General features: G+C 51.4%; 43 protein-coding genes and 1 tRNA gene (1 of these 44 running past the window's edge). 9 read left to right on the forward strand and 35 right to left on the reverse strand.

All coding sequences use genetic code 11. From position 1 onward, the window contains the following. Positions 1–84 precede the first annotated feature (84 nt). The 6 genes from H8S64_RS03540 to mtaB form a co-directional block, all read right to left on the reverse strand. Positions 85–169, reverse strand: a tRNA-Ser gene (locus tag H8S64_RS03540). A 42-nt stretch (positions 170–211) separates the two neighbouring features. Continuing rightward, the gene (gene nhaA, locus H8S64_RS03545; RefSeq protein WP_186975012.1) at positions 212–1549 is read right to left on the reverse strand and encodes a Na+/H+ antiporter NhaA; all 1338 of its coding nucleotides are present in this window, start codon (positions 1547–1549) and stop codon (positions 212–214) included. A gap of 67 nt (positions 1550–1616) precedes the next feature. After that, on the reverse strand, positions 1617–2267 hold the full coding sequence (locus tag H8S64_RS03550) for a hypothetical protein (RefSeq protein WP_186975013.1): 651 nt from the start codon (positions 2265–2267) through the stop codon (positions 1617–1619). A gap of 190 nt (positions 2268–2457) precedes the next feature. Next, on the reverse strand, positions 2458–3300 hold the full coding sequence (locus tag H8S64_RS03555) for an EFR1 family ferrodoxin (protein WP_186975014.1): 843 nt from the start codon (positions 3298–3300) through the stop codon (positions 2458–2460). Then, on the reverse strand, positions 3297–4316 hold the full coding sequence (locus H8S64_RS03560) for an NAD-dependent epimerase/dehydratase family protein (protein ID WP_186975015.1): 1020 nt from the start codon (positions 4314–4316) through the stop codon (positions 3297–3299). Before H8S64_RS03560 ends, H8S64_RS03555 begins: the two co-directional genes overlap by 4 nt. A 13-nt stretch (positions 4317–4329) precedes the next feature. Then, a complete protein-coding gene (gene mtaB / locus H8S64_RS03565) occupies positions 4330–5631 on the reverse strand; it encodes a tRNA (N(6)-L-threonylcarbamoyladenosine(37)-C(2))-methylthiotransferase MtaB (RefSeq protein ID WP_186975016.1) in 1302 nt (433 codons plus the stop codon). A 231-nt stretch (positions 5632–5862) separates the two neighbouring features. Here mtaB and lpxB point away from each other — a divergent pair, with 231 nt between their 5' ends. Then, positions 5863–6999: a lipid-A-disaccharide synthase gene (gene lpxB / locus H8S64_RS03570; RefSeq protein ID WP_186975017.1), complete on the forward strand. Its 1137-nt coding sequence runs from the start codon at positions 5863–5865 to the stop codon at positions 6997–6999. A 93-nt stretch (positions 7000–7092) separates the two neighbouring features. On the opposite strand, the gene H8S64_RS03575 is transcribed toward lpxB, so the two are convergent. Then, positions 7093–7707 (reverse strand): WbqC family protein, encoded by a 615-nt coding sequence (locus H8S64_RS03575; RefSeq protein ID WP_186975018.1) that lies wholly within the window; start codon positions 7705–7707, stop codon positions 7093–7095. A 375-nt stretch (positions 7708–8082) separates the two neighbouring features. Between H8S64_RS03575 and H8S64_RS03580 the strand changes: the two genes are divergently transcribed. The 5 genes from H8S64_RS03580 to glgP all read left to right on the forward strand — a co-directional run bounded on the left by H8S64_RS03580 (position 8083) and on the right by glgP (position 19106). After that, positions 8083–10065, forward strand: coding sequence for an alpha amylase C-terminal domain-containing protein (locus tag H8S64_RS03580; RefSeq protein ID WP_186975019.1), 1983 nt, complete (start codon positions 8083–8085; stop codon positions 10063–10065). An 85-nt stretch (positions 10066–10150) separates the two neighbouring features. Further along, complete coding sequence (locus H8S64_RS03585) at positions 10151–12094, forward strand: amylo-alpha-1,6-glucosidase (RefSeq protein WP_186975020.1); 1944 nt, start codon at positions 10151–10153, stop codon at positions 12092–12094. A gap of 35 nt (positions 12095–12129) precedes the next feature. Beyond that, positions 12130–13413 carry a glycosyltransferase family 4 protein gene (locus tag H8S64_RS03590; protein WP_099291986.1) on the forward strand — a complete coding sequence of 428 codons (1284 nt, stop codon included), beginning with the start codon at positions 12130–12132 and terminating at the stop codon, positions 13411–13413. A 93-nt stretch (positions 13414–13506) separates the two neighbouring features. Then, on the forward strand, positions 13507–14856 hold the full coding sequence (locus H8S64_RS03595) for a glycoside hydrolase family 57 protein (protein ID WP_186975021.1): 1350 nt from the start codon (positions 13507–13509) through the stop codon (positions 14854–14856). A 5-nt stretch (positions 14857–14861) separates the two neighbouring features. Then, positions 14862–19106 (forward strand): alpha-glucan family phosphorylase, encoded by a 4245-nt coding sequence (glgP, locus tag H8S64_RS03600; RefSeq protein ID WP_186975022.1) that lies wholly within the window; start codon positions 14862–14864, stop codon positions 19104–19106. Between the two features lie 178 nt (positions 19107–19284). Here the strand turns inward: glgP and H8S64_RS03605 are convergent, their stop codons facing one another. The 9 genes from H8S64_RS03605 to H8S64_RS03645 form a co-directional block, all read right to left on the reverse strand. Beyond that, positions 19285–20733: a HAMP domain-containing sensor histidine kinase gene (locus H8S64_RS03605; RefSeq protein WP_186975023.1), complete on the reverse strand. Its 1449-nt coding sequence runs from the start codon at positions 20731–20733 to the stop codon at positions 19285–19287. A gap of 14 nt (positions 20734–20747) precedes the next feature. Next, a complete protein-coding gene (locus tag H8S64_RS03610) occupies positions 20748–21872 on the reverse strand; it encodes a sensor protein KdpD (RefSeq protein ID WP_186975024.1) in 1125 nt (374 codons plus the stop codon). A gap of 14 nt (positions 21873–21886) precedes the next feature. Further along, the gene (locus H8S64_RS03615; RefSeq protein ID WP_186975025.1) at positions 21887–22591 is read right to left on the reverse strand and encodes a hypothetical protein; all 705 of its coding nucleotides are present in this window, start codon (positions 22589–22591) and stop codon (positions 21887–21889) included. 301 nt (positions 22592–22892) lie between these two features. Then, positions 22893–23471, reverse strand: coding sequence for a K(+)-transporting ATPase subunit C (locus H8S64_RS03620; RefSeq protein ID WP_186975026.1), 579 nt, complete (start codon positions 23469–23471; stop codon positions 22893–22895). 9 nt (positions 23472–23480) lie between these two features. Beyond that, complete coding sequence (gene kdpB, locus H8S64_RS03625) at positions 23481–25514, reverse strand: potassium-transporting ATPase subunit KdpB (protein WP_186975027.1); 2034 nt, start codon at positions 25512–25514, stop codon at positions 23481–23483. 22 nt (positions 25515–25536) lie between these two features. Then, positions 25537–27243 (reverse strand): potassium-transporting ATPase subunit KdpA, encoded by a 1707-nt coding sequence (gene kdpA, locus H8S64_RS03630; RefSeq protein ID WP_186975028.1) that lies wholly within the window; start codon positions 27241–27243, stop codon positions 25537–25539. 5 nt (positions 27244–27248) lie between these two features. Next, complete coding sequence (locus H8S64_RS03635) at positions 27249–27371, reverse strand: potassium-transporting ATPase subunit F (RefSeq protein ID WP_222621151.1); 123 nt, start codon at positions 27369–27371, stop codon at positions 27249–27251. A 362-nt stretch (positions 27372–27733) separates the two neighbouring features. After that, positions 27734–29068, reverse strand: coding sequence for a sigma-54-dependent transcriptional regulator (locus H8S64_RS03640; protein WP_186975029.1), 1335 nt, complete (start codon positions 29066–29068; stop codon positions 27734–27736). Between the two features lie 12 nt (positions 29069–29080). After that, positions 29081–29419, reverse strand: coding sequence for a translation initiation factor (locus H8S64_RS03645; RefSeq protein WP_186975030.1), 339 nt, complete (start codon positions 29417–29419; stop codon positions 29081–29083). Between the two features lie 172 nt (positions 29420–29591). Between H8S64_RS03645 and H8S64_RS03650 the strand changes: the two genes are divergently transcribed. Next, positions 29592–31892, forward strand: a complete 2301-nt coding sequence (locus H8S64_RS03650) for a bifunctional dihydroorotate dehydrogenase B NAD binding subunit/NADPH-dependent glutamate synthase (protein WP_186975031.1) — start codon at positions 29592–29594, stop codon at positions 31890–31892. Between the two features lie 158 nt (positions 31893–32050). Here H8S64_RS03650 and H8S64_RS03655 read toward each other — a convergent pair whose 3' ends face one another. The 3 genes from H8S64_RS03655 to H8S64_RS03665 are packed head-to-tail and all read right to left on the reverse strand — an operon-like array spanning position 32051 to position 35892. Continuing rightward, the gene (locus H8S64_RS03655; RefSeq protein WP_186975032.1) at positions 32051–32962 is read right to left on the reverse strand and encodes a hypothetical protein; all 912 of its coding nucleotides are present in this window, start codon (positions 32960–32962) and stop codon (positions 32051–32053) included. 32 nt (positions 32963–32994) lie between these two features. Beyond that, positions 32995–35139 carry a fimbrillin family protein gene (locus H8S64_RS03660; RefSeq protein ID WP_186975033.1) on the reverse strand — a complete coding sequence of 715 codons (2145 nt, stop codon included), beginning with the start codon at positions 35137–35139 and terminating at the stop codon, positions 32995–32997. A gap of 42 nt (positions 35140–35181) precedes the next feature. Then, a complete protein-coding gene (locus H8S64_RS03665) occupies positions 35182–35892 on the reverse strand; it encodes a FimB/Mfa2 family fimbrial subunit (RefSeq protein ID WP_366482472.1) in 711 nt (236 codons plus the stop codon). Between H8S64_RS03665 and H8S64_RS22700 the strand changes: the two genes are divergently transcribed. Continuing rightward, positions 35800–36174, forward strand: a complete 375-nt coding sequence (locus H8S64_RS22700) for a hypothetical protein (RefSeq protein WP_366482480.1) — start codon at positions 35800–35802, stop codon at positions 36172–36174. The genes H8S64_RS03665 and H8S64_RS22700 overlap by 93 nt on opposite strands. A gap of 684 nt (positions 36175–36858) precedes the next feature. Here H8S64_RS22700 and H8S64_RS03670 read toward each other — a convergent pair. The 15 genes from H8S64_RS03670 to H8S64_RS03740 all read right to left on the reverse strand — a co-directional run bounded on the left by H8S64_RS03670 (position 36859) and on the right by H8S64_RS03740 (position 54330). After that, complete coding sequence (locus H8S64_RS03670; protein WP_186975035.1) at positions 36859–38232, reverse strand: efflux transporter outer membrane subunit; 1374 nt, start codon at positions 38230–38232, stop codon at positions 36859–36861. 167 nt (positions 38233–38399) lie between these two features. Further along, on the reverse strand, positions 38400–41501 hold the full coding sequence (locus H8S64_RS03675) for an efflux RND transporter permease subunit (protein ID WP_186975036.1): 3102 nt from the start codon (positions 41499–41501) through the stop codon (positions 38400–38402). Further along, entirely contained in the window at positions 41498–42655 is a 1158-nt protein-coding gene (locus H8S64_RS03680) for an efflux RND transporter periplasmic adaptor subunit (protein ID WP_436231459.1), read from the reverse strand. Before H8S64_RS03680 ends, H8S64_RS03675 begins: the two co-directional genes overlap by 4 nt. A gap of 337 nt (positions 42656–42992) precedes the next feature. Continuing rightward, positions 42993–44417 carry an NADH-quinone oxidoreductase subunit N gene (locus H8S64_RS03685; RefSeq protein ID WP_186975038.1) on the reverse strand — a complete coding sequence of 475 codons (1425 nt, stop codon included), beginning with the start codon at positions 44415–44417 and terminating at the stop codon, positions 42993–42995. Positions 44418–44529: 112 nt separating this feature from the next. Then, the gene (locus H8S64_RS03690) at positions 44530–46020 is read right to left on the reverse strand and encodes a complex I subunit 4 family protein (RefSeq protein WP_186975039.1); all 1491 of its coding nucleotides are present in this window, start codon (positions 46018–46020) and stop codon (positions 44530–44532) included. 129 nt (positions 46021–46149) lie between these two features. Next, on the reverse strand, positions 46150–48048 hold the full coding sequence (gene nuoL / locus H8S64_RS03695) for an NADH-quinone oxidoreductase subunit L (RefSeq protein ID WP_186975040.1): 1899 nt from the start codon (positions 48046–48048) through the stop codon (positions 46150–46152). A gap of 77 nt (positions 48049–48125) precedes the next feature. Then, positions 48126–48425, reverse strand: coding sequence for an NADH-quinone oxidoreductase subunit NuoK (gene nuoK / locus H8S64_RS03700; RefSeq protein WP_099292004.1), 300 nt, complete (start codon positions 48423–48425; stop codon positions 48126–48128). A gap of 95 nt (positions 48426–48520) precedes the next feature. Next, positions 48521–49033, reverse strand: coding sequence for an NADH-quinone oxidoreductase subunit J family protein (locus tag H8S64_RS03705; protein WP_099292005.1), 513 nt, complete (start codon positions 49031–49033; stop codon positions 48521–48523). Positions 49034–49048: 15 nt separating this feature from the next. After that, complete coding sequence (locus tag H8S64_RS03710; RefSeq protein WP_255301994.1) at positions 49049–49573, reverse strand: 4Fe-4S binding protein; 525 nt, start codon at positions 49571–49573, stop codon at positions 49049–49051. 10 nt (positions 49574–49583) lie between these two features. Then, on the reverse strand, positions 49584–50660 hold the full coding sequence (gene nuoH / locus H8S64_RS03715; protein WP_099292006.1) for an NADH-quinone oxidoreductase subunit NuoH: 1077 nt from the start codon (positions 50658–50660) through the stop codon (positions 49584–49586). Positions 50661–50772: 112 nt separating this feature from the next. Further along, a complete protein-coding gene (locus H8S64_RS03720) occupies positions 50773–52395 on the reverse strand; it encodes an NADH-quinone oxidoreductase subunit D-related protein (RefSeq protein WP_227215191.1) in 1623 nt (540 codons plus the stop codon). A gap of 25 nt (positions 52396–52420) precedes the next feature. Beyond that, positions 52421–52984: an NADH-quinone oxidoreductase subunit B gene (locus H8S64_RS03725; RefSeq protein ID WP_186975041.1), complete on the reverse strand. Its 564-nt coding sequence runs from the start codon at positions 52982–52984 to the stop codon at positions 52421–52423. Continuing rightward, a complete protein-coding gene (locus H8S64_RS03730; RefSeq protein ID WP_099292008.1) occupies positions 52975–53325 on the reverse strand; it encodes an NADH-quinone oxidoreductase subunit A in 351 nt (116 codons plus the stop codon). Before H8S64_RS03730 ends, H8S64_RS03725 begins: the two co-directional genes overlap by 10 nt. A gap of 131 nt (positions 53326–53456) precedes the next feature. After that, positions 53457–53831 (reverse strand): hypothetical protein, encoded by a 375-nt coding sequence (locus H8S64_RS03735; protein ID WP_186975042.1) that lies wholly within the window; start codon positions 53829–53831, stop codon positions 53457–53459. A gap of 82 nt (positions 53832–53913) precedes the next feature. Further along, positions 53914–54330 carry a DUF1573 domain-containing protein gene (locus H8S64_RS03740; protein WP_186975043.1) on the reverse strand — a complete coding sequence of 139 codons (417 nt, stop codon included), beginning with the start codon at positions 54328–54330 and terminating at the stop codon, positions 53914–53916. A 335-nt stretch (positions 54331–54665) separates the two neighbouring features. On the opposite strand from H8S64_RS03740, the gene H8S64_RS03745 reads away from it, so the two are divergent. Beyond that, positions 54666–56552 carry an amidophosphoribosyltransferase gene (locus tag H8S64_RS03745; protein ID WP_186975044.1) on the forward strand — a complete coding sequence of 629 codons (1887 nt, stop codon included), beginning with the start codon at positions 54666–54668 and terminating at the stop codon, positions 56550–56552. A 203-nt stretch (positions 56553–56755) separates the two neighbouring features. Here H8S64_RS03745 and H8S64_RS03750 read toward each other — a convergent pair whose 3' ends face one another. After that, positions 56756–57671, reverse strand: partial view of a zinc-dependent metalloproteinase lipoprotein gene (locus H8S64_RS03750; RefSeq protein WP_186975045.1) — the 3' portion only. 320 nt of this gene lie beyond the right edge of the window; the window shows 916 of its 1236 coding nt (coding positions 321–1236); its start codon lies beyond the right edge, outside the window; it ends in the stop codon at positions 56756–56758.

Consider the following 57671-nt stretch of genomic DNA (forward strand, 5'->3'; position numbering starts at 1 on the left):
ACTTTCGGGCAATAAAAAAAGCCACAAATCATTGATTTGTAGCTTTTTGTCCGTTTGCTGACCATTTCTGTCCAGCACGTTCAGCGGAGAGGGAGGGATTCGAACCCCCGGTACCTCGCGGTACAACGGTTTTCAAGACCGCCGCAATCGACCACTCTGCCACCTCTCCAAATGCGGATGCAAATATAAAGACTTTATCGGGCTTTCAAAATTATTTTCGTGTTTTTTTATTCAGCGCGTATTTCAAGTAAAAGTAACCGCATACTCCCGCGAATAAAGAGGCACCGATGATCCCGATCTTGGCTTGATTGAGCAACATGGCTCCTTCGTCGCCTATGCCGGAATACGAGAGGTTGGCGATAAACAGGGAAACCGTGAAGCCGATACCCCCGAGCAGGGAGATGCCGAAAAGCGTGTGAGTGTTCATTTTGTCGGGCATCGTGAGCCACCCCGCCTTGATGCTGAGGTAGGTGAACGAGAAGATGCCGACCAGTTTGCCGACGACGAGCGATATGAAGATTGTTACCGACACGCCTTGCAGCGAGGCGAGCGTGACTCCCTCGAACGAGATGCTGGCGTTGGCGAAAGCGAAAAGTGGCATGATGATATAGTTGACAAGCGTGCGCAGGTCGTCATCCATGGCTTGTAGCGGGCTGACCACTTTGTCGGACGCCGACTCGATGCTTTTCAGTATGGATAATTCCGAGTTGCTGAGAATGATTTCGTTTGAGGCTTCGGGGAGGCGTTTGAGGCTTTCCCGGATGTTGTTGACGTATTTGTATATATGCAGTTTCGGGCGGGCGGGCACGGTGAATGCCACGATAACCCCCGCGATGGTGGGGTGTATCCCCGCGTTGATGAACAGGCACCAGACGACGATACCGAAAAAGATAAAAAATAACTTGTTGTGTATGCCTTGTCGTCCCCCGATGTAAAGGAGTGCCACCACCGCGGCGGCGGCGATAATGTAGTTCATCACGAGGTGGGAACTGTAGAACAGGGCAATGATGATGATGCCCCCGATATCGTCCACCACGGCGAAAGCGGTCAGGAATATCTTAAGGCTGAGGGGGACTTTCTTACCCAACAGGGAAAGCACCCCGAGCGAGAACGCGATGTCGGTCGCCATAGGTATGGCGGCTCCCCGCATGGCAAGACCGGGTTGCCCGATGAGGCAGAACAGGAGAACGGGCATAATCATACCCCCGCAGGCTGCTACCACCGGGAGCAGGGCTTTGCGCGGGGTGGAAAGTTCGCCGACGAGTAGTTCCCGTTTGATTTCCAGTCCCACGGAGAAAAAGAAAATAGCCATGAGAGCATCGTTGATGAAGTCGAGTAACGTCATCGGATTGCCGTCATGGCGGTCAAAAAGGTTGAAATTCCCGATAGTGAGGGAAATGTTTTTCGACAAGAGGGAGGCATAATGCTCTTGCAGGGGGGAATTAGCGATAAGCATTGCCGCCACTGCCACGAATAGAAGAATAATACCCCCGTTAATCTTGGTTTGTATCAGTCTTCTAATGGAAAACTTGAAAGTTTCTTTGACCATTTTACATGCGGTTTATGAAATTTAATTCGTCGCGAATCTAATAAATAAAATTTAGAATTTAGAATTATCATGCTTTCACGTACCTGCTGTCCGAGAATGTCGTCCAGTCCGGCGAGCAGAAAAAGAGGTAGAGGTGGAGCGTCTCCGTCGACGGGTAGCCGAGGTCGGGCAGTTGGATTTGGGCGAAACGTTCGCCGCGGGTGACATCCGTCATGACGAGCAACGGTATGTCGGGGCGCGATTCGTAGAAATACCCCATCATCAGCAGGTCGTCCGGGTTTGACAAGCCGTATTCCCTGTCGGGATGTTCCCACGTGGGAAAGAGCAACAGGTCTTCGCGGTTTACCCGTGTTTCCCGCGGGGGCACGAGTTTGCCCTTGCAGAAAAAGAAATCGGGGAAGTAGTCCACGCCTAGCAATTTCGCGTCAAGCACGGGGTAGTTAATCATCTTGAAGATATCGAGGCGGTTTTTTCGGAATAGCTTCGCGTAAGCGTCCCACGCTATGCACAGTATACCATTGGTTCTGAAAAAGTTAATCGCGCAATCTGTCGCGATTTCGAGGGCTTCCCTCGATTCGATTTGTTTTTCCGTCGGCGTTTTTTTCGTTTTTTCCCGGGTACTTGGCATGGCGCATAGTTTCCCGTTGCGGTAATAGAACGTGATTCCGTTTACCCGGTACTTGCGCGGTCGTTCGTTTGATTCGTCTTCTGTTTTCATGGTAGCCGATTTTAAGGTGTAACATATCCTCCCACGTTCCTCGACGACTTAAAATTAGTAAAAAATATTTACTTTATCAAGTATTTATCTGAATTTGCAGATAAGTTATAGATAAGTTGCAGATAAGTTACAGATAAGTAAGCGTGGGGGAGTCGCCGAAGGCGACTCTCATAAATCCTTCAATCTAAAATCATAAATCATAAGTTCCCGAATAGAAAAGGCCGACCGCGGCTCTTCCCGGGTACGTTTCTTCCAGTTCGTGCTGGTGATAGAGGTATCCGGCGTCATCGTAATATTTGGCATCCCGGGGGCATTTCTTGATGCAGGCACCGCATTTGATACAGATACCCGTGATTTCTTTCACGTTGTCGGGGTTGATCGAGCCCATGGGGCAGACTTTGGCGCACAGTCCGCAGTCATTGCAGCGGTCGTTGGTAAGGGGTTTCACCTTGCGTATGTCTATCGGGTTGCCGTGACGGTCGCGGGGCGTGTAATACCTGCGATAGGGATAAGGGGTGCCGGGTACTTCGACGAGGGGCGGTTCCGCGGGGAGCGTGTTGCACGTGGCGGCAACGTCAAGCGCGAAGGCGGCGGCGGTGTCGAGGTCGCGCGTGTCGGGACGGTCTTTCGCGAGGACGCGGGAGAACGAGTGTTCCCCGACGAAAGCGGCGGCGGCGACGGGGTTGAGCCCGCCGCGGGCGAGGATGTCCCGAAGTTCGACGAGGGCATCGTCGTAATTCCGGTTTCCGAACACGGTGACGGGTACTGCCAAAGCCCCGTTACCCGCTATGGTGGCGAGGTAGGGGAGTAGCACGTTGGGTACTCGTCCGGCATAGACGGGGGTACCGAAAACGACGAGTTCGTCGTCGGCGAAGGTCAACGGGGCGGTTCTTGTCTCGGGCAAGGTGAAATTATACTCGCCGCGAGTGGCGTTCAACGCCCGCGCGATGTGCTTTGCCACGGTGGCGACCACTTTCCGCGTGGTTCCCGTCGGGCTGAAGTAGACCGCCCGCACTCGTTTTATCGTTCTCATTTCTTGTAGTATTCTTTGAACCATCGCGCGAAGCGGGCGATACCCGTTTCCAGCGAGGTGTAGGGCGTGTAATCGTAGTCTTCTTTCAACCGGGTGGTGTCCGCCCATGTCCGGTAGACGTCACCCGCCTGCATCCCCACGAATTCTTTGCGGGCAACGCGTCCCATGTTTTCTTCCAGCAGGTGGACGAAATCCATGAGTTGCACGGGGGAGCCGTGCCCTATGTTATATATGGTAGCGGGTACGCCGGGTACATCTTCCCGAATTACGCCGGGAGTGGTGACGATTTTCTCGATTCCCGTGACGATATCGTCGATATAGGTGAAGTCGCGCGACAGGTCGCCGTTGTTAAAGACGCGTATGGTTTCGTCGTTCCGTATGGCGTTGGCGAAGAGCATGGGCGCCATGTCCGGGCGACCGAACGGCCCGTATACCGTGAAGAAGCGCAGCCCGATGGTTTGCAGCTTGTAGAGATGGGCGTAGGTGAACGCCATCAGTTCGTTGCCCTTCTTCGTGGCGGCATAGATGCTGATAGGGTGGTCTACGTTGTCCGTTTCCTTGAAGGGTACGGATGGGTTGTTCCCGTACACGGACGATGACGAGGCGTATATGAATTTCTTGCAGTTCGCTTTTTTGCTCGCTTCCAGCAGGTTGAGGAAGCCTACCACGTTACTCTGCACGTAGCTCTCCGGGTTCGTCAGGCTGTAGCGCACGCCTGCCTGCGCCGCGAGGTTCACCACGGCGTCGAAGTGGCGGGTTTCCATCAGCCGGTTCACGGCTTCCGCGTCGCAGAGGTCTATCTGGCAAAAGGTGTAAGCGGGGTATCGCGCGGACACGATTTCTTTTTTCGGTTCGGGATGGTCTATCCCGCACTCGTGCAGGCGGTCGAGTTTGAGTGATACGTCGTAATAATGGTTGATAGAGTCGATACCATACACGGTATGTCCCGATGCCAGTAGTTTCCGCACTAGGTAGAAACCGATGAAACCCGCTGTTCCCGTTACTAGGATATTCATGTTGCTTGTCGTTTTAGTTTATTGTTCCGTTCATGTTGTCGTTCGCGTTTATCGTGCCTAACTTGACGGGCACGATGCGGTTAGCCAGTGTCCGGTCGTAAGGCAGTTCCACCCGGATGTAGTTATCCGTGAATCCGCATATAGACCCGTCCGTTTCGCTGTCCTCGAACAGCACGGGGCGCGTTTCGTTCTCGTGTGCCGTGTAGAACGAGCGCAGTTTCTGTTCGGATATGTCGAGCAGGACGTTTACCCGGCGGTGTTTTTCCGCTTGCGACACGATATACGGGATTTCGAGTGCTTTGGTTCCGGCGCGTTCCGAGTAAGGGAACACGTGCAGTTGCGACACGTCGAGTCCCGCGATAAATTCCCGCGCGTCCTCGAATGCCTCAGGTGTTTCTCCCCGCGCTCCCGCTATCACGTCCACGCCGATGAAGGCGTCGGGGCGAAGGGTTTTGATTTCCCGTACCTTGGCGGCGAACAGTTCACGGTCGTAGCGGCGCTTCATGAGGTGCAACACCTCGTTGCTGCCCGATTGCAGCGGCACGTGGAAGTGCGGCATAAAACGGCGCGACGATGCCACGAAGCGGATGATTTCGTCCGTCAACAGGTTCGGCTCGATGGACGATACCCGGAAACGCTCGACTTCTTCCACCTCGTCCAAGGCTTGCAGGAGCTGGAAGAAGGTTTCGCCCGTGCCCCGCCCGAAGTCGCCCGTGTTCACGCCCGTGAGGATGATTTCCCGTATGCCTCGCGCGGCGGCATCCCGCGCGGCATCGAGTACGGCGCGGATGGTGGCGCTGCGGCTTCGCCCGCGAGCGAAAGGAATGGTGCAATAGGTGCAGAAATAGTCGCAACCGTCCTGTATCTTGAGGAAGCTGCGGGTGCGGTCGCCATAGGAGTAAGCGAGGTCGAAGTTGCCCACTTTAAAGATGTCGCACGAGTGCGGTTCTTGTTTTTCCTGTTCTTCGAGGTGGGTGAGGTAATGTGCCACGTTGAATTTGTCCCGCGCGCCGAGCACGAGGTTCACTCCCTCGATAGCCATGATTTCCCGTGCCCGCAACTGCGCGTAGCATCCTACCACGACTATGTAGGCGCCGGGGTTCCGGTGCACGATTTTCCGTATCAGTTGCCGTCCCTTTTTCTCCGCTATGTCGGTGACGCTGCACGTGTTGATGACGAAGATGTCCGCTCCCTCTTTTTCTCCCGCGGTCACCGCTCCCGCCTGTTCGAGGCTGTGCTTGATCGTGGAGGTTTCCGAGAAATTCAGTTTGCATCCTAAAGTGACGTACGCCACTCTCTTCCCTGCTATATTCATGCGTGATTGTTTTTTACATCTTAGGGGGACAAAGATAGAAAAAAGTTTATAAGGTTCATAAGGTTTATAAGGTTCATAAAGTGCCGGGTGTCCTTCGGACTGTGTTTATCGGCAGCCATGCTGCCGTGGATAAAGCGCCCGCCAGGGTCCATGAACCTTATAAACTTTATAAACTTTATAAACCTTATGGACTTTTTTTGTAACTTGCCGCGTCAATAATATTTGGAAGAGATGAGATATTACGTTATAGCCGGGGAGGCATCGGGTGATTTGCACGCCTCGAATTTGATCAAGGGATTAAGACACCATGACTCTGCCGCCGAGGTGCGCGGGTGGGGTGGGGATTTGATGCGTGCCGCCGGGTGTGACATCGTGCGTCATTACAAGGATACCGCTATCATGGGGTTTCTTACCGTGTTGAAGAATCTCGACAAGATTAAGGCGAATATCGACGAGTGTCGCCGGGATATTCTTGCGTGGCGACCGGATGTCGTGATTCTCGTCGATTACGGTGGCTTTAACTTGCGCGTGGCGAAGTTTATCAAGGAGGCGGGTATCCCTGTCTATTATTATATATCGCCGAAGATATGGGCGTGGAACACGGGACGGGTGAAGAAGATCAAACGCTTGGTCGATCGGATGTTCGTGATTTTCCCTTTCGAGGTGGATTTCTACGCCCGGTACGGTTACCCGGTTTATTATGCGGGCAACCCGCTGGTGGATGCTATCCACGACCGGGATCACAAGAATGAATCATTCGAGGAGTTTACCCGCGTGAACGGGTTGTCGGGCAAACCGATTATCGCTCTCGTGGCGGGTAGCCGCGCGCAGGAGTTGAAGCACGTGCTGCCGAAGATGTTGCTGATGATGCCTCATTTCCCCGACCACGAGTTCGTGATCGCGGGGGCGCCCTCGATGATGGATGCCGATTACGCTCCTTATATTCAAGGGAAGAACGTGCGGATTGTTTACGGGCAGACTTATCGCCTCGTGAAGCAAGCCCGTGCCGCGCTGGTCACGTCCGGCACGGCGACGCTGGAAACCGCTATCCTCGGAACCCCGCAAGTGGTTTGTTATAGCGGGGAAGGTGGTGCTCTCAGTTATTTCCTGTTCAAGACTTTCGTGAAAGTGAAATATATCTCTCTCGTGAATCTGATCGCGGGGAGGGAGGTGGTGCCCGAGTTGCTTATGCAAAAGCTGAACGAACGCAATATCCTGCGGGAGCTTTCCGCTATCCTGCCCGACGGGGAAAACCGCGAGCGGATGTTGTCCGGTTATCGTGAAGTGAACGGACGGTTGGGAGAACCCGGTGCGTCGGAGCGGTTCGCGGAGATGATGATAAAGGAACTTACTAATTTTAGATTTTAGATTTTAGATTTTAGATTTTAGATTGAGTGATTGAAAAGATTCCCGAAGCAACTTGCTGAAGGCAAATGCAACCTTTAATTCGCTGAAAGCGAATTAAAGATAACCTCCCGTTTCCGGCCCCATGTTAAAAAGCAGGTCTATGATACTGAGATTGGGGGTAAATGGGAAACGCTCGGCAAAGGTCTGGTGGTATGGTTTGGGCGTGAAAGGGCGTTCTGCGTGGCGGCGGGACGGTTTTGGGTGGATGACGTCACGGAGGTCGTCGTGGTTCACGGTGATGGGGTAATAATCTTCCGTGAACGTGAGGGGGCGGTTAAGACCGATGTTTTCCATGAGCTCGCGTAATATTTTCGTGTTGAGGTCGAGGAGGTATTTTTCTTTTCGCTCGAAGAAGGGAAGAAGGTTGTCAATATAATAGTCGTAATAAGGCGAATTCTTGTAGGCGGATTCGATGCCCTTGAAGTGGAGTTTCTGCCAGTTGGTGGAATAGTCAACGAGTACGTCTTTCGTGAGAATCTTGAGGGAAGCCCCTTTCACGACAGGAACGGAGAGGGTCATGACGCCGTTGGCGGTCATGATATCGCAACGGTTACGATAACTTTGTTTCCCGTAACTCTCGTGTTGTTCGACGAGTATTTCCGAACAGTTCTTGATCTCCGAGAAGTATTGAATCGGGGGAAAATAGGCGGTGTTGACGAGTATATTCATATATTTTTGTTCATTTACGATTTATGATTTTTTGATTTATGATTGAAAAATCAAACGTGTCGGCTTTGTGGCTTTTTTAGCGTGGCAAAGATAAGAATTTTTCATTTGAACGGAAATCTGTAATATTTTCTCTTTTTTGACAAATATATACCTAAAAAGTATGGAATGTGGTTCAATTGTTGTATATTGTAAGGCGAAAAGAATATTGTCCCGGTTCGGTGGGGGACTTCACGGGTTGGCAAGAAAGGAGGATAATTTTTTACCCGTGAATAGAACAAAAGCCATGATTCCACGTAAATTAATGGTAACCGTTTTCTAACCGGATTGTAACATTAAAGCGGTAGATTTGAAAAGTAATTGATTAAAAAAAGATATATGATGCTAAAACTCGTGGAACAAGATAAATTATTACAGCCGTACGAGGGGATTATCGAGCGGAGGCACCGTCAGGTGCTGGATATGGAGCGGGAGTTCACGTACAGGACTACACGGTTGGCTGATTCGTGTAACTCTTATTTATATTACGGGTTACACCGGACGGCGAACGAATGGGTGTTCCGGGAATGGGCACCGAACGCCACGGCGATTTATTTCCTCGGGGAGTTTAATGATTGGCGGAAGCATCCCGATTACGCGCTTACCAAAGCGGGCAGCGGGAATTGGGAAATTCGTCTTCCGGCGGATGTATTGGCTCACGAGATGCTGTATCGTCTACTGGTGGAATGGGACGGCGGGAGTGGCGAACGTCTGCCTTCGCACGTCAGACGGGTGGTACAGGACGAATACACGAAAGTGTACAGCGCGCAGGTATGGGAGCCGCTGCATCCCTATTTGATGCACAATGAGCGACCGCCTCGCGCGGAGAATCCCCTGATTTACGAGGCGCATATCGGTATGGCGACGGAGCACCGGAGGGTGGCGACATTCACGGAATTTCGTTTGTTCGTGTTGCCCCGGATCGTGGACTTGGGGTATAACACGATACAATTGATGGCGATACAGGAACACCCGTATTACGGTTCGTTCGGTTATCAAGTGGCTAATTTCTTTGCCGTGAGTTCCCGTTTCGGGACTCCGGAAGAGTTGAGGGCCTTGATTGACGCGGCACACGGTATGGGGGTTCGGGTGATCATGGATATTGTGCATTCCCACGCGGTGAACAACGAGGAGGAGGGGTTAAGTCGTTTTGACGGCACGGAAGACCAGTATTTCTATCCCGGCGCGAGGGGACACCACCCGTTATGGGATTCGCGTTGTTTTGATTACGGGAAACATGAAGTGTTGAATTTCCTGTTGTCGAATTGTAAATACTGGTTGGAGGAGTTTCACTTTGACGGTTTCCGTTTTGACGGGATCACGAGTATGCTCTACTGGGATCACGGTATCGAACGGAGTTTCACGGAATACTCGATGTATTACGACGGGAACGAGGACGAGAACGCGATCACTTATCTGGCTTTGGCAAACCGGGTGATTCATCAAGTATTGCCCGATGCGATTTCCATAGCCGAAGACGTGAGCGGTATGCCCGGCGTGGCTTCCCCGATAGAGGACGGGGGGATGGGTTTCGATTACCGGATGAACATGGGTACGCCGGATTACTGGATTAAATTGCTGAAAGAGAAACGGGACGAGGAGTGGCACGTGGGCGATCTGTTCTACGAGTTGACGAACAAGCGGGATGAGGAACACACGATTAGTTACGCCGAGAGTCACGATCAAGCGTTGGTGGGTGACAAGACGATCTTTTTCCGGCTGGTGGATAAGGCCGTTTACACTTCGATGAGTGTGTTTGACTCGAATGTCATTGTAGACCGGGGCATGGCGCTTCACAAGATGATCCGACTGGTGACGATAGGCACGGCGGCAGACGGTTATCTGAATTTCATGGGTAACGAGTGGGGACATCCGGAATGGATAGATTTCCCGCGGGAGGGCAACGGTTGGAGCTACGAGCACGCCCGGAGGTTGTGGAGTCTGGTTGACGACGAGAACCTGCGTTTCCGTTTCCTCAACGTTTTCGATAAAGCCATGTTGCAGGCTGTAACGGATAACCGCGTGTTCGATTGGCGTCCGGAACCGCTGGTTCGGGATAACGAGCGGCAGGTATTGATCTTTACGCGGGGGGACGTGATGTTCGTGTTTAACTTCAACCCGGAGAAGTCTTTCCCGGATTACAAGTTTGACGCACCTTCCGGTAAGTTTACCTATATTCTGGACACGGATGACAAGGCATTTGACGGGGCGGGACGAATAAACCACGGGACGGAACATTTCACCCGTTACGTGTCGCCCGGTCGGGGACAGTTAAGTTTATATATACCCGCGAGAACGGGGATGATCTTACGACGATCATAGAATAATTTATGATTTATGATTGACGATTTACGATTAATGAAATCTGCAATTATAAATCTAAAATCATTAAATCTAAAATTGAAACATGAGTTATTTGAATTTCAACAAAGAAGAATTGGTTAACTTGGAATATTCCTTAAAAAGAGAGGTGCTTTCGACCAATAGGGCCGGGGGATATTTTTCGACGACCATAGTCTGTTGTAACACGAGGAAGTATCACGGGTTACTGGTTGTGCCGATCAAGGAGTTCGGCGGGGAGAACCACGTGTTGTTGTCCTCGTTGGACGAAACGATAGTTCAGCACGGCAAGGAATTTAACTTGGGTATACACAAATACCCCGGGATATACGAGCCTCGCGGGCATAAATATATCGTGGATCTGGAATATGATCCGCTGTTTACATTGACGTATCGGGTAGGAGGCGTCGTGTTGAAAAAAGAAATCTTGATGGTGCACAATGAGGCACAGTTATTGATACGTTATACACTGGAAGACGCTCATTCTGATACGTTTCTGCGTTTGAAGCCGTTTCTTGCCTATCGCAACGCGCACGCGTTGAGCCGGGCGAATATGATGGCAAACACGAAGTACGAGACGGTTGAAAACGGTATCCGTTCGAAGCTCTACGTCGGGTTTCCGGCGTTGAATATGCAGTTGAGCAAGGCGAACGAGTTCGTGGCGGTACCCGACTGGTATTATAATATAGAATACTTGGAGGAGAAGGCACGCGGGTATGATTACAAGGAAGATTTGTTCGTGCCGGGATACTTGGAAGTGCCGATCAAGAAAGGAGAAAGTATCATTTTTTCCGCTTCGACGGAGGAAGTAAAAACCGGCGGTTTGAAACGTAAGTTCCAACAATTGGAGGAAAAACGGAAACACCGTGACGATTGTGAGAGTTGCCTGACCTATTCCGCTTCGCAGTTTATCGTGCATGACGGTAAAGACACGGAGGTGGTGGCGGGTTACCCGTGGTTCGGGCGATGGGGACGTGACACGTTTATAGCCTTGCCCGGTTTGACGTTGGCTGCTTGCGGCAACTTGAAGGAGTGTAAAGAAGTGCTCGACACGATGTCGCGGCAGTTACACAACGGCTTGTTCCCGAATATCGGTAAGGGGGATAAAGCTGCATATAACTCGATAGATGCCCCGATGTGGTACTTTTGGGCGGTGCAACAGTATGACGAGGCTCTGAACGAACCGGGAGTGATATGGAAGACCTACGGGAGCAAGATGAAAGCGATACTGACGGCGTTCCGGGACGGTATTAACCCTGGGTTGCACATGGACGGTAACGGTCTGATTTGGGCGTCGCAGCCCGGCAAAGCGTTGACGTGGATGGATGCCGTGGTAAAAGGTGTGCCTGTGACAGCCAGAGCCGGGTATGCCGTTGAGATCAACGCATTATGGTACAATGCCGTTTGCTACTCGTTAAAGTTGGCAGAAGAGGCAAAAGACAAGAAATTTGTTGAAGAATGGAAAGATATGCCGGAGTTGATACGGAAGTCGTTCGTAGAAACTTTCTGGAACGAGGAAAAGGGGTATCTGGCGGATTATGCGGACGAGCGGGGACAGAATCTGTGGGTAAGACCCAATCAGGTATTCGCTTGTTCTTTAGCTTATTCCCCGATTACCGACGATATGAAAGAAAGCGTGTTGAGGGTGATTACCAAAGAATTGTTGACCCCCAAGGGACTCCGTACCTTGTCACCCGAGAACCCGAATTATCACGGGCATTACGAGGGCGACCAGAATCACCGGGACGAAGCGTATCATCAAGGTACGGTATGGCCTTGGCTGATCGGGGCGTATATAGAAGCGAATTTGAAGTTGTACGGGAAACAGTTTTTACCCGAGGCGAAGGAGTTGTTGGACGGATTCGAGGATGATATGACGCTTTACGGGGTATGTTCGATTGCCGAAGTGTATGACGGTGATCCTCCACATCACCCGAACGGAAGCATATCTCAAGCTTGGAGTGTGGGAGAAGTCTTGAGGAGCATGGAATTAATTAGAAAATATGAATAAATCATTCATGTTGCCACACATATAAATTATATAATATGAAAGTATTGATGTTTGGGTGGGAGTTTCCACCACATATTGCAGGGGGCTTGGGAACGGCCAGTTACGGCTTGACGAAGGGATTGGCTAAACATGGAGTCAAAATCATGTTCGTTATGCCTAAGGCCGGGGGTGATGAAGACCAAAGTGTTGCAAAGATCATTAATGCGAGTGATGTAGAAATGATGAGCGAGTATTCTACATTGGACGAATACTGGCAGAACGTGAACTTTATGGAGATCGGTTCCAATCTGGTGCCTTATCTCGATCCGGAAACTTTCGAGAGAACGGTGACAGAAGCGGTGAAGACCGGGGAGCACGGGGAACATATCACTTTCCGTAACAAGTTTCAGTTCTCCGGTAAATACGGGGCGAATCTGATGGAGGAGGTTGCACGCTACGCCATGGTGGCTGGGACGATAGCGGCGCAACAGGATTTTGATATTATACACGCGCACGACTGGCTGACGTATGCTGCCGGGATAGTGGCAAAGAAGGTTTCGGGCAAACCGCTGGTGATTCACGTGCACGCCACGGAGTATGATCGGAGCGGGGAGCATGTGAACCAACAGGTGTATGATATCGAACGGCGAGGAATGGAGGTCGCCGACCGGGTGATTACCGTGAGTAACTTGACGCGTAATATCGTGATCAATCGTTACGGTATTGATCCTGACAAGGTGGTGACCGTTCATAACGCCGTGGATTTTCAAACACGCGAGGACATGGAAGTTGAACGGGGCGTGAAAGAGAAGGTGGTTACGTTTTTAGGACGGATCACTTTCCAGAAAGGTCCCGAGTATTTTATAGAAGCAGCGTACAAAGTCTTGAAACGTTATCCTAACGTGCGTTTCGTTATGGCGGGAAGCGGTGACCTGTTCAACCGGTCTATCCGTCGGGTGGCACAGTTGAAGATAGCGACAAAGTTCCATTTCACCGGATTCTTGCGGGGGGACGACGTGCAGAAGATGTTCTCGTACAGCGACGTGTACGTGATGCCTTCTGTTTCCGAACCTTTCGGTATCTCTCCGCTGGAGGCAATGAGGGCGGGTGTACCCACTATCATATCCAAACAATCCGGGGTGGCAGAGGTTTTGAAGCATTCTATTAAAGTTGATTATTGGGATGTGGACGCATTGGCGGACGCCATGTACGCTTTGCTGTCTTACCCTGCACTGGGTAAAATGGCGGGTGAACAAGGATTGGAGGAAGTCAATCAGTTGAAATGGGAAAATGCCGCTTTAAAAGTAAAAGAGGTGTACGAAAACGTGTTAGGAATTTAAATTAAGTAATAAAAATAGACGGTTGAAAAGGAAGAAAAGGGAGAAGTCATTTTCAATTTTCAATTTTCAATTCTCAATTAAAAATGTATGGTTATGAGAAAGACATTGTGTTTCTATTTTCAGATACATCAACCGGTGAGACTGAGAAGGTATCGCTTTTTTGATATAGGCAAACGTCATGATTATTTTGACGAGTACGTGAATCGCTCGACAATCCGGCGGGTGGCGGAGAAATGCTATTTGCCGATGAACAGGTTAATCATGGATATAATTAAGCATTACGGGGAGAATTTCAAGGTGAGTTTTTCCATTTCCGGGTCGGCATTGGAACAGTTTGCCCTGCATACCCCGGAGGTGATCGAGAGTTTCCAAGAGTTGGCGAAGACCGGGTGCGTGGAGTTTCTGGCGGAAACTTATCCCCATTCGCTGGCATCCCTCTCGTCTACCGATGAATTCGAGTTGCAGGTGAAGCGGCACGTGGAGAGAATGGAGGAGTTGTTCGGTCAGAAACCGGTGACGCTGCGCAATTCTTCGTTGATATATTCCGATCTGATCGGGGAGCGGGTGGCCGCGATGGGATTTGAAGCGATGCTGACGGACGGGGCGAAGCATGTGTTGGGATGGAAGAGTCCGAATTTCCTGTACACGAATGCGGCGAACCCGAAACTGAAGTTGTTGTTGAAGAATTCCCGGTTGAGCGATGATCTTTCTATGCGTTTTGGCGAGCGGGATTGGAACGAGTGGCCGATCACGGCGGATAAATACGCCCGTTGGTTGAACGAGAGTGCGGCGGAGAGCGAGATAGTGAATCTCTTTATGAATTACGAAACGTTCGGCGAGAACCAATCCGCAGAAACGGGTATTTTCGAGTTTATGCGATCGTTGCCGGAATATATATTCTCCATGACGGATTTCGAGTTTTTGACGCCGAAAGAGGTGGTGAAGAAGCATCAACCCGTGGCACCCTTGCACGTGCCATACCCGATTTCATGGTCGGATGAAGAAAAAGATATTACAGGATGGTTAGGGAACGAACTGCAAACGGAGGCATTCGAGGAGTTGTTCAAGATACAACCTCGGGTGAGGGCGTTGAACGATCAGGCTCTGGATAAGGATTACTGGCGTTTGCAATCGAGCGACCATTTCTATTATATGAGGACAAAACTATTCTCGGATAATGATTTCCACCGTTACGTTTCTCCTTACGAAACTCCTTACGAGGCATTTATTAATTACATGAATGTGTTAAGTGATGTTATCTTGAGGGTGGAGGATATGGAAAAAAAGCGTATACTTGTAGATGAAAAGGACACCGATAAAGAGGAAAGCCCCGTGAAATCAAAGAAAACGACGAGGACGCCTCAAAAAAAGAGTGCGGAAAGTTCTGCGAAGACATCAAAAAAGGTGGACGACAAGGAGAAAAAAGTTAAGTCAAAACATTAAAAAGTATGAACAATTTGGAATTGAAAAATCCCGCCTATTTGTTCGAGGTAAGCTGGGAAGTGTGTAATAAGGTTGGAGGTATACACACGGTGATCTCAACGAAGGTGTTGAGTATGGCCGGGGAATTCAAGAACAACCATATATTGATCGGACCCGACGTGTGGCGGTATGATGTACCGAACCCCGAGTTCACGGAAGATCCCCACTTGTTTAAATCGTGGCGTTTGAAAGCCGCGCAGGAGGGGTTGCGTATAAAAGTGGGACGTTGGAATATTGCGGGTAACCCGGCGGTAATACTCGTGGATTTCACCTCGTTTATCCCGCAGAAAGATCAGATACTGACCTCTTTCTGGGATAAGTTTCAAGTGGATTCGCTCACGGGACAGTGGGACTACATCGAACCCGTGTTGTTCGGGTTCACGGCGGGAAAAGTAATCGAGAGTTTCGTGCGTTACCATGTGTCTGCGCGTCAGCAGGTGATAGCGCAATTCCACGAGTGGATGACCGGAAGCGGGTTGCTTTACTTGCGGGACGTGATGCCACAGATTGGGTGCGTGTTCACTACTCATGCCACGGTACTCGGGCGTAGTATCGCCGGGAACGGGTTGCCGTTATACGATCCGATGAAAGATTATGACCCCGCGGAAACGGCAAGGCGTTTTGGCGTGACTGCCAAACAGTCGTTGGAAAGCAAGTCGGCGGAATGGGCGGATGCCTTCACGACGGTGAGTGATATCACGGCGTTGGAGTGCGCGCATTTCTTGGGTAAGAACGTGGATACGGTTACCCCGAACGGGTTCGAGAATAGTTTTACGCCGGACGAGGCGAATTACCCGAGGAAACGTCAGGAAGGGCGTGATAGGTTGTTGAAAGTTGCTCAGGCACAGTTGGGCAGAGCAGTGGCGGAAGACGCGTTGATAGTGGGTATCAGCGGGCGTTACGAGTTCAAGAACAAAGGACTGGACGTGTTTGTCGAGGCGTTGGGACGTTTGAACCGGAACGCGGAAAACAAACGGGATATACTTGCTTTCATTCTTGTTCCGGCAGGCTTCAAGGGCGTGAACCGGGAATTGGTAAATAATCTGGAACGTCCGTATCAAGCGGTGGAAACCGTGTTGCCCTATATGACACACGAATTGTCCGACCCGCAGAACGATCCCGTGTTGCGGAAACTGGGCGAGGAACAGTTGTTGAACCGGGCGGAGGACAAAGTGAAAGTATTTTTCTGTCCGAGTTACCTGAACGGGAATGACGGGGTATTCAATATGCCTTATTATGACCTGCTCGTGGGTATGGATTTGACAGTGTTTCCTTCGTACTATGAACCGTGGGGATACACGCCGCTGGAAAGTCTGGCGTTCAAGGTGCCGACTATCACGACGACTTTGGCGGGATTCGGGTTGTGGGTGGAATCCCATTACAAGAAAGCGCATCCCGGTATCGAGGTGATTCGTCGGGATGACCGGAATAACGAGGAAGTGGTACGGAAGATAGCCGACAAGATAAAGGAGGTTGCCGCCATGAACAAGCGGGATTTTCAAGCTATATGCAAGAACGCGAAAGAAGTGTCCAAGATTGCCTTGTGGGAGAATCTGGTGTCCTATTACAACGATGCCTACCGCGTGGCTGTCGGCAAGGTGAACGAGCGTATCGCCGAACTTCCGGTCGTGGAGGAGGAGCAATGGTCGTTTATCGAGAAAAAGAGCGCTTCTGCCACGCCGAACTGGATTTCGGTTATCATTCATCGTTCCATCCCGGAACGGTTGAGGGCGTTGGAGGAGTTGACGAATAATCTCTGGTGGTGCTGGAACGAGGAGGCTATTGATTTGTTCAAGAGCATCGACTCGTTGCAATGGATGTTGACTCGTCATAATCCCATCGCCTTGTTGGACAAGATTTCTTTGAATCGCTACAAGGAGTTGGAGAATGACGAGGAGTTCGTGGCACGTTTAGAGGCCGTGTACAATAAGTTCTCGAAGTACATGGAGGAAAAAAAGCAGATGAGTGAGCCTTCTATCGCTTACTTCAGCATGGAGTACGGGTTACATTCGTCATTGAAGATATATTCCGGTGGTTTGGGTGTCCTTGCCGGGGACTACATGAAAGAGGCAAGTGACAAGAAAACCAAGATAACGGGAGTAGGTTTGTTGTATCGTTACGGTTACTTTACCCAGAAATTCTCGGCTGCCGGTAATCAGGAAGCGGAGTATGAGGCGCAGGATTTCACGAAAATTCCGGTAGTCCCGGCGCGTGACGATAATGGTAATTGGTTGACTATCAGTTTAACCTTCCCCGGACGGGATGTGTATGCCCGTATCTGGAAAGTGAACGTGGGACGGGTGGAACTCTATTTGTTGGATACCGATTACGAGGATAATCAAGAGGCAGACCGTAGTATCACGCACTTCCTGTATGGCGGGGATTGGGAAAACCGTTTGAAGCAGGAGATATTGTTGGGTATCGGTGGAATCCGTGCTTTGCGCAAGCTGGGCATCGAGGCGGATGTTTATCATTGTAACGAGGGACATGCTGCGTTTACCGGTCTGGAACGCCTGCGGGAATACGTGGCGGACGGTCAGCTTTCATTCGCGGAAGCGATGGAAGTGGTTCGCGCTTCTTCGTTGTTTACGACTCATACCCCAGTCCCTGCCGGACATGATTCGTTCTCGGAAGGTATGTTGAAGACTTATTTCTGGTTCGTGCCCGATCGGTTGAAGATCACGTGGGAACAGATGTTGGCTTTGGGACGGGTTAACGCGAACGACCCGAACGAGAAGTTCTCCATGAGCTTCCTCGCGGCGAACCTGTCGCAGGAGGTGAACGGTGTCAGCTGGCTGCACGGCAAGGTGAGCCGGGATATATTCAAGGACTTGTGGCCGGGTTACATGCCGGAAGAGTTGCATATCAGTTACGTGACTAACGGGGTGCACTACCCGACGTGGGCGGCTCCCGAGTGGAAAAAGATACAGGGGGGCGTGTTCGGTGAGAAGTTCAAGACGCATCATTACGATAAGGCTTGTTTCGAGGGTATTTATCAAGTGCCCGATTCAATCATCAGCGAAACGCGCAATATCTTGCGTTCCCGGTTGATCCGTCATATCAAGCATCGTTTGGCGGACGAGCAGGTCACGGCATATTTTACCCCGAAACAGATCGTGGATATTCAGGACACGTTGCGGGATGATATACTGACGATCGGTTTTGCCCGTCGTTTCGCGACGTACAAGCGGGCACACCTGTTGTTCCGCAACCTCGATCGTTTGAACGAGATCGTGAATAACCCGGATCGTTCCGTGCAGTTTATTTTCGCGGGGAAAGCACATCCGGCGGATCAAGCGGGACAGGATTTGATTAAACGTATCGTGGAAGTGTCGAAATACCCGCAGTTCTTGGGTAAGATATTGTTCCTGCCGAATTACGATATGGACTTGGCACGCCTAATGGTGCAAGGGGTGGATGTTTGGATGAACACGCCCACGCGGCCGCAGGAGGCTTCCGGTACGAGTGGCGAGAAAGCCGCCATGAACGGGGTGATGCATTTCAGCGTCCTTGACGGATGGTGGGTGGAAGGTTACCAGAAGGATGCCGGTTGGGCTTTGCCGATGGAACGGGCATACGAGAATCAGGAATTTCAGAATGAACTGGATTCCGAGATGATATACAATATTATCGAGTCGGAGATCGCCCCCGCATTCTACGATAAGGCGGCCGACGGGATCTCCGCTTCGTGGGCAGGATTTATCAAAAACACGATCGCCAAGGTAGCAGCAAACTTCACGTCTAACCGGATGTTGTCGGATTACGAGGATAAATTCTATCTTCCGATGTCCCGCCGTTATCACCGTTTGAGCGAGAATAACTATGCTTTGGCGAATCAGATTGCGGAGTGGAAGAAGAAGGTAAGCCGCGAATGGGATTCCGTGCAGGTAGACGGTTTGATATTACCGGATAAATCCAAACAGATTATTTCTCTCGGGAAATCCTATCAGGCCAAAGTTACTCTCGAGCTTGGGGAATTATCTCTTGACGACGTGGGTATTGAGTTGGTTGCCATGATGAAGAAAGACGAGCGGCTTGAGGTTTGCTTCACGCAGGAGTTCGTTCCCGTTTCTTTCGAGAATGGTAAGGGACTTTACTCGATCGAGGTAACCCCCGATGATCCCGGGCAGTTCATGCTGGGCTTGCGGATATTCCCGAAGAATATCTTGTTACCGCACAGGCAGGATTTTGCTTTGGTGAAGTGGGTTTAGTTAATTTTAGATTTTAGATTGAAGGACTTCGTAATTTTATATTGACGCTTGAAAAGTTTCCCGGGGCGTAAGGTGGTATTCCAGCTCCTCCTCTGTTTATAGAGGAGGTGAATGCCAAGCAGACGGAGGAGTTCAATCTAAAATCTAAAATCTAAAATCGCTAAATCTAAAATGGTATCTAGGCTTTCAATCGCATCGTAAACGTGCTTCCTTTTCCTAATTCGCTTTGTACCGTCAGTGTTCCGCTGTGTGCTTCCACGAAGTCGCGGGAGATGGAAAGTCCTAGACCGCTGCCCTGTGTTTTTGTTCCGGGGACGCGGAAATAGTGATCGAAGATGCTTTTGTGGTAGCGGGGATCGATGCCTTTTCCGAAGTCTTGGACGTACAATTCGATATATCCGTCTTGTGTTTGGCAGGCTCCGATAATAACTCTACTGTTCTCCGCCGAGTAGCGGATGGCATTGCTTAACAGGTTTGTCAATACCCATGCTATCTTCTCGCTGTCAACGAACAATTTGCCGATTTTATCTTCGGGGTATTCCACTTCAATCTGGATGTTGAATTTCTCTGCCTGTACCCGGTTCGCTTTTATAGCGTAGTCTATCAATTCTATCGGTTTCGTGATTTTTGGTTTCAGTTGGAGTTTACCCGCCTCGACTTGAGTCATATTCAGCAATTCGCTCGTGATGTTCAACAGTCGTTCCGTGTTCTCTTTGATACTATTGGATAAATCCTCTTGTTCCGGGTTTAGTGCACCGATTCGCTTGTCTTCCAGCAATTGCAGGCTCATGAGAATAGCGGAGAGGGGTGTCTTCAACTCGTGGGAAATCGTGGAAATAAAAGTAGTTTTGGCGGAATCCAGTTCTTTAAATTCCGTGATATTCTTGAGCATGATCACGTACCCTTTCTTTTCGGGGGCTTTGCCGTTTTTACCCGGTTGGGTGATGGTCATGTATTTGGCTTGGAAATAACTTTCTTTATTGTCGGCATAGATTTTCAAGGGTTCCTGCTTCTCCCGCGGGTGTTCGCCGACCAGTTCCCGTATCAGTCTGCGCAGCAGATCATTTCGTAGGGCAATATCCTGTGCCGCTTGGTTCAATATTTCCTCTCGTTTCAGGTTCAGTATATTCAGGGCTTCGTCGTTGATAAAGAGGATTTTCATCTCGTTATTCAGTCCGATAATCGGATCGCTGAGGCTGTTGATGATGGTTTCCATGTATTTCTTTGCCGACATCATCTGTGCCAGCGTGCTGGCGTGATAATCGGCAAGGCGTTGTGCCATACGGTTGAAGTTCTCGGATACTACTGAAAATTCTTGATTATCCTTTATATTCAAGCGTTTCTCGTAGTTATGGTTTGCGATTTCGGTGATGGCGTCGGTTAATTCCTTGATCGGTTTGTTAATCGAGGAGGGGAGGCGTATCAACATGGTTATCCCTATACCGATACATATAATTCCGACAATAGCGATCCATAACAAAGCCCGGTTCAGACCGGGGGCGGCAGCCGGACTGTCCGGCTCGGTTGCGGTCAGTATTTGTAAGTTTACTACCGACAGGGCGACCAGCAATATGATCATGGCAACCAGAACCCCTATCCCTATCGTTAATTTTGCCTTTATATTCATGATTCTCAGTTTTATTATGCGAGTATAATCAAATCAATGTTCATTTCTCTCATTGCGTTTAGGAATTTTCTGTATCTGTTGATTTTTATCCATGAAGCAGGCATTCTGAAACTCGGTTGCCCCATGCAGATGGTGGTGATTTGCCTCGTGCGGCAAGTATTGACGATGGTTTTCCACACGTGCGGGGAAGCGATTTGCATCACTTCGCCCCCCAGTTCGGTAGCCAGCTTGAAGTGGTTCAGTAGATGGCGTTGCGTGGCGAGCCCGATGCGGTCGGCGTTTTCCCGCGGTGTTTGCACGTAGAGGGCTATAAACGTGGTATTGTAATGTGCGGCGAGTCGGGCGGCTTTGCGGATGATGTGGCGGGGAGTCTTTTCATTGCTGCTGACGCAGGCGAGAAATTTCTCGTGCCGGATACCCATATCCCCGGCGACAACTTCCGTTTCTACCTTTTTCTCTACACGGAAGGCGACCTCTTTTAAGGCTAATTCCCGTAATTGCAGGATATTCTCTGTTTTAAAGAAGTTATTCAACGCCAGTTGAATCTTTTCCGGACGGTAAATCTTCCCGGCTTTCAATCGGTTGATCAGTTCTTCGGCGGTCAAGTCGATGTTCACGACCTCGTCCGCTTCCTGTAACACGCTGTCCGGGATACGCTCCTTGACCTCGATTCCGGCAATGTTCTTCACCTCTTCGTTCAGGCTCTCGATATGTTGGATATTGACGGCGGAGATCACGCTGATTCCGGCATTCAGTAACTCTATGACGTCTTGCCACCGCTTCTCGTTCTGGCTACCTTCCACGTTGGTGTGTGCCAATTCGTCGACGATCACCAGTTCGGGGTGTTGCAGCAGGATTCCTTCCAGATCCATTTCTTCCATTTCTTTCGCCTTGTAGAATATTTTCTTTCTCGGGATGACGGGAAGCCCTTGTGCGAGGGCTTCCGTTCCGGTACGTCCATGTGTTTCGATATACCCGATCTGTACGTCGATGCCGTTCTCCAGTAATTCGTGCGCTTCCTGCAACATACGGTAAGTTTTACCTACACCGGCAATCATGCCGATGTAGATTTTAAACTTGCCTCGTCGCGACCGTTTGATTAGGTCTAGGAAATATTGTACGTTTTCTTCTTTGCCCATGAACTTGTTTTTATTTAGAACTCGATGCACCACCCGGCGATAAGATAGGTTTTGTCAAAAACCGGGGAAGCGATTGCCTGTACAAATATAGGCAAAGAAAAGCGTTCCCCGAGTTTGATTGACTTGCTTGCTTTCAGAGAAATATCCATGAATCCGGCTTTCTCCGCGTAATACATCCCTTTCCACGGGGTAAAACCGACGGCAGGAGTAAGCGAGATCTCTGCCGGGCAGTTGAACACGTATGATGCGCTGATATAAGTCGAGTAGGCACGCTCTCCCTCGTCATTATCGTCACTTCCGGCGAACATCGTTGCCCATCCCAGCGTCAAGGGGCATTTTTCCCCGAACGTGTACGTCAGCGATGCCTCGAAGTGGTGGTCGTTCTTGTAGTCGCCGTAGGGATTGGTGATGCCGTTCCACCAGTAGTCAGTGAGGGTGAGGCAGAAGCGATTGAACGAGTAGCTCAAGTTGATGTCAAATTCCTGCGCTCCGTCCGCTTTTGTCAGACTCTGGCTGCCCCATGCGCTCAGTGAGAAGTTCTTGTAGGCGAGTCCCAGCGTGGGTTGGACGGAGAAGCCCGAATTTTGGTAGGCTCCCCGCCAAATATAATCGCTGGCGAAGTCTATTTTACCGTTTACTTTCAGTTTGTCTTGTGCTTTTGTCATAAACGGAATCATCATAAGAAGTCCCAATGCAATAATTCTAAAACTCTTTTTCATGTTAAATTCTTTTTGTGTTACTACTATTTCCGCTTCGGTAAAACTCCTCCGTCTGCTTCGCCGCCAAGTGAGCCCGGAAGCCGGTCTCGAACCAGCTCCCGCTCGGCAAACCGAGAGCAAGCTCTCTTTCTGCACTCGCTTAATCGCTGGTTTCCTCTATAAACAGAGGAGGAGCTGGTGCCTCATACCGAAGACGTTGAGTAACTAAGCTCTCTCTCTGTTTATAGAGGGAGTACGGCGAAGCCGGGAGGGAGTTTTACCAGATTCTTGGGTTCTCCCTACCGCGGAATAGCGGTAACTTTCATTTATTATTAGCTGCTTTTTCCAATGCTACATTTAGTTTCAACACGTTTACTTTTTCCGTACCGAACAGACCGAGGAACGGTTTCTCCACGGCTTCCTCCACGATGGACAACACTTTTTCTTCGCTCATCTTCCGGGCTTCGGCTACACGTTTTGCCTGCACGTAAGCGCATTCCGGTGTGATGTTCGGGTCTAGCCCGGAACCGCTTGCGGTTACCATCTCGGCAGGAACTTCACTGCGTTTCAAGTAGGGATGATGCACGAGGAAGGTGTCTACCCGTGCTTTTACCTCGTCGAGATATTCTTGGTTGGTAGGTCCTTTGTTGCTACCGCTGGAACTTGATGCGTCATACCCGTCACCGGCACAGGAAGGTCGTCCCCAGAAATAGATGTCCCGCGTGAAGGTTTGTCCCACGTTGGCGGCTCCCACTATTTTGCCGTCCAGCTCGATGATTTCCGCGTTGCCGTCGTTTGGTGCGGCTACTTGGGCGAATAACCACAGTACGAGGATATAAAACACGGAGAAGAAGATACAGAAGACGATCGTGATTCTAAATGACTTTATAAAATTTTTCATGACTTTCAATTAAAAGAATAAACCAACAATTAGATCAATCAGTTTAATTCCGACGAACGGAACGATGATACCCCCTGCACCGTAAATCAGCAGGTTGCGGCGGAGCAGGGCGGAAGCCCCGATCGGTTTGTACTGTACGCCTCTCAGTGCCAATGGGATCAAGATGGGGATAATGATCGCGTTGAAGATGATGGCAGAGAGAATAGCACTTTCCGGACTGTGCAATCCCATGATATTCAACGCAGCAAGTTCGGGGATTGACAGCATGAACAGGGCGGGAACGATGGCGAAGTACTTTGCCACGTCGTTGGCGATAGAGAAAGTTGTCAATGTACCTCGTGTCATGAGCAACTGTTTTCCGATCTCCACGATTTCAATCAACTTCGTGGGGTCGTTGTCAAGGTCTACCATGTTACCGGCTTCCTTGGCGGCTTGCGTACCGCTATTCATGGCAACTCCCACGTTGGCTTGTGCTAAGGCGGGAGCATCGTTCGTTCCGTCACCCATCATGGCAACCAGCTTTCCGGCGGCTTGTTCTTTCTTGATGTATTCCATTTTGTCTTCCGGTTTAGCCTCGGCGATAAAGTCATCCACCCCGGCTTTCTCGGCGATGTATTTTGCCGTCAGCGGGTTATCACCCGTCACCATCACTGTTTTCACACCCATTTTGCGCAGGCGTTCGAAACGCTCTTGAATACCCGGTTTGATAATATCTTGCAACTCGATAACCCCGGCAACCTTCTTGTTGATGCTTACCACTAGCGGGGTACCTCCGTTTGCCGAAATCATTTCGACCAGTTTCGTGATTTCCGTCGGGAATTTATTCCCGGCTTCTTCCGTTAACTTGCGGATCGTGTCAAACGCACCTTTCCGGATCTCGGTACCGTCCTTCAGGTTGATACCGGAACAACGGGTTTCGGCAGTGAATTTAATCATCCGTGCGCCTTCCGTGTGCAATCCCCGCACGCGCAAGCCGGATTCATGAGCCAGTTCGATAACGGACTTCCCTTCCGGCGTTTCGTCAGACACGGACGAGAGCATACAAGCCTCTATGAATGCTTTCTCTTCCATACCTTCCACTGCGTAGAACCGTGTCGCTTTCCGGTTACCGATAGTGATCGTTCCCGTTTTATCCAACAACAGGGTATCTATGTCCCCGGCTGTTTCTACCGCTTTTCCCGATTTGGTAATCACGTTGGCACGTAGTGCCCTGTCCATTCCGGCGATACCGATGGCGGAAAGTAGTCCCCCGATGGTGGTCGGGATAAGACACACGAACAAGGATAGGAAAGCCGCGATAGTGATTACCGTTCCCGTGTAGTCGGCGAACGGTTTCAACGTCACGCACACGATCACGAATACCAGCGTGAATGCTGCCAACAAGATAGTCAACGCGATTTCGTTCGGGGTTTTCTTGCGGGATGCGCCTTCCACGAGGGCGATCATCTTGTCAAGGAAGCTCTCTCCCGGTTGGGTGGTAACCAGTACCTTGATACGGTCGGACAGCACTTTCGTACCGCCTGTCACGGAACTTTTGTCCCCGCCGGCCTCCCGGATAACGGGAGCGGATTCCCCCGTGATAGCACTCTCGTCGATGGAAGCCAGTCCCTCGATGATCTCCCCGTCCGAGGGAATCACGTCACCTGCCTCGCACTCGAAAACATCGCCTTTCTTCAATTGTGAACTGCTCACGTGTTGGATTTTCCCGTCCACGATGCGTTTGGCGGGAGTTTCCTCTCTCGTTTTTCTCAAACTGTCTGCCTGCGCTTTGCCTCGTGTTTCGGCGATTGCCTCGGCGAAATTGGCGAATAGCAGCGTGATAAACAGGATGACGAACACGCAAGCGTTGTAAGCGAATGAACCCTGCTCATCGTTGAATATCGAGTATATCATGACGGCGAACATGATCACGGAGCAAACCTCCACCATGAACATGATCGGGTTCTTTATCATCACCCGCGGGTTCAATTTCACGAATGATTGTTTTAAACTTTCCATTACCTGTTCTTTGGGAAACAGGGAAGTGGTTTGATTGTTTTTCATATCTCAAAAATTCCAATAAATGTTACAAACTTAAATGCTCGGCAATCGTACTCAAAGCGTGCGCGGGGAAGAATGACAGGGCTGCCACGATAAAGATAACGGCAAATGTCATCATGCTGAAAGTCACCGTGTCCGTCTTCAGTGTACCGGCGCTTTCCGGCACGAATTTCTTACTTGCCAGCAACCCGGCGATGGCGACCTGCCCGACGATGGGCAAGAAACGACCGAGAATCAGCACGATACCGCAAGAATAGTTCCAGAACCACGTGTTGTCGCCCAATCCCTCGAAACCGGAACCGTTATTCGCTGCCGATGACGTGTACTCGTAGAGCATCTCGCTCAACCCGTGGAAACCGGGATTGTTCAACCAACCGCCTTCGTTCGCCACGAACTGTGGGGCATGCACGTACAGGTAAGCCGCTAACGCCGTTCCGACCAAGATAATGAACGGGTGCAGCAGGGCCACGATGGATGCTATTTTCATCTCCCGCGCTTCCACCTTCTTGCCGAGAAATTCGGGGGTACGTCCTACCATCAATCCACTGATGAACACGGCGATAATGATAAACGTGAAGTAATTCATCCAACCCACGCCGACACCACCGAACCACGTGTTGATTTGCATGTTCAACATCTCCATCATTCCGGAAAGCGGCATCGTGGAGTCGTGCATACCGTTCACCGAACCGTTGGAAGTCACCGTCGTGGTGATACTCCACAAGGCTGTACCGGCAGAGCCGATGCGTACCTCTTTTCCTTCCATCGCTCCGTTTTCCTGCGCGATGCCCAGCTCGTCAATCCGCGGGTTACCGCCCATTTCCTGACTCACGTTAATGCACACGCCAACCAGATAAGCGAAAAGCATCACCCCGTAAATGCAATATCCCAGTTTCCGGCGGCGCAGGTAGAACCCGAACGCGAACGCCATCGCCATGGGTATAAGTAATATGGCTATACATTCCACCATGTTGGACAAGTAAGTCGGGTTTTCCAGCGGGTGGGCAGAGTTTACCCCGAAATAGCCTCCCCCGTTCGTTCCCAATTGCTTGATCGGCACGATAGCCGCGGTCGGTCCCTGTGATACCATTTGCGTGGTGCCTTCCATTGTCGTTACTTCCATTTTGCCGTCGAATCCCATGGGCGTACCCTCGATAATCAGGATAAAACCGACGATTAGCGACAGTGGCAACAGGATACGGGTACAACTCAACACCAAGTATTTCCAGAAGTTGCCGATCGTCCGCGTCGTCTTGGCGGCAAGTGCTTTCATGATTCCTGCCATTGCCGCCATACCGCAGGCGGCAGTGATAAACTGGAACAGCATGATAACGAACAATTGCGTGAAGTACGTCAACCCGCTCTCGCCGCTGTAATGTTGCAAGTTACAGTTCACCATGAAACTGATACACGTGTTGAATGCTTGGTGTGCGGTCTGTCCCTCGTTCCCGTCCGGGTTCAACGGCAGCACACCTTGCGTCACCAGAAGCACCATACCCCAGATAAACCAGAAAAGGTTCACGATCAACAACGCCTTCAAGAATTGTTTCCAGTTCATCTCCTCTTCCGGGTCGATACCGCTCCACTTGTAAATCAATCGTTCGATCGGTTTCATGAAATCCGACCACGTCTGCTCGCCTCTATAAACTTTGGCAATATATTTTCCCAACGGGTAGGCAATCAGCCCCATCAGGAGTATTTGCGCGATAACACCTAAAATTTCCGTATTCATACCGTTTAAAATTTCTCGGGTTTGACAAGAACATACATCAAATACCCGAATGCTATAATACTAATGATAAATAATGCCGTGTACATGATTAATCTCCCTTTTAAATTTTCTCGAACCAATCGATACATTTGTAGAAAAACCAGAAGCAGCCCGCGCCGCTTAGGATACATACCAGAAATCCGAATGAAAATAAATCCATAACTACTCTTTTTTAGTGAATACTGTTGTTTACTCCCCTTGTGTATGCCATCGGCGTACCAAAACGGGTGGAGTAGGGGCAATGTGTTGGTATAAAGAGTGTTATTGCGATGCGGCGGAGAACGCACGAGCGTGCGACCCTTCCATTTTGAAAAGGTTGCCTACCAGAATGGAAAGATGCTATGATTCAGAGATTGGCGATTAGGTGATTTATGATTTTCAATTCTGAATCTTTCCTTTACGGTTGGAATCACCAAATCACTGAATAGTGCACCCGCTTCGTGTGGCCGGTTTACAGTCCGTATTCCTCGATTTTTCGATACAGCGTGGTGAGCCCGATTTTCAACAGCCGGGAGGCTTCAGTTTTATTGCCCCGGGTGTGTTGGAGTACGCGGGCGATATGGCGTTTTTCCACGGCGGCAAGTTCAAATTCGGAATGATTTTGTGTGGTGGTTTCGCTTCGCTTATGTTGCAATTCGAAAGGAAGGTCTTGCACCGTCAGTTGTCGGTCGCAGACGATCATGCCGCGTTCCACCACGTTGCGCAATTCCCGGATATTACCTTTCCACTCGGCAGCTTGCAGGGCTTTCAGGTATTCGGGTGTCATGCCCTCTATCGTTTTTCCCAGTTGTCGGGAGAAATGTTGCACGAAAGACCGTGCCAGAACTTCGATATCCTCTTTGCGTTCCCGTAGCGGCGGCAGGTGGATTTGAAACACGGAAAGGCGGTAATACAGGTCTTCCCGGAAATGTCCCGCCTCGATCTCCCGCTTCAAATCCCGGTTGGTGGCGGAAATAACGCGCACGTTCACTTTCGTGGGCTTCGTGTCGCCGATCTTGAAGTATTCCCCGGCTTCAAGCACCCGTAACAGCTTTGCTTGCAACTCGTAAGCCATTTCCCCGATCTCGTCGAGGAAGATCGTGCCGTTGTCGGCGGCTTCGAACAATCCCTTTTTATCCTTGAGGGCTCCCGTGAACGACCCCGCCTTGTGCCCGAACAACTCGCTTTCCAGCAAATCTTTGCTGAACGCCGAGCAGTTCACCGCTATAAAAGTCCGTGCCTCGCGGCGGCTGTTCCGGTGTATGGCTTGCGCGAAGACCTCTTTCCCCGTGCCCGTTTCGCCGGTGAGCAACACGGTGACGTCAGTTGCCGATACTTTCCGGGCGAGTTCCACGGCTTCTTGCAGGCAGGGCGACGTGCCCAGTATCGTGTCAAAGGAATAAGCGCGGCTCTCTTTGCATTTCACGCTTTCGCCGAGATTCTTTTTTGCCTGCTCCATGGCACGGCTGATAAGCGGGATGATTTTGTTGTTATCGTCGCCTTTCGTGATGTAATCGAACGCCCCGTTCTTGATTGCCTGCACCCCGTCGGGGATATTCCCGTGCGCGGTGAGCAGGATCACTTCCATTTCCGGGTAAAGCGTCTTTATCGCGGAAACGAGTTCAACCCCGTTCCCGTCAGGCAGGAAGACGTCACACAGCACGACTCGCGGGCGGTGCAGTTTCAGTTGTTTCAGCGCGGATTGACAGTCAGCCGCTTGGAATACCTCGTAACCTTCCAGCCCGATGATGCGGGAAAGTAATTTGCGTATCTGCGGTTCGTCGTCGATGATTAAAATATTGTCCATATAGAAACGGGGCTATTTCGCCCTGTATTTGTTGTCACGCAGGATAGCGAGTATCTTTTCTTTCAGCTCCCCTTGGATGATGATTTCCCCGTCCTTCACCGATCCACCCACGCCGCATTTATTCTTCAGCAATTTGGCAAGTTCCTTCAGGTCGTCCTCTGTCCCCACGAAGCCCTGCACGAGCGTCACCGTCTTTCCCTTGCGTTGCTTCGAGTCGAGCGTCACCCGCAGGTTCTGCTTCTCCGGGGCAAGCGTTTCCGTTTCGTTCTCCTCGTCATACTCGTACCGGAAGTCCGGGTTCGTGGAGTACACCACGTTCACGCGTCCTTTCTTGTCGTTCTTGTTGCTCATGGTAGTCTTTATTATTGTTCCTTTTGGCAAAAGTAATATATACAATTGAAAATTGAAAGTTGAAAATTGAAAATGAATTGGTTGTTTTTTTAACCGTGTTCGTTATCTTTGCGGCTTGAAGTCGAAAACGATAGCGGGGCAGAAATAAATTCAATGGACTAACAGATGGATTATGAACAAAATTGTAAGTAAAACTTATTTTTCAGAGAAGGTTGTAAAGCTGGAAGTGGAGGCTCCCTTGATTGCCAAATCCCGGAAGCCGGGTAATTTCGTGATCGTGCGTGTCGGGGAAAAAGGGGAACGTATGCCGTTGACGATTGCCGATGCGGACGTGGCGCGAGGAACGATCACGCTGGTGGTACAGGTGATGGGAGTTTCTTCCCGAAAATTATGCGCGTTGGAGGTTGGCGAATACGTGACGGATTTGGTGGGACCTCTCGGCAAACCGACTCATATCGAAAAAGTAGGTACCGTGTTGGCTTGTGGCGGCGGCGTCGGGGTAGCTCCCCTGTTGCCTATCGTGAAAGCGTTCAAGGAAGCGGGCAACCGGGTGATCTCCGTGATTGCCGGGCGCACGAAAGACTTGGTGATACTGGAGGACGAGATACGGGCTTCTTCCGACGAGGTGATTGTCATGACGGATGACGGCAGTTACGGGAAAAAGGGATTAATCACCGAGGGTATGGAGGAAGTGATCGCCCGCGAGAAAGTGGATTTCGCGGTGACCATCGGTCCGGCTATCATGATGAAATTCTGCGAGAAAGTAACCCGGAAACACGACATACCGACGGTAGCGAGTTTGAACGCCATTATGGTCGACGGTACAGGGATGTGCGGTGCCTGCCGCGTGACGGTAGGCGGGAAGACCCGTTTTACCTGCGTGGACGGTCCGGAGTTCGACGCGCACCAGATAGACTTTGACGAGATTCTTGCCCGTCTGGGTGGTTTCAAGGATGATGAAGCCGTTAAATTACAACATGAAGCGGAAATAAAACACGAGAATATAGAGGTGAAGAGTGGCGTGAGCGACCGTAACGAGGCGTGGCGTCAGGAACTTCGCCAGAAAGTGGCGGGAAAAGAACGTACCGCGATCGAGCGGGTGGTGATGCCCGAGACACCTGCCGCCGAGCGTATCAAGAGTCAGCGCATCGAGGTAAACTTGGGGCTGACGGCGGATATGGCCGTGCGGGAGGCAACGCGTTGTATGGACTGTGTGACGCCGACGTGCATGGAAGGTTGTCCCGTGAGTATCGACATCCCCGGTTTCATCAAGAACATCGAGCGGGGTGAGTTCTTGCAGGCGGCTGCCGTGTTGAAGCGCACGAGTGCCCTCCCGGCAGTGTGCGGACGGGTATGCCCGCAGGAGAAACAATGCGAGTCCAAGTGTTTCTATTTACAGAAATTGAAAAAGCCGTCGGTGGCTATCGGTTATCTGGAGCGTTTCGCCTCGGATCACGAGCGGGAATCCGGACATATATCCGTGCCCGAGGTTGCCCCGGCTAACGGTATAAAAGTAGCGGTGATCGGTTCCGGTCCTTCCGGGCTGTCTTGTGCCGGGGATCTGGCAAAGAGAGGGTATGACGTTACCGTGTTCGAGGCGTTGCACGAGATTGGCGGCGTGTTGAAATACGGTATCCCGGAATTTCGTTTGCCCAATAGCGTGGTGGACGTGGAGATCGAGAACCTGAAGAAAATGGGCGTGAAATTCGTCACGAACTTTATCGTGGGAATGACCGACAGCGTGGCTGATTTGAAAGCGGAAGGGTTCGAGGCGTTCTACGTGGCTTCGGGAGCGGGGCTTCCCCGTTTCATGAATATTCCCGGGGAGAACTACAACGGTATCCTTTCCTCCAACGAGTACCTGACGCGGGTAAACCTGATGGGTGCCGACAGCGAGGATTCCGATACCCCGGTATATCACGGTCGTAACGTGGTGGTCGTGGGTGGCGGTAACACGGCGATGGACTCCGTGCGCACGGCGAAACGGCTGGGTGCCGAACGCGCGATGATTGTCTACCGCCGGAGCGAGGAGGAAATGCCTGCCCGTCTGGAAGAAGTGAAACACGCCAAGGAAGAAGGATGCGAGTTTATCACGTTGACGAATCCCGTGGAGTATATCGCTGACGAACGGGGACGCGTGAAACAAGTACGGGTGCAGAAGATGGAATTGGGAGAACCCGATGCCAGCGGACGTCGTAGCCCGGTACCGGTGGAAGGTTCCGAGTACACGATTGACGCCGACGTGGTGGTGGTGGCGGTGGGCGTGTCGCCCAACCCGATTATCCCGAATTCTGTTGCCGGACTGGAAGTTTCCCGCAAGGGCACAATCGTGGTCAACGAAGAAACGATGCAATCCAACCTGTCCGACCTCTTCGCCGGAGGGGACATCGTGCGGGGTGGTGCTACCGTGATTCTCGCCATGGGTGACGGTCGTCGTGCCGCGCGACATATTGACGAGATGTTCAAAGCTTGAAGTCGCCTTTGTTTAGAGTCGCCTTCGGCGAGTTGCAAGTTGCATTTGCCGAAGGCGGCAAGTTACAGGTCGCTTTTCTAGCGTTTCGGAATGTATTTCAGTTCCTCCTCTGTTTATAGAGGAAACTGGCGAGTAAGCGAGGGCCGATTTTTGTTCCTTTACCAGTCACCGGGCGTCACCGTGCCGTTCTTCAGCGGGATGAGGGTGTAGGTGAAGCCGTTGTATACCTCGTTGCCGGACTCGTCGGTGCGACCGGGGAGGAGGTTGTAGTTGCGGCGGTTAAGAAAGACTTTGGAGCTGTTGTCGATCGCCGCGAAGTGATATCCACCTTTGGCGGGGACGCTTAAGAAATATCCGTTTTCCCGTTCTTTAGCGGTCATGTTACTAAGATTCCACTCGTAATAGTATTTTGCATTACTAAGCATGAGCTCAGCCCCGTCAACCTCGTTTGCAACGTGCAGACGGGCATACCTGTGTTCAAGGCTGATGGTGATCGGGATGCCGGGAGAGAAGCTATCGCTACCTGTCATCACGTCTGTGGTATAGCCCAGAGAGAGGATGCCATCAACGGGGATGCTTTTGCCCAGATAGTATGCTTCGAACCGGACTTTTGCATCGGTGGTGCCGTCGGCAAGGGCTTCGGCGGGCCAACGGGGGTGGCGTTTGAAGCCGGAGAAATTAATGGGTCCGCCAATGGCAGGCTTGATGCCGGAGGTCTTGAGGTCTATAGAGTCCTGCACACTGAGGGGAGACCACTCGGCACCGTTGTAGCGGAGGGCGGAGATATAGGTTTTATTCGCTTGGGTGCCTCCGGCAGGTGTCCAATCGAAACCGACGTGGAGCCAGATGACATCGCCCGTTTCCCACTGCGCGGCGTCGGGGGTCTGGACGGCACGGGTGGCGGGGAGGGTGGCTCCGGCAGTGTATGCCGGGCGGGGACCGATGGTGATGCTCAGTTCCCGGGGGGCGGACGTGACGGGCGCCGGCACGGGGTCGTTGTCGGTGGTGCAGCTCCAGGTCAGCAGGACGAGGAGGAGTACGGCGGCGGTGGAAAGGAGTTTATGTTTCATATCGTTATTACGTTTTAATGTGAATGGATGGGTTATTTAAGAGTTTTCCGGGTAAAGTACAAGACGGGCCATGTTCCGTCGCCTGCTAACCAGAAGTCGCTTGATTTTACATCCCCAGAGCTGTAGGTGTCGATACCATAGGCGGGCGTGGCGTCGGGGTCGTAACAAGTGATGGTGCCGGGCGCCGAATAGGATCTACTCATGAGTTGGAGTATCTCGCCCTTTCCAGGGTTGATATTGCAGATAAGACGTGCTGTATTTCCGCAATTGGATGTGCCTTTACCACCGACGCCGGCGCCGTAGCAGCAATCTACATTATCGCCGCTCATGAATCCGACGATAGCGCCTACCTTTGCCTCTATAGTGCTGGCTGTAGCGGTGCCGCTGGCGTAGCAACTATTGAGTAGTCCTCCATAGTGTCCATAGTGACAGCCTACCAATCCTCCGGCATAGATATTGATGTCTTCTGTTTCAGATGTAACGGAGACATCACCTTCAGCTATACAACAGTAGATAGTGGAGCCAGAATCATTCGAATTATACCCGGCAATTCCTCCAGCATATATAGAGTTACCTTCAGATGTATTTACCTCCATAGTGACGCTGCCGATGGCGTGGCAGGCAAATAGTAGGCCACCGAAGTTTCTTCCTGTTATTCCTCCGGCGCCTGCTGAACGTTGTCCGAATAGTCTTATGCGATCTGCTATTATCTCGACGTCCGTCCGGCAACGGGTAATAGTACCATTGTTAAATCCCGCTAATCCGCCGACATTTGGGTCATGTTCGCTCGTATTGATTTTCCCCTGAGCGGAGCATAGGGAAACAGTGGAAGCACTACCATTAAATCCAACGAGGGTTCCGACATTTATTGCCTTGCCTGATATTATCTCCACCTTGCGCAGGTGAATGCCGGTCAGCAGAGCATCGCCGTCTGTCATCCCGAAAAGGCCGGCAGCTGATCCTTTTTGCATATTACTGATTTTCAGATTGGAGATAGTGAATCCATTACCGTTATAAATGCCGGTAAATGGCCGAAGATCAGAGCTGTACTGCATACCGATAGGCTTCCAATTGTCAATGCCACCCAAGTCAATATCCGCTGTCTGTATGGCATTGAGGTTCTGCTGTCCGTTATTCACATCGTCAGCAAAACGCTTGAGGTCGTCGGCATTGCGGATAATTCGGAATATTTTACCGTCGAGGGTCACGGTGGGCAGTTCGCCTTCCGTCCAAGGCACGTCGGTAGTGGGCATCCCCACTTCAACGCCGGTTTCGCGCACGCTGACGGGATAAGTGTACATCGTGTTGGCAGCGTAGGCATCGGTTGCGGGGAGGGTGCCGGTGTATTCCTTGCCATTCACGGTGACCACTATCGTGCGAGGGGTGGAATTTGCCTCCTGTGGGATAAGCAGGGCGGTGTAGCTGGCGTCCGTTCCATCTGCCGCCACCCCCGATTTCAGCGCACGAACAGGCTTATCGGTGATAAGCGCCTTATTAACAGAACCATCACGCATATCGAAACTTCCTTCTTCGGGGAAGCCTGCCAGTCGTACATCCGTCAGCGTACCGCCGGACAGCCCCAATCCGAGGGTGATATCGAACTTGACTTTGCTCATCAGGTGGTGAAATACGAGGACGACGAGATTATTGCCGCGGGGAACGCCCTCGAATTTACTGTAGAGGGGGTCGAGCGCGAGCTGTTTTTCGACGGTGGTCTGGTCGGTGGTGTTCAGGGTGAGGATATAATTGTCGTCAGGGGCTTTGCTCGTGTGCCAAGCGATGATGTCCACCGCTGTGTTTTGCGGGTAATACATCGGCGTGCCGTCGGCAGGGGTCAGTGCTCCGTCCTCCGGGTTTACGTTGTGAAGCACGTTGGCACTGCCGGGGACGAGGTCGTCGGGCAGCGTGCCGCCGGGGGTGAGCATGGAGATGCTCACGACGTCGCCCGCGGTCCACACGGTGTTGCCATCGGGGCCGAGGGCTGTGCGGGTGGCAGGTGACGAGCCACCGGTATTCGTATGCGGCGGCAAAGCGGTGGATTGCACCACGGCTGTAAATGCCGCGGGGATGCGGCTGTCGGCGTCGTTGCCACCCGGCTCTTCCTTGCTGCACGATGCCAGCATCATGGCCGGAAGCGCCGCGAGCAGCAGGAGTTTCTTGCAATTTGCTATTGTCATATCATTGCTTTTTTAATTATTACTTATCAGTTTCCAATGTTGTCAGTCTGCCACCACGGGACTGCCGTTGACGGGATTCCAGTCGGTAATCGTGGCGGAGAGTACCGCACCCGTGGGCGTTTCCACCACCGCGCCGTCCAGCGTGACGGGCATGTGCTTGTCGGTATTGAACGCGGCGAGTGCCGTGGAAAGGTCGCTGTCGAGGGTGACGGGGGTGGGGGTGTCGCCGGTAAAGCGGATTTTGGCGTTTAGCCTCTGTTGCCCGTCCGCTACACCCAGCAGCCGTACGGTAGCCGACCATTTCCCGGTATTCGCGCCGTCAGTTATCTTCGTGAACGCCAGTGCCACGTTCGAGGGGGCAGTACACGTTCCGGCGTCTATGTCCAGCGTTCCGGCAACGCCGGAAAGCGTGCCTTCGATGCTTTCGATTTTACCCGCCGTGCCTCCCGCGGGTTCGATAACGAGCGTGAGTTGGCGCGTTTGTTGGCGCGCGACCACCGTGACGGTATGTTCCTTGTCCTTCTTTATCGCGACATTCGTGACGCCGGCGTGCAGCCATCCCGGGGTGGCGTGTATGAATGTTCCGGTCTGTCCCGCGGGGGTGGCAGCCGCTGCCGCGGTCGCCACGGTGCCGTTCACGGTGATGGCGTCCGGCGTGTTGTGGACGACGAGGCGGTAGTTGCCCGGCTCGAAGAGGTGGTCTACCGTGACCGTCGTGCCGCTTACCGTCGCGGAATATTCGCCCACCTTCACCGTGTAGGTGGCGGGGATACCGGTACCTGCCGAGCAGTCGTGCCACTCGGTCACGAGTGTGATTCGTCCGCTGTCGGGGTGCGGGGTATCGTGAATCGGGTCTTTCACGTCGCATCCGCCGAGGAGCAGGGCGGCGCACCCGAGTCGTGTGATGATTGTTTTTGTTGTCATAGGTTGTTTTTAGTTCGTCGAAAAAGTTTCATGAAGCTGTTTTTATATATAAGTGTTTTGTTCGCCGGGATAGCACCGCGTGCGGTGGTTCGAGAATGTAAAACTAAGTAAAAATAGAATCCACGGGGAGACAATTCAACAAAATATCACTTGCCAAATCGTAATAAGGGTATTTTTTTCACTTGCCAAATCGTAATTTGGTGCAAAAAGGTAAAAACGCTCAATTTCGGGCTATAATAGTCGTTTTTTGACAAAAACGCGATGTATTTGAAGCGTGGATGTGTTTGCTGCCTGCCCGATAGCCATGACAGTGCTTGTACCCGTGCTTGTGTGAACCCGGAAAAGCGTCGAGCTGTCTGATTAACTAAATATGTTGTCGTAATGACGTTGTTATAACCTGCCTATAGCAGGTTATGAGCAGGTTTTAAGCAGGTTATGGGCAGGTTATGAAGGTTCCTAGCCCTTTGGTGGCGCGGGTTTCGAGAGGGTAAAACGGGAAAAAAAAAAGTGTAAGTTGCTATCAAACAGAGCGATGTGTCTTGTGTTTATTTTGGATAATGTTGGGTTGAAATTAGACAAGTATTGTAAAAACAATACAAAAGCATGTTGATGTATTCATTGTTTTGTAATCTGATTGTTTTAATATTGCATCATGGTGTCGTTTGAAAAAAGAGGGCAAACGCAAGTTGCAGTGAAGATCCTTCAATCTAAAATAGCCGGAAAAGAAGCCGGGATACTGCCACCTTCAGCAATATCCCGGCTTTCCCGCTTCAGCGGCACGTTCATTTTCAATTTTCAATTTTCAATTGTCTCCCATCCTCCCCCGAGTGCCGAGTACAGGCTGACCACGGAGAGGAGTTCGTCGCGGACGGCGTTATTGAGGCTGATTTGGGCGTCGAAGTAACCGCGCTGGGCGTCGAGGACGTCGAGGTAGCTGATGACTCCGTTGATGTATTGCAGGGTGGCGAGTTCCATGTACGAGCGGGCGGCTTGTTCGAGCCGGGAGCGCGACTCGCGGATTTCGCGTATCTTGTAGAAGGTGGTGAGGGCGTTGTCGACTTCCTTGAATGCCGTGAGGACGGTTTGCTGGTAGTTGTACGTTTCAGCTTCCAGCGCGGCACGGGATGCCTTGAGTTTTGCCCGGTTGTTCCCGGCGTTCAGCAAGGGCGCGAGCAGTTTGCCGCCGACGTAAAAGTAAGGGGCGGAAAGAAAGTCGCTTAATTCACCTGCCTCGCGTCCGTAGCGGGCGGTGAGCGTCAGTTGCGGGAACATACTGGTGTAGGCGATACCGACCTTCGCGTTGGCTGCCTTCAGCTTGTATTCAGCCTGCCGCAAGTCGGGGCGGCGTTCCAGCAGGGTGGATGGCAATCCCACGGGCAATTCGTGAGTCAGCGTTTGTTCGTCGATGTTCTTGCCGCGGGGAATGCGACCGGGGTAGTGTCCCGTGAGCAGGGAAATATCGTTTTCTTTCAGGCGTATTTTTCGCTCGAGGTCGGGTATGAGGGTGCGGGTCTTGGCAAGCTCCACTTCCGCCTGACGGTAAGCCGTTTCGGAAGTCAGTCCACCCTCGAAACGCAATTTGGCGAGGCGCACGCTTTCGACACGGGCGTCGTAGGTCTGCCGCACGATGCTCAGTTCCATGTCTAATGCCTGTAACTCGAAATAGGCTTGTGCCACTTGCGCCACGAGTGTCATTTGCATGGCTCGTTGTCCTTCCACGGTCTGGAGGTAGGTGGCAAGGCTGGCTTGTGAACCCCAGCGGAGTTTGCCCCAAAGGTCGAGTTCCCACGAGAGAACGGCTTCCGCGTTGAAAGTGTTGCCGGGGGAACGGTCGTATTCCCGTTCCGCCAGTCCGTCGGCACTGAGTTGCGGGAATAGTTTGGATTTTTCCACGCGGTGGGCGAAGCTGCTCTCTTTTACCCGTGCCGCCGCTGCCAGTAAATCCTTGTTATACGAGAGCGTGGTGCGTATCAGGCCTTGCAGCACGGTATCCGTGTATATCTCCGGCCATTGGATGTCGGCGACCGTCCGCGTACCGGTGGCGGGCGTGTCGGCAATCTGTTCCGGCAGATCGAGTTCCGGTCGGGTGTATTCTTTGCCCAGCTTGCAGGAGGAAAAGAAGGTAGCTCCGACGAGGAAGAGGAGGGTTATGGTTGTATATTGTTTCATGGCGGTGTTTTTTAGTTTATAAGGTTTATAAAGTTTATAAGGTTCATAAGGTTCTATGGACCCCTGCGGGGCGCTTTGTCCACGGCAGCGAGGGCTGCCGTTAAACATTGTCCGAAGGACACCCGTCACTTTATGAACTTTATGAACCTTATGAACTTTACGAACTCTCATCGTTTTTTCATTTTATGAACAACTTTTTCTATTTGCACGAAGAAGAACGGCACGAGGACGATACCCACGGTAATGGCGACGAGCATACCGAAGAAGATTCCGGTACCGATGGAGTGGCGGCTGGCTGAGCCGGGGCCGCTGGCGAGCACCATGGGGAGCATGCCCAGCACGAACGCGAGGGACGTCATCAATATGGGACGGAAGCGGGCACGCGCGGCAGTGAGTGCGGCGGTGACGGCACCGACTCCCTTGTCCACCTCTACTTTGGCAAATTCGACGATCAGAATGGCGTTTTTGGCGGCAAGACCGATCAGGGTTACCAACCCGATTTGGAAGTAGACGTCGTTTTCCAACCCGAACACCCACACGCCGAGGTACGCGCCCAAGGCGGCTATCGGCAGGGAGAGCAGCACGGCGACAGGCACCAGCCAACTCTCGTAGAGGGCGGCAAGGAAGAGGAACACGAAGATGAACACGAGCGCCATGACCATTCCGGTTTGTCCTTCTGCCTTTTTCTCTTGGAAGGACAGACCGCTCCACTCGAGCCCGATGTTGTCGGGGAGGTGCTGGCGGGCAATCCGTTCTATCGCCCGCATGGCGTCACCGGAGCTGTACCCGGGGGCTGCCTCGCCGTTCACGATGGCGTTCGTGAACATGTTGAAACGGCGGATGGAGCCGGGACCTGTGGTGTATTGCGGGGCACCGAGCGCGGTGAGGGGAACCATGTCGCCCGCGGAGGTCTTGACGAAGAACATGTTCAGGTTTTCCTTGTGCATCCGGTAGGGCGCCTCGGCTTGCAGGTACACTTTGTATACCCGGTTGAACATGTTGAAATCGTTGACGTATACCGAGCCGGTGTAGGCTTTCATGGTGGAGAATATGTCCGCTAGCGGGATGCCTAGCAGTTGGGCTTTATCGCGGTCGACGTCGAAGTATAACTGCGGGATTTCCGCTTGCAGGGACGAGGATACCCCGGCGAGAGCCTTGTCTTGTGCCGCGTATTTGAGCAAGGTGTCGACGGCGTCGACGAGGTTCTCGAAGGTGGCGCCGTTGCGGGCTTCCACTTGCAACTCGAAACCGCCGGACGCACCCAAGCCGGGAATGATGGGCGGCGTGGAAAGGAATACCTGTGCTTCCGGGTACTTGAAGAATTCGGCGCGGATGTCGTCCATGACCTCTTTGAGGGACATATCGCCTTTCTTGCGTTCTTCCCACGGCTTGAGGATGACGGTCAGTTCGGCGCGCGATTGTGCCGTACCGACGCGGGGGCTGCTTCCCGTCACGTTCTGCACGTGGGCGACGGCGGGATGCTGCTTGATATATTCTATGGCCCGGTCGGTCACCTTACGCGTGCGTTCGAGCGTGGCGCCTTCCGGCAGAGCCAGTTCCACTTTGAAATACCCTTGGTCTTCCTCGGGTAGGAAACTGCCGGGAATTACCCGGTTGAGGACGAAGATAAAGACGATGGCGATACCGAACCCGGCGACGATGCGGCGGGGGTGGGCGAGTGCCCGTTGCAGGAGGTGGATGTATTTGTGGTTACCGCGTGCCAACCAATCGTTGATTTTGCGGAACACGTAGCCTTTTTTGCCCGTGGAGGGGCGCAACAGCAGGGCGCACATGGCGGGGCTGAGCGTTAATGCCACGACCAGTGATATCAGCACGGACACGACGATAGTGATGGCAAACTGGCGGTAGAGCATCCCCGTGATGCCGGGCAGGAAGCTCACGGGCACGAACACGGCACCCAGCACGAGCGAGGTGGCGACGAGCGCTCCCGTCAGTTCTTTCATGGCTTTACCCGTTGCCTCGCGGGGGGAGAGTCCTTCTTCTTCCATGATACGTTCCACGCCCTCGACGACGACGATGGCGTCATCGACGACGATACCGATAGCGAGTACCAGACCGAGCAGCGTCAGCATGTTGATGGAGAACCCGAACGCCAGCATGAACCCGAAGGTGCCGACCAGCGACACTGGAACCGCCACGAGCGGGATAAGGGATGCCCGCCAGCTTTGCAGCGACAGGAACACGACGAGAATCACGAGGAACAGTGCCTCGAACAAGGTTTTGTACACCTCGTGGATGGACTCGGCGATGTAGGTGGTGACGTCGAACGGTATGTTGTATTCCAAGCCCTCGGGGAAGTCGCGGCTGATTTCTTCCATGGCTTTTTTCACGTTGTCGGCAACTTCCATGGCGTTGGCGCCGGGGAGCATGAAGATGCCGAGAATGGCGGCGTTCTCGCCGTTGAGCCCGCTCTCCGTGTTGTAGGAACTCGCTTCCAGCGATACCCGCGCAATGTCCCGCAGGCGGATGATTGAACCGTCGGGGTTTGCCCGCACGACGATGTCTTCGAATTCTTCGACGGAGGACAGACGCCCGGGGGCGGTAATCGGGATGGTGATATCGACGCCCGTCATGGGTTGTTGTCCCAGTACACCTGCTGCCGACTCGCGGTTCTGGTCTTTAAGCACGTTTTGCAGGTCTTTGATGGTCAGCCCGAAGTTCGCCATGCGGTCGGGGAGTATCCATATCTGCATGGCGTAGTAACGGCTGCCGATGTTGGATACCCGTCCCACGCCGGGGATACGTTTCAGCACGTCGAGCACATTCATCGTGGCGAAGTTACTGAGGTATATCTCGTCGAAGCGGGGATCTTCGGAGGTGAGCGCGAGTGTCATTAACTGGCTGGCGGATTGTTTTTCCACCTTGATGCCGTTTTGCACGACTTCGGCGGGGAGGCGCGATTCTGCCAGTTTCACCCGATTCTGCACGTCCACTGCCGCCAGTTCGGCGTCGGTGGAGATGTCGAAAGTGATGGTGATGGACAAGCCTCCCGAGTTGGAACTGCTCGATTCCATGTATAGCATACCCGGCGTACCGTTCAATTCCTGCTCGATGGGTGTCGCCACGGCTTGTGACACGGTGACGGCACTCGCCCCGGGGTAAGATGCCGAGATTTTAACCACGGGTGGGGTGATTTGCGGGTATTGGTCGACGGGCAGCTGAAACAAGCCGATGACGCCGACGATGACAATCAGTATGGAAAGTACCGCCGAGAAGATGGGGCGGTCGATAAAGAAGCCCGGTTTCATGGTTGTACCTCCTCTTCTTCTTTAATGGCGGCGTTGACCGGGTTCACGAGTGCTCCCGGGGTGAGCTTGTGGTAGCCTTCCACCACGACCAGTTCGTCGGGTCCCAGTCCGCGTTCCACGACGGTGGTGTTGTTCACTTCGGGACCTATCTCGATAAAGCGCTTTTCTGCCGTGCTATCCCTGCGCACGACGTAGATGTAGGCGCCGCCTTTCTCTATAATGACCGCTTTGGTGGGTACGACGATGGCGTTTTCCCGCACGTCGAGCAGTAGTTTCACTTTCGTGAATTGCCCCGGCAACAGCCTGCGTTCGGGGTTGGGTAATTCGGCACGCACGCCGAAAGTTCCCGTCTTCGGGTTTACCTGCGGGTCGGCGAAATCGACGATACCCGTCAGCGGGTAGACCGAGTTGTCGGCAAGGGTGATGGTCACGCTGGGTTGCCATGACCGGTTGACGTCTTTCTCCCCGAGGGTGACGTTGCGTTTTTGCCCTTTCAGGTAGTCGAGAGCCGGAAGGCTGAAGTCCACGAGCACCTCGTCGCTCTCCACGACAGTTGCCAGTTGGGATTTTCCGCCGGGACCGACAAGTGAACCGATGTCGGCGTAACGCTCGCTGATATACCCGTCGATGGGGGAGCGGACGGTGGTGTAGTCCAGTTCCAATTCCGCCTGTTTGAGGTCGGCTTCGCTCATGGCGACGTTTGCCTTGGCACTCTCGAGGGCGGCGACGGCGTTGTCCAAATCCAACTGGCTCGCGGCTTTCTGCTCGTACAACGGGCGCAACCGTTCCTCGTCACGTTCCGACTTGGCAGCCTGCGCCCGGTCTTTTGCCAGTTGCGCCTTTGCCTTGTCCACCCGTGCCCGGTACAAGTCGCTGTTTATCTTGAACAGGGGTTGTCCCCGCTTCACGCGTTTCCCTTCCTCGAAAAGCATCGCTTCGAGGTAACCTTCCACGCGCGCCCGGATTTCCACCGCGCTTTTGGCGCGGATTTGCCCCACGTATTCACCGTAAATTTCTACATTGTCTGTTCCCGCTTTCTCTACCGTCACTATTTGCCGCACGGGTTCCTGCTTGTCTTTACACGCCCCGAACGCGACTGTTATCGCGAGAACTGTTACTGCATGTCTTACCTTCATATTCCTTATGTTTTTCATTTTGGCTTATTCTATTGAAAATTGTGTGCTAGTTTGTACGTTAAAATGTAAAAATAGGTTATTTTGTTGATAGACAATAAGTATTTTTCTTTTTTCCCTTGTCATGCTCCGAAAACGTAAATCGGGATATCGTGGAATTTTGCCACGGGGTGGGGAATAATTCGCCTGCGGCGAGTTACAGGTTGCAAGTTGCATTTGCCTGCGGCAAGTTGCAGGTTACTTTTCTAGCGTTGTAGACTGTATTCCAGCTCTCTCTCTGTTTATAGAGGAGGAGCTGGAATACAATCCCTAACGCAAAGCAACCTGTAACTCGCCGCAGGCGACCTAAAATCATAAATTAATAACTCCCGAAGCTGAATGTCCCGATGCTTTCGTACACGATGCTGAGGATGCCCACGCAAAGGATACCGGCGCTACAAGCGAGTAGGCTGACGCGGGTGTATCCGTCGGAGCGGAATGATTCGATGGGCATCTCGCTCTTGTTGATGAACATGGCTTTTATCACGCGGAGATAGTAATAAAGCGAGATGACCGTGTTTATCAACGCGACAAATACCAACACGTAATATCCCTGTTCGGCGGCGGCAGCGAAGATGAAGAACTTGCTGAAGAATCCGGCGAACGGGGGGATACCTGCCAGCGAGAAGAGGGCAAGCATCATCACGAAACTGAGGCGGGGATTGGTAGAATAAAGCCCGTTGTAGTCGTCGATGGTGAGTTTGCCGGAGCGATGTTCCACGATAGCGATTACGCCGAATGCGGCGAGGTTGGAAAGCATGTATACCAGCACGTAGTACACCAATCCCGTCATACCCATTGCCGTGCCGCTGATGATGCCCAGCATGATGTATCCGGCTTGCGATATGGAGGAGTAGGCGAAGAAACGTTTCAGGTTCTGCTGCCGTAGTGCGAAGAAGTTTGCCAATGTGATGGAAGCGATGATAATCCAGTAGAGGATGCTTTGCCATTCATGCGCGAGCGGGGCGAATACCTTGTACAGGATTGCCATAAGCACGAAGGCTGACGAACCTTTGGATATCACGGAGAGATAGGCGGTGACGCTCGTCGGGGCTCCCTCGTAAACGTCGGGCGTCCACTGGTGGAAGGGTACAAGCGAGAGTTTGAAACCGAGTCCCACGAAGAAGAACACGAACGCCATGAGCTGGATGAGGCTGCCGTTGAGTCCGGCGGGGATGTCCTCGAAATAGAGGGTTCCCGTGGTGCCGTATATCAGGGATATACCGTAGAGCGACAGTCCGGAAGCGAACACGGCGGTAAGAATGTATTTCGCGCCTGCCTCGGCGGATTTTTGCTTGTACTTGTCGAACGCGGCGAGGCAAGCCATAGGGATGGATGCCGTTTCCAGTCCGATGAAGAACATCAGGAAGTTGCCGGCGGAGATCATGAAATACATACCCAGTAAGGTCGCGAGGGTAATCATGTAAAATTCACCCCGGCGGATGATGGTGCGTTCGTTGGCGAGCCAGTTGTTCGCCTGCATGAAGACAATCAACGTTCCGATGTTGAGGATGGTCTTCATGACGCTACCCATGGGCAGGTTGTGATACATCCCCCCGAAAGCACTGATCTCGACGTTGGGCGAGAGGTTCAGCAGGGTATGGATTCCCACGAGTATGCAAGCGATAGGCTGAAAGTATTTCAGGCTTTTCGGGGAACCGAATATATCGTAAACGAGGAGTATGACGATTACCGCGATGAGTGATACTTCCTCTTTCATTAGTAAGAAATTAGCGTAAACCATGTTGAATTGAGTTTATAAAGTTCATAAGGTTCATAAGGTTTATAAAGTTCGTGAGGTTCATGAAGTATTATATTTTCGGTAACTTTATGAACCTTATAAACCATATTAAATTTTAATATAACATCGTGATTACCGATTGTAATGATCCGCTGATCATGTCGGACAACCACAGGGGAGCCAGACCGATACCCGCGATGGCGATGATGAGCACGATGGTGGAAAAGCGCTCGTACCAGACGGCATCGGTGAGGGCGAGGTGGTGGTCGTTGACCACTTTCCCGTAAAGCAGTTTGCCGACAACCCGCAGGATGTACACCGCCGTGATGACGATGGACGTGCAGGCGATGATCGTGAATACCCGGTGGAACGTGTCCGTGTTCTGGAACGCGCCGACGAATACGGTCATTTCCGCCACGAATCCGCTTAATCCCGGTAACCCGAGGGAAGCCAGACCGGCGATCACGTAACAGACACCGAGGAACGGCATGATACGCATCAATCCGCCCATCTCCCGGATGTCACGCGTATGGGTACGTCCGTAGATCATACCGATAAGCGCGAAGAAGAGGGCTGTCATCAAACCGTGAGAGAGCATTTGCAGGACGGCTCCCGTCATGGCAGTCCGGTTCAGCATCAGTATGGCGAACAACACCAGTCCGCAGTGGCTCACCGAGGAGTAGGCGTTGATATATTTCAAGTCGGTTTGCACGATGGCGGAATAAGCCCCGTAGACCACGCTGATACCCGTGAGGATGATAAATATCCACGAGAGTTCTTTGGCGGCTTCCGGCATCAAGTAGATAGCAACCCGGAAACACCCGTATCCACCGAGTTTCATCAATACTCCGGCGTGGAGCATGGAAACGGCAGTGGGAGCTGAGGCGTGACCGTCGGGTGACCACGTGTGGAACGGGAACAAGGCTCCCAGTACGCCGAATCCCACGAATACAAGCGGGAAGAACCAGCGTTGCAACGCTACCGGCATGGCGTGGTTTTGTGCTATCTCGAGCAGGTTCATGGACGGCATGCCCGATGCGGCGGAGTGGAAGTATATTCCCAGTATTCCCACGAGCAACAAGGCGGAACCACCCATAAGCATGAGGGTTAATTTCATCGCGGCGTATTCTTTTTTACCGCTGCCCCATACCCCGATCAACAGGTACATGGGAATCAACGCTACCTCGTAGAACATGAACATGGTAAAGAGGTCTATCGAGATAAAGAACCCGAATACCCCGACGGACAGGAGATAAAACCAGAGGAAGTACTCCTTTTGCAGGAATTCCATTTTCCACGAGGCGAATGTTCCGGTGAACACGATAATGGCAGAGAGTAGCAACATGGCTACCGATATGCCGTCCACCCCGACAGAATAGTGAATATTTAACGGGGCATACCACACCGTGTCGGCGGTGAATAACATCTCGGCCGTGTTGCCGGCTCCTCGTTCTCCCAGATAAGCGAACACCAATCCCACGGCGAGAACCAACAACAGCGAGGCTCCCGTGGCAACCGCTACACGAATCTGTTGCAGGTTCTTCGAGAAGAAAAGCCCGCACATCGTGAGGATTGGTATTAGAACGAATAAGGATAAGAAGTTCATATTTATTAATTTTAGATTTCTTGATTTTAGATTATTTGAATGAGTTTATAAAGTTCGTAAAGTTTATAAAGTTCATAAAGTGAAGGGATACTTTATAAACCTTATGAACCTTATAAACTTTATAAACTATCATATTAATACCAGTATTAATATGAATACCGTACCGAGCAGGATCACGTAAGCGTATTGCTGTACCTGACCGGATTGTAAGCCGCGGATATTGTAAGATACCCATTGTGACATGGCGGCGAGCCCGTTGAGGGCGCCGTCGATGACATGGCGGTCGAACCAAGCGAGGGGACGGGAGATACAGTTGAAGATGATGCGCTTCGTGATGAAGAGGTACAATTCATCCATGTAGAACCGTCGGTATGCCGCGCGGTGCAGTCCGCCAAACGTCGTTGCCAGACGATCGGGTATCGGGTTCGCTTTCCGGTAAAAGAACGTTGCCAGCGCGATGGAGAGGCATGCCACTACGATACTGGTGATTGCTACCGTCCAGTCGAGGTGGATGATGTATTCCTGACCGTTGCTGCTGACGAACTTACCGAAAGGTATAAATCCGGCAAAAAGGGTAACCGCGGCAAGGAACACGAGCGGCAGAGTCATGGACTTCGGCGCCTCGTGCGGGGTATGTTCGTGCGTGCTTTCTTTGCCCCAGAATATATTGTAATACAACCGGAACATGTAAAAAGCGGTGAGGGCGGCGATGAAGCTCATCACGACTCCCATGACCGGACTGAACATGAACGCGGCAGCGAGTATCTCGTCTTTACTGAAAAAGCCCGAGAACGGCGGAATACCCGATATGGCAAGGCATGCCACGAGGAACGTGATGTGTGTCACGGGCAGGTACTTGCGCAGACCGCCCATGTGGCTCATCTCGTTGCTGTGCACGGCATGGATGATAGCACCCGCGCCGAGGAACAGGAGCGCCTTGAACATGGCGTGCGTGAACAGGTGGAACATGGAAGCCATGTATCCCAACCCGGCATGACCGTCCATGCCGGAAACCCCGAGGGCAACCATCATGAAACCGATTTGTGATATCGTGGAGAAGGCGAGTACCCGCTTGATGTCTGTCTGCACGCAGGCAACGACGGCGGCATAGAGCGAGGTGACAGCCCCGACCACGGCTATGAGCACGAGTACATCCGGTGCTTCAAAGAAATAGACCGGGAATAGACGCGCCACGAGGAATACCCCGGCAACCACCATGGTGGCGGCGTGTATCAACGCGGACACGGGCGTCGGACCTTCCATGGCGTCCGGCAGCCAGATATGTAACGGGAACATGGCGGATTTTCCGGCACCACCCATGAATATCAGTGCCATCGCCCAACTCATGACGGAGCAACCCATGAAGGTGGTTCCGACAGCCCCGGCGAAGATGGAGGTATCGCCGGAGGTGAGTATCTCGAACGAGAATGTTTTCGTGTAGAAGGATAATAACAGTATCCCGATAAGAAAGCCGAGGTCGGCGAACCGGGTGACGATAAAGGCTTTTTTGGAAGCCGCCACCGCCTCGGGTTTCGTGTAGTAGAACCCGATCAGCAGGTAGGAAGATACTCCCACCAGTTCCCAGAAGATATACATCTGGAAAATATTCGTGGCAACGACCAAGCCCAGCATGGAGAAACTGAAAAGAGAGAGGAACGCGTAGTAACGTTGGAAACCTCTTTCCCCGTGCATGTAGCCCAAGCTGTATATATGTACCATGAGCGACACGGTGGTGATGACAACAAGCATCATGACCGAGATCGGATCGAGCAGAATACCGAGGTCTATGTGCAGGTATTGCGTGAAACGCAGCCATTCGAAATTAAACGGAATGACGGGAGCATGTATCCCGTCTACCCGCGGCATCGTGAAGTATTGCCACGCCGTGGTATAAGCCAGCAGGGCAGCCACGGCTATCGATAACGTCCCGATGTATCCGGCAACCGCGGACTTTAATCTCGTCCCCAGAAGCCCTAACGCCAGAAACGTTAGCAACGGTAGTATTAATATGAGTGCTGTATATTCCATGTTTTAATTTTAGATTTCTTGATTTATGATTTTAGATTGTTATTCGTGAATCGTAATTCATAAATCGTAAATTAATATTAGTGTTTCATCTCACTCAAATTCTTTACCTGTATATTCCGGATGTTCCGGTATATATTGATAATGATAGCTATTGCCACTGCCGTTTCGCAGGCGGATACCCCGATGGCGAACAGCGTGAAGAAAAAGCCTTCCATCTGATCGGGAAAGAGATAGCGGTTGAACACGGCGAAGTTAATATCTACCGAGTTTAGTATCAGCTCGATGGAGATCAATACTGCCAGCAGGTTTCTCCGGGTGATAAAACCGTAGATTCCTGCGAAAAGCATGATCGTGCTGATCACCAAGTAATATTCCATGTGTAGTTCCATATTCTATTTTTAGATTTCTTGATTTATGATTTTAGATTCTTGATTATAAGTCGTAAATCGTATATCGTAAATCATAAATTTGTTTATCGTTTTCGTGCTATCATGATTCCACCGATGATACATGTCAGCAAAAGGATACTGATGGCCTCGAAGGGGAGGAGGTATTGGTATTTCTCCGTACCCATGAGGGCGTTTCCTATGACCTTCATGTTGATCTCGCCTCCCGTGAAACGGGACGGACCGAACGAGTGGGTCAACGTGATGTAGACGCATATAACAGCACCTGCCAGAGCCGTGAGCAGCCCGGCAAACATCTTGCTGTTTTTCAGTTTAGTGACCTTCGTCTTATCGACTGTTGTCAGCAATATCGAGAAGACGTACAAAATAATGATACCCCCGGCGTAGATCGTTAGTTGGACCGCACCGAGAAAGGAGTATTCCAGCTGGAAATATATACCGGCAGTGGCGAAAAGCACAAAAAGCAGGTATGTCGCCGATCTCAGGATCCGGTTGGTCGTCACGGTCAAGATTGAAAAGACAACGATAATCGATGCCAAGATGAAAAAGACCGTTTCTTGTAATTCTGCTGTACTCATGTATTAATTTTAGATTTATGATTTTAGATTTATGATTTCCTCCCGCTTGCTATCACTTTTTTCATTTTCAATTTTCAATTCTCCATTTTCAATTGAATTGTCGTGAAGCATTTTCACCAGCTTATCTCTCGTGAATACTGCGTGTTCGAACGTGGGTACGAAGTGAATGGCGCCTTGCGGGCACATTTTCACACAGAGTTGGCAGAACATACAGCTACCCAGATCGTAGCGATATTTTACCAATACTTTTTTCTTTTTCCCAGCCTCGTCCGTGACGGATTCGGAAGTAATCTTGATCGTGCCGTTCGGGCAATTCATCTCGCAAATACCGCAAGCGATGCACTTGTGGTTACCGTGTTCGTCATGTGGCATCACCAGTTCACCGCGGAAACGGTCGAACATCTTCAATGTCGCCCGGTTCTCCGGGTACTGTTCGGTCGTTTTCTTGGTGAAAAACTCCCGGAGCGTTGCTTTCATTCCCGTCAGTAACGAGAACAAACCCTTGAAGAACGTGCTAAAATATCTTGCTATACTATTCATGATCTTTTCTTTAAAAATGTAGTTTGAATACCACCACGATGACCATAAGGAACAGGTTGAGCAGATTGAGCGGCAGCAGATAGCGCCACTCCAACCGGAGCAACTGGTCGATGCGCAATCGCGGGAATGTCCATTTGAACCACATGATAATGAATATAATTACACCTGTTTTACCGAAGAACCAAACGATGGACGGAATGTAGTCCATGATTCGGTTGAAACTTTCCCAACCGGGAACGTGCAACGGCATCCAACCACCCAGAAACAACGTGGTTGCCACGGAAGCTACCACGAACATATTCAAGTACTCGGCAAGGTAAAAGAAGCCGAAGTGCATACCCGAATATTCGGTATGATACCCTGCCGTCAATTCGGAATCAGCTTCCGGTAAGTCGAAGGGACCCCGGTTCGTTTCGGCTGTTCCGGCAATCAGGTAAACGATAAACGCGATACATGCCGGGATATGTCCCTTGAAGAGCAGCCAGCCGTCAGCCTGTCCTTCCACTATGGTGGAGAGTTGCATACTTCCGGTAAAGACAACCACCGTGAGGATCGACAACCCGATTGACAATTCGTAGCTGATCATCTGCGCGCCGCTTCGCATGGCTCCGATCAACGAGTATTTGTTGTTACTGGCCCATCCGGCAAGCAGGATTCCCACGATACCGATGGATGAAACGGCGATCAGGAAGAATATTCCCACGTTGAAGTCTATCACGTGCAGTCCCTTGGCAAACGGGATACACCCGAAAGCAAGTACCGACGCGACGATCACCACGAAAGGAGCGAGGTTGAAAAGGAAGCGGTCGATATGGTTGATTTCTATTAATTCCTTGGTCAGCATCTTGATCATATCGGCGACACTCTGTATCGTCCCGTAAGGTCCTACGCGGTTCGGTCCGATACGGCATTGAAAAAAGGCACAAACTTTACGTTCCACGTAAATCAGTACCAACGCGATAAGGGCATACCCCAGCAACAGGCACAACCCGATGAGTATACACTCTACCAGTGTTGCCGCCGCTTGAGGAAGGTAACTTCTCAGAAGTTCATCTACCCAGTGTGTTATTGTTGCAAAGTCAAACATGTACTAATTTTAGATTTAATGATTTTAGATTCCCACCGCACAACCCACGTTCTTTCTAATCCTAAAATCTTTTTTCATTTTCAATTTTCAATTCTCAATTTTCAATTGTTTGCTATCTGTCCAAGTCCGGTACCACGTAGTCCAGAGTTCCGCCGATGGCGATCAAGTCGGCAATCTTGTTGCCTTTTGTCAATTGATCGACGATGGACACGAGGGGCAGACAGGGGGAGCGGAATTTCATCCGGTAGGGATATTTGTCACCCCGGCTCTCGATGTATACTCCGAACTCGCCCCGGCTTGCTTCGACGCTCTTGAAATAGCGACCTTCCGGCAGTTTGATCAGCGGTTTGGTCTTCACGGCGTAGTCGCCCTCCGGGATGTTATCCACAAGTTGCTCAAGGATATGCAGGGATTCCATGATTTCCTCGATGCGCACGATATAACGGGAGAACGAATCTCCCTCGTGGTGGATGATCTCCTTGAAATCTACCTTGTCGTATACCCCGTAAGGCGTGTGCTTGCGGACATCGCATGACCACCCGGCGGCACGTCCGGTCGGTCCGGTAGCCCCGTAAGCGATGGCGTTTTCCCGGGTAAGGATACCCACGCCTTTCAGACGTTGTTGGGCGATCACGTTGCCCGTGAATACTTCGTGGTATTCCTTGATCATCGGGGGAAGGTACTTGATAAATTCTTTCACGCGACGTATCAAGTTCGGGTGAATATCCGCCATCACTCCGCCGATCACGTTGTAATTCTGGATTAAGCGTCCCCCGGTGGTTTCCTCCATGATGTCGAGAACCTTTTCGCGGTCACGGAAACCGTAGAAGAAAGCGGTCAACGCACCCATGTCCATACAGAGGGTAGACCAGAACAACAAGTGGGAAGAAAGACGGTTCAACTCGTCCATGATCGTGCGGATATATTTCACCCGCTCGGGTATCTCCAGTCCCATGGCTTCCTCGATACACATGCATAGCGCGTGGCGGTTCTGGTGTGCCGCGAGGTAATCCAGCCGGTCGGTCAACGCCAGCGTTTGCGGGTAAGTCAGGCTCTCGCACAACTTCTCGATGCCCCGGTGGATATAACCGCAGTTCACGTCCACTTTTTTCACGATCTCGCCTTCCAGCGATACGCGGAAACGGAGAACCCCGTGTGTGGCGGGATGCTGCGGTCCGATGTTCACCACGTACTCGTCTTCCTCGAAAAGAATATTTTCCTTTTCGCTCACTTCGCCCCCGTGCGAGTCTGCCTCGAACGTGGGCATAGTGTCAAATGTTTCCTCGCTATACAACCGTACCGGGTTTATTTCCGGGTTGGCGTCGTAGTCTTTGCGCAAGGGATAGCCCACCCAGTCGTTACGTAGGAACAAACGCCGCATATCGGGATGATTGATAAACCGGATACCGAGGAAGTCGTACACTTCCCGTTCGTTCAAGTTTGCCGTTTCCCAGATATCCGCCACCGTGGGTAATTCCGGGTTTTCCCGGTCGGTAGTGAATGTTTTCAAGAAAATCTTGTGCTCGTGTTTCGTGGATTGCAATAAGCTGGTCACGCCTAGCGAATCGCCCCAGTCTACCCCCGTCATGCAGATCATGAAATCGAAAGCCAGCCCCTCGTCGTTCTTTAAACGTAGGGCTACTTCCCGGTAACGTGCCGCTTCTACCGTCAGGGTAGGAATGGCACCTTCCTCGATGATTGCTTCCGGGTATATATTTTTAATCAAATCAATCATAAATCAAGAAATCATAAATCGTAAGTTACTCCATCTCTTTCTTTTCCTTCCTGTTCTTTCCGCCCAAGAATTTCTCTACTTTTACTTTCCGTTGCAGTTGTATCATCCCGTACAGCAGTGCCTCCGGTCGGGGAGGGCATCCGGGGATGTACACGTCCACCGGGAGTATGGTATCCACGCCTTGCACCACGTGATAGGAATCGCGGAACGGACCGCCCGATACGGCACAGCCGCCCACGGCAATCACGTATTTCGGTTCTGCCATCTGGTCATAGAGGCGTTTCAACACGGGAGCCATCTTATGCACGATTGTTCCGGCAACCATGATAAAGTCGGCTTGCCGGGGACTGGCGCGCGTCACTTCAAACCCGAAGCGGGAGAAATCGTAACGTGCCGCACCCACTGCCATAAATTCAATACCGCAGCAGCTTGTCGCGAATGTAAGCGGCCATAGGGAATTCGAGCGTCCCCAGTTAATAACTTCGTCGAGGCATCCCACCACCACGTTGGTGCCGGACGCGCGCAATTGTTCAAGATACTCGTTATCGTTGAACTCTTCATATTTCATGGATTTGATTTTTACTTCCATTCCAAAGCTCCTTTCTTCCACGCGTAAGCCAATCCCAAGATCAGGACCAGCATGAAAAACAATACATTCAGCAACCCGTCGATACCCGCGTCCTGTACGGTGACTGCCCACGGGTAGAGGAACACAGTTTCCACGTCGAACATCAGGAACAGGATGGCAAACAGGTAGTATCCCGCCTTGAATTGCATCCACGACTTCCCTCGCGTAGGCACGCCGCACTCGTAGGCTTCTCCCTTCTGCTTGTTGTAAGAGCGGGGGGATATGAGCCGGGCAATACCCAAGGCGGCAACTACCAGCACGATAGCCGTGATTAATACGACCACAAATAATGTAAGATTCATAATATAAAAAAATTACAGATTACAAGTTATGGGTTACAAGTCGAAAAGTTACAAGTAATACCGCGAGTTGCAAACTTGTAACTTGCAGCCCGCGGAGCCGGAGGCTCCACTTGTAACTTGGTTAGCGTCAGCTAAACAATAATCTTTCTTAGGGCAAAGACGTAATATTTGGTTTTACCTAAAGTCGAATAGGGATGAAAATACCAGTTCCGCTTGGAATGTCCGGAATCGGAGATGTGATCTTTATTGTATCTCTGTATGAAAAACAACACGAGATAGGTTTTCGTGTCCGGCGTGAAATGTGTACTTCCAAGAATGATTTCACACTCTTCCGTGAGAAACGCGATGAATGAAACGGGCGATGAGGTATCGTATATCTCATGCCTGCATGAGCCTCCCGTGCGGATCTCCTGTAAAGGCAATTCCTGCCCCGAAGCCGGTGTAACACTCAGTCCGGCAAACGTTAATAACAGGATTAATATACTACTCTTCAACACATTCTGCATACTATTTCTTAACTTAAGGCACGCGAATATAAGCTAATTTTAAATCAAGGTTGAATATCGCGTGATAAAGAATGTTAATCTTTCATTCTTCGACGAAACCTTTCAAATGTAAAAGATGGTTGTCGGGAACGGTGTTGCATGTCAACTCCACGCTTTTGTTGAACTGTCCGAGCGAGTTCGGGGTGAACGACACGGTTAGCGAGTCCGTTTGCCCCGGCGCTACCGGGCGTTTGTTCCATTTTACTTCGGCACACCCGCACGATGAAACGGCGTTCTTTATAATCAACGGATGTTCCCCCGTGTTACGAAACCGTACCACGGCACGTTTTATTTCCGCGTAGGGAAATGTCCCGAAATCCACGCTGTCTTTCAAGAATACCACGGTAGTTTTGGGTACATTCTTCCCGGTAAGCGATTCGCTGTTTCTCTGCCGGAGATAAATTCCTCCGGCGATCAGGATACTTGTTACGAGTGTAATAACTATACTTTTCTTTTTCATGGATTTTTATTTTGCCTTCGGCAAGTTGCAGGTTGCAAGTTGCATTTGCCTTCGGCAGGTTACAAGTTGTTTTTCTAGCGTTCATGACTGTATTCCAGCTCCTCCTCTGTTTATAGAGGAAACCAGTGATTAAGCGAGGGCAGAAAGAGAGCAAGCTCTCGGTTTGCCGAGCGGGAGCTGGTTCGAGACCGGCTTCCGGGCTCACTTGGCTGCGAAGCAGACGGAGGAGTTTTCGTCCGGGGTAAAGATAATGAATGTTTATAAACTTTCACGTTCCCTCGTGTTGTAATTCCCTCGTTTTTTACTAATTTTGTATCCACAAACAATCAATATATATGAGTGATACAATCCATCATGAATGCGGCATTGCGCTGATTCGCTTATTGAAGCCGTTGGATTATTACCAGAAGAAATACGGCTCTTATCTTTACGGTTTAAATCGGTTATACATTTTAATGGAGAAACAACGCAACCGCGGACAAGACGGTGCGGGAGTTGTTGGAGTGAAGCTCGACATGGAGCCGGGCTACAAGTACATGGACCGCGCCCGGTCGTGTGACGCTAACCCCATACAAGAGGTGTTTGACAAGATACACGCTAATTTTCCTCCCGACCTCACGAGTGAAAAAGACGCGGATTGGGCGAAACAGAACTTGCCTTTCGTGTCGGAAGTTTACCTCGGGCATTTGCGTTATGCCACTTTCGGGAAGAATAATATAGACTACGTCCACCCGCTGAAACGGGCGAGCAACTGGCGGAGCCACAATCTGGCTCTGGCGGCAAACTTCAACTTGACGAACGTCGACGAGTTGTTCGACAGCCTAATCCGGGCGGGACAACACCCGCGGAACTATTCCGACACGGTGACTTTGCTCGAGAAGGTGGGCTATTTCCTCGACGACGAGATACAGGACCTTTACCATTATTTCAAGGAAAAAGGGTTTTCCAAGCAGGAGATTACCCCGTTGATCGAGCAGGCAATCGACCTGCCCGGCGTGTTGGCACGGAGCAGTGCCGATTGGGACGGGGGATATGCCGTGGCGGGCGTACTCGGTCATGGCGATGCTTTCGTGGCTCGTGACCCGTGGGGGATTCGTCCGGCGTATTATTACAAGGACGACGAGGTGGTAGTGGTCGCCTCGGAAGGTTCGGTGATACAGACAGCCTTCCAAGGGATGAACATGAACATACAGGAGATCAAGCCGGGATATGCTTTGATTATCAAGAAAGACGGTACTGTTACCGAAGAACTCGTGCGCGAGCCGAAAAAGCGGAGTAGCTGTTCTTTCGAACGTATTTATTTCTCCCGCGGGAATGACAGGAATATCTATCAAGAGCGTAAGAAATTGGGAGAGTTGCTGACGCCGCAATTGATTCGTGCGGTGGATGGTGATCTTGATAACACGGTGTTTTCTTTTATCCCCAACACGGCGGAAACATCTTTCTACGGCATGGTGAAGGGGATACAGCAATACATGGTGGAGGAGAAGAAGCGCCAGATACGCGAGGGCAAAGCCTCGTGGTGCGAGGAGACGCTGGATGCCATCATTTGCCGGGAACCCCGTATTGAAAAGATCGTGATTAAGGATGCTAAGCTGCGTACCTTTATCACTTCCGATTCCGGGCGCGACGGTCTGGTAGGACACGTTTACGATGTTACCTACGGGGCTGTCAGTGAAAACGACAACCTCGTGGTGATTGACGATTCCATCGTGCGCGGAACCACGCTCCGGCGGAGTATCCTGCGTATCCTCGATCAACTGGGACCTCGGCGCATCGTGGTGGTTTCTTCCGCCCCGCAAATCCGTTATCCCGACTGCTACGGTATCGACATGACGCGCATGAACGAGTTTATAGCTTTCAATGCCGCTATTGAGCTTATCCGCGAGCGGGGTATGGAGAATCTGATCGATGAAGTGTACAAGGATTGTAAGGCGCAGCAAGGATTACCGAAGGAAGAGATCGTGAACCACGTGAAACGAATATACGCACCCTTTACCGACGAGGAAATTTCCGACAAGATCGCACAAATGGTACGTGACGAACGCTTGCACGCCGAGGTGAAAGTGGTATTCCAGACCGTCGAGAACCTGCACCTTGCTTGTCCTAACGACACGGGCGACTGGTATTTCACGGGCAATTACCCCACTCCCGGCGGAAACAAGGTGGTCAATACCGCCTTTATTAACTGGGTGGAGGGACGTGACGAGAGATCTTATTAATTTTAGATTTTAGATTTTAAATTTTAGATTGAATGATCTGGCTAATTTTAGATTGAAAAGTTTCTCGAAGCAAGGTGGTATTATCTTTGGGAAAAGAACTGGCTTCTCTTCGAGGCAGATGGACGATAGGAGATATTTGATTCCTTACCCGGGACGGGCGAGTTGGTAAAATCGGCATTGAGTTTAGTGTCGCGGAGCGAGGCTTATTTGATTGTAATGGCCTTCTTTTCAGTCATGTCGGCACCGCGGGAAATTGCAATAGGCATTTTTGGACCGGGTATTAAAGGGCTGTATTCCAAGACGTGACGTACACGGGTACGTTGGTCGTTTGTGAAGCGGTTTTTCTCGCTGAAGTCATAATCCATGATATTGGTGGACGTGAAAGGAGCCCCGTTACGATCGGTGCGTTGAATGGCTTGCGACCATGGTGTATTTTGATTCCATTTATCCATGTATTCTTGGCGGTTATAATCGGGGGTGTCGTCGCAGTAGTCCGATTCCACTGCCTCACCGATGGAGAAAACGTGGTATAAACCAAGATAGTGTCCCAGTTCGTGGGTAAGTGTGGTCGCCATGATGTCTTGAGAGCTATTAGGAGCATAAACTAGGAGTTTATTTATATAACGGTTGTTTAATGCCACTCCATATACTTGTTTCGTGGGAAGTTTAGTGTAATAGCTATCCGAGGGGGTGAGTCCGGCTAAGGAGTGGGAGCTGGGCGTGAACGGTAGAAAGCTGATCCCCGTTGTACTTCCGTCTGATTCGGAGAACTCGAAAAGAAATACATTGATATAATTATTCGGGTCCCACATGAGATGGATGTCCCCGTATTGGTTTTCAAGGAATTTTTCGCATTCCATGGTGTAATTCGTGTAGCGTTGTACACGGTGGATTCCGGCTTCGTCAAGTGGATTACCGTCCGGATCGCGGGTGGCAAGTTCGAACGTGAGATTCATGTCACCGCCTTGTCCGTCATAATTCCGGTAGTAACTGTTTGCCGCATCGAGGAGTTCTTCTATCCTGTTTGCCGGGATATTTTGGGACGGGTTCCCGGGATTTAAATAGAGGACGTGGAAGATAACCGGGAGACGGAAATGGTATTCGCCGTCCCGTTTTGCC

The organism is Butyricimonas hominis, assembly GCF_014287455.1.
Classification (GTDB): Bacteria; Bacteroidota; Bacteroidia; order Bacteroidales; family Marinifilaceae; genus Butyricimonas; species Butyricimonas muris.

What these genes read in the sequence shown, in the direction of transcription:
- H8S64_RS03675 (WP_186975036.1), bottom strand. Translation starts at nt 41,501, where the DNA reads ATGAAACCGGGCTTCTTTATCGACCGCCCCATCTTCTCGGCGGTACTT.
- H8S64_RS03555 (WP_186975014.1), bottom strand. Translation starts at nt 3,300, where the DNA reads ATGAGAACGATAAAACGAGTGCGGGCGGTCTACTTCAGCCCGACGGGA.
- nhaA (WP_186975012.1), bottom strand. Translation starts at nt 1,549, where the DNA reads ATGGTCAAAGAAACTTTCAAGTTTTCCATTAGAAGACTGATACAAACC.
- mtaB (WP_186975016.1), bottom strand. Translation starts at nt 5,631, where the DNA reads ATGAATATAGCAGGGAAGAGAGTGGCGTACGTCACTTTAGGATGCAAA.
- H8S64_RS03550 (WP_186975013.1), bottom strand. Translation starts at nt 2,267, where the DNA reads ATGAAAACAGAAGACGAATCAAACGAACGACCGCGCAAGTACCGGGTA.
- H8S64_RS03655 (WP_186975032.1), bottom strand. Translation starts at nt 32,962, where the DNA reads ATGAAACATAAACTCCTTTCCACCGCCGCCGTACTCCTCCTCGTCCTG.
- glgP (WP_186975022.1), top strand. Translation starts at nt 14,862, where the DNA reads ATGAACAATTTGGAATTGAAAAATCCCGCCTATTTGTTCGAGGTAAGC.
- H8S64_RS03575 (WP_186975018.1), bottom strand. Translation starts at nt 7,707, where the DNA reads ATGAATATACTCGTCAACACCGCCTATTTTCCCCCGATTCAATACTTC.
- H8S64_RS03720 (WP_227215191.1), bottom strand. Translation starts at nt 52,395, where the DNA reads ATGATTGATTTGATTAAAAATATATACCCGGAAGCAATCATCGAGGAA.
- kdpB (WP_186975027.1), bottom strand. Translation starts at nt 25,514, where the DNA reads ATGAAAAACAATCAAACCACTTCCCTGTTTCCCAAAGAACAGGTAATG.
- H8S64_RS03610 (WP_186975024.1), bottom strand. Translation starts at nt 21,872, where the DNA reads ATGGGCAAAGAAGAAAACGTACAATATTTCCTAGACCTAATCAAACGG.
- H8S64_RS03595 (WP_186975021.1), top strand. Translation starts at nt 13,507, where the DNA reads ATGAGAAAGACATTGTGTTTCTATTTTCAGATACATCAACCGGTGAGA.
- nuoH (WP_099292006.1), bottom strand. Translation starts at nt 50,660, where the DNA reads ATGTTTGACTTTGCAACAATAACACACTGGGTAGATGAACTTCTGAGA.
- H8S64_RS03635 (WP_222621151.1), bottom strand. Translation starts at nt 27,371, where the DNA reads ATGTATCGATTGGTTCGAGAAAATTTAAAAGGGAGATTAATCATGTAC.
- H8S64_RS03705 (WP_099292005.1), bottom strand. Translation starts at nt 49,033, where the DNA reads ATGAGTACAGCAGAATTACAAGAAACGGTCTTTTTCATCTTGGCATCG.
- H8S64_RS03560 (WP_186975015.1), bottom strand. Translation starts at nt 4,316, where the DNA reads ATGAATATCCTAGTAACGGGAACAGCGGGTTTCATCGGTTTCTACCTA.
- nuoL (WP_186975040.1), bottom strand. Translation starts at nt 48,048, where the DNA reads ATGGAATATACAGCACTCATATTAATACTACCGTTGCTAACGTTTCTG.
- kdpA (WP_186975028.1), bottom strand. Translation starts at nt 27,243, where the DNA reads ATGAATACGGAAATTTTAGGTGTTATCGCGCAAATACTCCTGATGGGG.
- H8S64_RS03650 (WP_186975031.1), top strand. Translation starts at nt 29,592, where the DNA reads ATGAACAAAATTGTAAGTAAAACTTATTTTTCAGAGAAGGTTGTAAAG.
- H8S64_RS03685 (WP_186975038.1), bottom strand. Translation starts at nt 44,417, where the DNA reads ATGGTTTACGCTAATTTCTTACTAATGAAAGAGGAAGTATCACTCATC.
- H8S64_RS03680 (WP_436231459.1), bottom strand. Translation starts at nt 42,655, where the DNA reads ATGAAAAACATAAGGAATATGAAGGTAAGACATGCAGTAACAGTTCTC.
- H8S64_RS03730 (WP_099292008.1), bottom strand. Translation starts at nt 53,325, where the DNA reads ATGAATCTTACATTATTTGTGGTCGTATTAATCACGGCTATCGTGCTG.
- H8S64_RS03690 (WP_186975039.1), bottom strand. Translation starts at nt 46,020, where the DNA reads ATGAACTTCTTATCCTTATTCGTTCTAATACCAATCCTCACGATGTGC.
- H8S64_RS03710 (WP_255301994.1), bottom strand. Translation starts at nt 49,573, where the DNA reads ATGAATAGTATAGCAAGATATTTTAGCACGTTCTTCAAGGGTTTGTTC.
- H8S64_RS03590 (WP_099291986.1), top strand. Translation starts at nt 12,130, where the DNA reads ATGAAAGTATTGATGTTTGGGTGGGAGTTTCCACCACATATTGCAGGG.
- H8S64_RS03670 (WP_186975035.1), bottom strand. Translation starts at nt 38,232, where the DNA reads ATGAAACAATATACAACCATAACCCTCCTCTTCCTCGTCGGAGCTACC.
- H8S64_RS03585 (WP_186975020.1), top strand. Translation starts at nt 10,151, where the DNA reads ATGAGTTATTTGAATTTCAACAAAGAAGAATTGGTTAACTTGGAATAT.
- H8S64_RS03615 (WP_186975025.1), bottom strand. Translation starts at nt 22,591, where the DNA reads ATGAAAAAGAGTTTTAGAATTATTGCATTGGGACTTCTTATGATGATT.
- H8S64_RS03640 (WP_186975029.1), bottom strand. Translation starts at nt 29,068, where the DNA reads ATGGACAATATTTTAATCATCGACGACGAACCGCAGATACGCAAATTA.
- H8S64_RS03605 (WP_186975023.1), bottom strand. Translation starts at nt 20,733, where the DNA reads ATGAATATAAAGGCAAAATTAACGATAGGGATAGGGGTTCTGGTTGCC.
- H8S64_RS03745 (WP_186975044.1), top strand. Translation starts at nt 54,666, where the DNA reads ATGAGTGATACAATCCATCATGAATGCGGCATTGCGCTGATTCGCTTA.
- H8S64_RS03735 (WP_186975042.1), bottom strand. Translation starts at nt 53,831, where the DNA reads ATGCAGAATGTGTTGAAGAGTAGTATATTAATCCTGTTATTAACGTTT.
- H8S64_RS03660 (WP_186975033.1), bottom strand. Translation starts at nt 35,139, where the DNA reads ATGACAATAGCAAATTGCAAGAAACTCCTGCTGCTCGCGGCGCTTCCG.
- H8S64_RS03620 (WP_186975026.1), bottom strand. Translation starts at nt 23,471, where the DNA reads ATGAAAAATTTTATAAAGTCATTTAGAATCACGATCGTCTTCTGTATC.
- H8S64_RS03740 (WP_186975043.1), bottom strand. Translation starts at nt 54,330, where the DNA reads ATGAAAAAGAAAAGTATAGTTATTACACTCGTAACAAGTATCCTGATC.
- lpxB (WP_186975017.1), top strand. Translation starts at nt 5,863, where the DNA reads ATGAGATATTACGTTATAGCCGGGGAGGCATCGGGTGATTTGCACGCC.
- nuoK (WP_099292004.1), bottom strand. Translation starts at nt 48,425, where the DNA reads ATGGAATATTACTTGGTGATCAGCACGATCATGCTTTTCGCAGGAATC.
- H8S64_RS03580 (WP_186975019.1), top strand. Translation starts at nt 8,083, where the DNA reads ATGATGCTAAAACTCGTGGAACAAGATAAATTATTACAGCCGTACGAG.
- H8S64_RS03645 (WP_186975030.1), bottom strand. Translation starts at nt 29,419, where the DNA reads ATGAGCAACAAGAACGACAAGAAAGGACGCGTGAACGTGGTGTACTCC.
- H8S64_RS03725 (WP_186975041.1), bottom strand. Translation starts at nt 52,984, where the DNA reads ATGGAAGTAAAAATCAAATCCATGAAATATGAAGAGTTCAACGATAAC.